58 protein-coding genes, 1 tRNA gene and 1 pseudogene (1 of these 60 cut by a window edge) are annotated in these 57,463 nt (G+C 41.0%); 35 read left to right on the top strand and 25 right to left on the bottom strand.

From position 1 onward, the window contains the following. The 3 genes from H6G76_RS17320 to H6G76_RS17310 form a co-directional block, all read left to right on the top strand. Window positions 1-427, top strand: partial view of an ATP-grasp domain-containing protein gene (locus tag H6G76_RS17320; RefSeq protein ID WP_190703016.1) — the 3' portion only. 371 nt of this gene lie to the left of the window's left edge; the window shows 427 of its 798 coding nt (coding positions 372-798); its start codon lies beyond the left edge, outside the window; the stop codon is at window positions 425-427. A gap of 68 nt (window positions 428-495) precedes the next feature. Continuing rightward, a complete protein-coding gene (locus H6G76_RS17315) occupies window positions 496-678 on the top strand; it encodes a DUF6888 family protein (protein WP_190703012.1) in 183 nt (60 codons plus the stop codon). Continuing rightward, entirely contained in the window at window positions 675-884 is a 210-nt protein-coding gene (locus H6G76_RS17310) for a DUF6887 family protein (protein ID WP_190703009.1), read from the top strand. The genes H6G76_RS17315 and H6G76_RS17310 overlap by 4 nt, the downstream gene beginning before the upstream one ends. 67 nt (window positions 885-951) lie before the next feature. Here the strand turns inward: H6G76_RS17310 and H6G76_RS17305 are convergent, their stop codons facing one another. Next, entirely contained in the window at window positions 952-1,278 is a 327-nt protein-coding gene (locus H6G76_RS17305; RefSeq protein ID WP_190703006.1) for a hypothetical protein, read from the bottom strand. A gap of 103 nt (window positions 1,279-1,381) precedes the next feature. Between H6G76_RS17305 and H6G76_RS17300 the strand changes: the two genes are divergently transcribed. The 3 genes from H6G76_RS17300 to H6G76_RS17290 are packed head-to-tail and all read left to right on the top strand — an operon-like array spanning window position 1,382 to window position 2,599. Then, entirely contained in the window at window positions 1,382-1,885 is a 504-nt protein-coding gene (locus H6G76_RS17300; protein ID WP_190703004.1) for a methylated-DNA--[protein]-cysteine S-methyltransferase, read from the top strand. Window positions 1,886-1,934: 49 nt separating this feature from the next. Further along, window positions 1,935-2,189: a DUF6364 family protein gene (locus H6G76_RS17295; protein WP_190703002.1), complete on the top strand. Its 255-nt coding sequence runs from the start codon at window positions 1,935-1,937 to the stop codon at window positions 2,187-2,189. After that, window positions 2,186-2,599, top strand: a complete 414-nt coding sequence (locus H6G76_RS17290) for a PIN domain-containing protein (protein WP_190703000.1) — start codon at window positions 2,186-2,188, stop codon at window positions 2,597-2,599. The genes H6G76_RS17295 and H6G76_RS17290 overlap by 4 nt, the downstream gene beginning before the upstream one ends. Before the next feature lies 1 nt (window position 2,600). Here the strand turns inward: H6G76_RS17290 and H6G76_RS17285 are convergent, their stop codons facing one another. Then, a complete protein-coding gene (locus H6G76_RS17285; protein WP_190702997.1) occupies window positions 2,601-3,455 on the bottom strand; it encodes an acyl-CoA desaturase in 855 nt (284 codons plus the stop codon). 174 nt (window positions 3,456-3,629) lie between these two features. On the opposite strand from H6G76_RS17285, the gene H6G76_RS17280 reads away from it, so the two are divergent. After that, a complete protein-coding gene (locus H6G76_RS17280) occupies window positions 3,630-4,847 on the top strand; it encodes a TetR/AcrR family transcriptional regulator (protein WP_190702993.1) in 1,218 nt (405 codons plus the stop codon). 87 nt (window positions 4,848-4,934) lie between these two features. Then, a complete protein-coding gene (locus H6G76_RS17275) occupies window positions 4,935-5,393 on the top strand; it encodes an NUDIX hydrolase (protein WP_190702990.1) in 459 nt (152 codons plus the stop codon). 29 nt (window positions 5,394-5,422) lie between these two features. Here H6G76_RS17275 and H6G76_RS17270 read toward each other — a convergent pair whose 3' ends face one another. The 3 genes from H6G76_RS17270 to H6G76_RS17260 form a co-directional block, all read right to left on the bottom strand. Then, on the bottom strand, window positions 5,423-7,315 hold the full coding sequence (locus tag H6G76_RS17270; protein ID WP_190702989.1) for a WG repeat-containing protein: 1,893 nt from the start codon (window positions 7,313-7,315) through the stop codon (window positions 5,423-5,425). A gap of 3 nt (window positions 7,316-7,318) precedes the next feature. Beyond that, window positions 7,319-8,107: an S-layer homology domain-containing protein gene (locus H6G76_RS17265; protein WP_190702986.1), complete on the bottom strand. Its 789-nt coding sequence runs from the start codon at window positions 8,105-8,107 to the stop codon at window positions 7,319-7,321. Between the two features lie 196 nt (window positions 8,108-8,303). Then, a complete protein-coding gene (locus H6G76_RS17260; protein WP_190702983.1) occupies window positions 8,304-8,741 on the bottom strand; it encodes an N-acetyltransferase in 438 nt (145 codons plus the stop codon). Window positions 8,742-8,925: 184 nt separating this feature from the next. Here H6G76_RS17260 and H6G76_RS17255 point away from each other — a divergent pair, with 184 nt between their 5' ends. From H6G76_RS17255 to H6G76_RS17235, 5 genes are all read left to right on the top strand, one after another. Then, complete coding sequence (locus H6G76_RS17255; protein WP_190702981.1) at window positions 8,926-11,037, top strand: TIGR00300 family protein; 2,112 nt, start codon at window positions 8,926-8,928, stop codon at window positions 11,035-11,037. 41 nt (window positions 11,038-11,078) lie between these two features. Next, window positions 11,079-11,600: a DUF2085 domain-containing protein gene (locus H6G76_RS17250; RefSeq protein ID WP_190702978.1), complete on the top strand. Its 522-nt coding sequence runs from the start codon at window positions 11,079-11,081 to the stop codon at window positions 11,598-11,600. After that, the gene (locus tag H6G76_RS17245) at window positions 11,597-12,376 is read left to right on the top strand and encodes an Rpn family recombination-promoting nuclease/putative transposase (protein ID WP_190702975.1); all 780 of its coding nucleotides are present in this window, start codon (window positions 11,597-11,599) and stop codon (window positions 12,374-12,376) included. The genes H6G76_RS17250 and H6G76_RS17245 overlap by 4 nt, the downstream gene beginning before the upstream one ends. Window positions 12,377-12,478: 102 nt before the next feature. Beyond that, window positions 12,479-12,889, top strand: coding sequence for a XisH family protein (locus H6G76_RS17240; RefSeq protein WP_190702973.1), 411 nt, complete (start codon window positions 12,479-12,481; stop codon window positions 12,887-12,889). Further along, window positions 12,880-13,218, top strand: coding sequence for a XisI protein (locus H6G76_RS17235; RefSeq protein ID WP_190702970.1), 339 nt, complete (start codon window positions 12,880-12,882; stop codon window positions 13,216-13,218). Before H6G76_RS17240 ends, H6G76_RS17235 begins: the two co-directional genes overlap by 10 nt. 406 nt (window positions 13,219-13,624) lie before the next feature. Here H6G76_RS17235 and H6G76_RS17230 read toward each other — a convergent pair whose 3' ends face one another. Then, window positions 13,625-15,451 carry an N-acetylmuramoyl-L-alanine amidase gene (locus H6G76_RS17230; protein WP_190702967.1) on the bottom strand — a complete coding sequence of 609 codons (1,827 nt, stop codon included), beginning with the start codon at window positions 15,449-15,451 and terminating at the stop codon, window positions 13,625-13,627. Between the two features lie 202 nt (window positions 15,452-15,653). On the opposite strand from H6G76_RS17230, the gene H6G76_RS17225 reads away from it, so the two are divergent. Both H6G76_RS17225 and H6G76_RS17220 read left to right on the top strand, forming a co-directional pair. Further along, complete coding sequence (locus H6G76_RS17225) at window positions 15,654-17,291, top strand: CTP synthase (protein ID WP_190702963.1); 1,638 nt, start codon at window positions 15,654-15,656, stop codon at window positions 17,289-17,291. A 119-nt stretch (window positions 17,292-17,410) separates the two neighbouring features. Continuing rightward, window positions 17,411-17,833 carry a hypothetical protein gene (locus H6G76_RS17220; protein WP_190702960.1) on the top strand — a complete coding sequence of 141 codons (423 nt, stop codon included), beginning with the start codon at window positions 17,411-17,413 and terminating at the stop codon, window positions 17,831-17,833. A 405-nt stretch (window positions 17,834-18,238) separates the two neighbouring features. Here the strand turns inward: H6G76_RS17220 and H6G76_RS17215 are convergent. The 5 genes from H6G76_RS17215 to glcD form a co-directional block, all read right to left on the bottom strand. Next, a tRNA-Lys gene (locus H6G76_RS17215) sits at window positions 18,239-18,310 on the bottom strand. 64 nt (window positions 18,311-18,374) lie between these two features. Continuing rightward, window positions 18,375-20,633 carry a GAF domain-containing protein gene (locus tag H6G76_RS17210; RefSeq protein ID WP_190702957.1) on the bottom strand — a complete coding sequence of 753 codons (2,259 nt, stop codon included), beginning with the start codon at window positions 20,631-20,633 and terminating at the stop codon, window positions 18,375-18,377. A gap of 357 nt (window positions 20,634-20,990) precedes the next feature. Next, window positions 20,991-21,566, bottom strand: a complete 576-nt coding sequence (locus H6G76_RS17205) for a hypothetical protein (protein WP_190702954.1) — start codon at window positions 21,564-21,566, stop codon at window positions 20,991-20,993. A gap of 162 nt (window positions 21,567-21,728) precedes the next feature. Beyond that, window positions 21,729-22,985 (bottom strand): glycoside hydrolase family 10 protein, encoded by a 1,257-nt coding sequence (locus H6G76_RS17200; RefSeq protein ID WP_190702952.1) that lies wholly within the window; start codon window positions 22,983-22,985, stop codon window positions 21,729-21,731. Between the two features lie 241 nt (window positions 22,986-23,226). Continuing rightward, complete coding sequence (gene glcD, locus H6G76_RS17195; RefSeq protein ID WP_190702949.1) at window positions 23,227-24,699, bottom strand: glycolate oxidase subunit GlcD; 1,473 nt, start codon at window positions 24,697-24,699, stop codon at window positions 23,227-23,229. A 263-nt stretch (window positions 24,700-24,962) separates the two neighbouring features. Between glcD and H6G76_RS17190 the strand changes: the two genes are divergently transcribed. Continuing rightward, entirely contained in the window at window positions 24,963-25,349 is a 387-nt protein-coding gene (locus tag H6G76_RS17190; protein ID WP_190702946.1) for a GIY-YIG nuclease family protein, read from the top strand. A gap of 399 nt (window positions 25,350-25,748) precedes the next feature. Here the strand turns inward: H6G76_RS17190 and H6G76_RS17185 are convergent, their stop codons facing one another. From H6G76_RS17185 to H6G76_RS17175, 3 genes are all read right to left on the bottom strand, one after another. Then, a complete protein-coding gene (locus H6G76_RS17185; RefSeq protein ID WP_015113818.1) occupies window positions 25,749-26,099 on the bottom strand; it encodes a DUF1257 domain-containing protein in 351 nt (116 codons plus the stop codon). Between the two features lie 137 nt (window positions 26,100-26,236). Continuing rightward, a complete protein-coding gene (locus H6G76_RS17180) occupies window positions 26,237-27,751 on the bottom strand; it encodes an AAA family ATPase (protein WP_190702943.1) in 1,515 nt (504 codons plus the stop codon). Between the two features lie 86 nt (window positions 27,752-27,837). Continuing rightward, window positions 27,838-28,191, bottom strand: coding sequence for a hypothetical protein (locus H6G76_RS17175; protein ID WP_190702940.1), 354 nt, complete (start codon window positions 28,189-28,191; stop codon window positions 27,838-27,840). Between the two features lie 267 nt (window positions 28,192-28,458). Here H6G76_RS17175 and H6G76_RS17170 point away from each other — a divergent pair, with 267 nt between their 5' ends. The 6 genes from H6G76_RS17170 (at window position 28,459) to H6G76_RS17150 (ending at window position 34,548) form a co-directional block, all read left to right on the top strand. Continuing rightward, the gene (locus H6G76_RS17170; protein WP_190702938.1) at window positions 28,459-28,965 is read left to right on the top strand and encodes a hypothetical protein; all 507 of its coding nucleotides are present in this window, start codon (window positions 28,459-28,461) and stop codon (window positions 28,963-28,965) included. Window positions 28,966-29,167: 202 nt separating this feature from the next. Further along, window positions 29,168-30,322 (top strand): NAD-dependent epimerase/dehydratase family protein, encoded by a 1,155-nt coding sequence (locus tag H6G76_RS17165; protein WP_190702935.1) that lies wholly within the window; start codon window positions 29,168-29,170, stop codon window positions 30,320-30,322. Then, entirely contained in the window at window positions 30,307-30,435 is a 129-nt protein-coding gene (locus H6G76_RS37730; protein ID WP_277883105.1) for a hypothetical protein, read from the top strand. Before H6G76_RS17165 ends, H6G76_RS37730 begins: the two co-directional genes overlap by 16 nt. Window positions 30,436-30,462: 27 nt before the next feature. Next, complete coding sequence (locus H6G76_RS36645; RefSeq protein ID WP_199337416.1) at window positions 30,463-30,651, top strand: hypothetical protein; 189 nt, start codon at window positions 30,463-30,465, stop codon at window positions 30,649-30,651. Beyond that, window positions 30,648-31,784 carry a glycosyltransferase family 1 protein gene (locus H6G76_RS17155; protein ID WP_190702932.1) on the top strand — a complete coding sequence of 379 codons (1,137 nt, stop codon included), beginning with the start codon at window positions 30,648-30,650 and terminating at the stop codon, window positions 31,782-31,784. The genes H6G76_RS36645 and H6G76_RS17155 overlap by 4 nt, the downstream gene beginning before the upstream one ends. Window positions 31,785-31,950: 166 nt before the next feature. Next, a complete protein-coding gene (locus H6G76_RS17150; protein ID WP_190702929.1) occupies window positions 31,951-34,548 on the top strand; it encodes a GAF domain-containing protein in 2,598 nt (865 codons plus the stop codon). Between the two features lie 152 nt (window positions 34,549-34,700). Here the strand turns inward: H6G76_RS17150 and H6G76_RS17145 are convergent, their stop codons facing one another. Further along, a complete protein-coding gene (locus H6G76_RS17145) occupies window positions 34,701-34,976 on the bottom strand; it encodes a hypothetical protein (protein WP_190702925.1) in 276 nt (91 codons plus the stop codon). A gap of 845 nt (window positions 34,977-35,821) precedes the next feature. Here H6G76_RS17145 and purC point away from each other — a divergent pair. From purC to H6G76_RS17110, 7 genes are all read left to right on the top strand, one after another. Further along, complete coding sequence (gene purC, locus H6G76_RS17140; RefSeq protein ID WP_190702922.1) at window positions 35,822-36,559, top strand: phosphoribosylaminoimidazolesuccinocarboxamide synthase; 738 nt, start codon at window positions 35,822-35,824, stop codon at window positions 36,557-36,559. 110 nt (window positions 36,560-36,669) lie between these two features. Further along, on the top strand, window positions 36,670-39,186 hold the full coding sequence (locus tag H6G76_RS17135; protein WP_190702919.1) for a BamA/TamA family outer membrane protein: 2,517 nt from the start codon (window positions 36,670-36,672) through the stop codon (window positions 39,184-39,186). A gap of 127 nt (window positions 39,187-39,313) precedes the next feature. Next, window positions 39,314-40,162: a UDP-3-O-acyl-N-acetylglucosamine deacetylase gene (gene lpxC / locus H6G76_RS17130; protein WP_190702916.1), complete on the top strand. Its 849-nt coding sequence runs from the start codon at window positions 39,314-39,316 to the stop codon at window positions 40,160-40,162. 77 nt (window positions 40,163-40,239) lie between these two features. Continuing rightward, window positions 40,240-40,749 carry a 3-hydroxyacyl-ACP dehydratase FabZ gene (gene fabZ, locus H6G76_RS17125; RefSeq protein ID WP_190702913.1) on the top strand — a complete coding sequence of 170 codons (510 nt, stop codon included), beginning with the start codon at window positions 40,240-40,242 and terminating at the stop codon, window positions 40,747-40,749. A 249-nt stretch (window positions 40,750-40,998) separates the two neighbouring features. Next, on the top strand, window positions 40,999-41,820 hold the full coding sequence (lpxA, locus tag H6G76_RS17120) for an acyl-ACP--UDP-N-acetylglucosamine O-acyltransferase (protein ID WP_190702910.1): 822 nt from the start codon (window positions 40,999-41,001) through the stop codon (window positions 41,818-41,820). Window positions 41,821-41,973: 153 nt separating this feature from the next. Beyond that, on the top strand, window positions 41,974-43,137 hold the full coding sequence (gene lpxB, locus H6G76_RS17115) for a lipid-A-disaccharide synthase (protein WP_190702908.1): 1,164 nt from the start codon (window positions 41,974-41,976) through the stop codon (window positions 43,135-43,137). 71 nt (window positions 43,138-43,208) lie between these two features. Then, complete coding sequence (locus H6G76_RS17110; protein WP_190702905.1) at window positions 43,209-44,465, top strand: DNA cytosine methyltransferase; 1,257 nt, start codon at window positions 43,209-43,211, stop codon at window positions 44,463-44,465. A 93-nt stretch (window positions 44,466-44,558) separates the two neighbouring features. On the opposite strand, the gene H6G76_RS17105 is transcribed toward H6G76_RS17110, so the two are convergent. From H6G76_RS17105 to H6G76_RS17085, 5 genes are all read right to left on the bottom strand, one after another. Next, complete coding sequence (locus H6G76_RS17105) at window positions 44,559-44,825, bottom strand: NIL domain-containing protein (protein WP_190702902.1); 267 nt, start codon at window positions 44,823-44,825, stop codon at window positions 44,559-44,561. Window positions 44,826-44,980: 155 nt separating this feature from the next. Beyond that, window positions 44,981-45,859, bottom strand: a complete 879-nt coding sequence (gene cysW, locus H6G76_RS17100; RefSeq protein ID WP_190702899.1) for a sulfate ABC transporter permease subunit CysW — start codon at window positions 45,857-45,859, stop codon at window positions 44,981-44,983. Then, window positions 45,846-46,721: a sulfate ABC transporter permease subunit CysT gene (cysT, locus tag H6G76_RS17095; protein ID WP_190702895.1), complete on the bottom strand. Its 876-nt coding sequence runs from the start codon at window positions 46,719-46,721 to the stop codon at window positions 45,846-45,848. The genes cysW and cysT overlap by 14 nt, the downstream gene beginning before the upstream one ends. 142 nt (window positions 46,722-46,863) lie before the next feature. Continuing rightward, window positions 46,864-48,009: a sulfate ABC transporter substrate-binding protein gene (locus H6G76_RS17090; protein ID WP_190702892.1), complete on the bottom strand. Its 1,146-nt coding sequence runs from the start codon at window positions 48,007-48,009 to the stop codon at window positions 46,864-46,866. Window positions 48,010-48,465: 456 nt separating this feature from the next. Continuing rightward, window positions 48,466-49,242 carry a class II glutamine amidotransferase gene (locus tag H6G76_RS17085; RefSeq protein WP_190702889.1) on the bottom strand — a complete coding sequence of 259 codons (777 nt, stop codon included), beginning with the start codon at window positions 49,240-49,242 and terminating at the stop codon, window positions 48,466-48,468. Window positions 49,243-49,507: 265 nt separating this feature from the next. Between H6G76_RS17085 and H6G76_RS17080 the strand changes: the two genes are divergently transcribed. Beyond that, window positions 49,508-49,771 carry an AbrB/MazE/SpoVT family DNA-binding domain-containing protein gene (locus tag H6G76_RS17080; RefSeq protein WP_190702886.1) on the top strand — a complete coding sequence of 88 codons (264 nt, stop codon included), beginning with the start codon at window positions 49,508-49,510 and terminating at the stop codon, window positions 49,769-49,771. Then, window positions 49,758-50,147, top strand: a complete 390-nt coding sequence (locus H6G76_RS17075; protein ID WP_190702883.1) for a type II toxin-antitoxin system VapC family toxin — start codon at window positions 49,758-49,760, stop codon at window positions 50,145-50,147. The genes H6G76_RS17080 and H6G76_RS17075 overlap by 14 nt, the downstream gene beginning before the upstream one ends. Before the next feature lie 9 nt (window positions 50,148-50,156). Here H6G76_RS17075 and H6G76_RS17070 read toward each other — a convergent pair whose 3' ends face one another. Beyond that, window positions 50,157-51,608, bottom strand: coding sequence for an MFS transporter (locus H6G76_RS17070; RefSeq protein ID WP_190702880.1), 1,452 nt, complete (start codon window positions 51,606-51,608; stop codon window positions 50,157-50,159). A gap of 71 nt (window positions 51,609-51,679) precedes the next feature. Here H6G76_RS17070 and H6G76_RS17065 point away from each other — a divergent pair, with 71 nt between their 5' ends. Next, the gene (locus tag H6G76_RS17065) at window positions 51,680-52,198 is read left to right on the top strand and encodes a phosphoribosyltransferase (RefSeq protein WP_190702877.1); all 519 of its coding nucleotides are present in this window, start codon (window positions 51,680-51,682) and stop codon (window positions 52,196-52,198) included. A 122-nt stretch (window positions 52,199-52,320) separates the two neighbouring features. On the opposite strand, the gene H6G76_RS17060 is transcribed toward H6G76_RS17065, so the two are convergent. Next, complete coding sequence (locus H6G76_RS17060; RefSeq protein ID WP_190702874.1) at window positions 52,321-53,238, bottom strand: AEC family transporter; 918 nt, start codon at window positions 53,236-53,238, stop codon at window positions 52,321-52,323. A gap of 101 nt (window positions 53,239-53,339) precedes the next feature. On the opposite strand from H6G76_RS17060, the gene H6G76_RS17055 reads away from it, so the two are divergent. The 3 genes from H6G76_RS17055 (at window position 53,340) to H6G76_RS17050 (ending at window position 55,294) form a co-directional block, all read left to right on the top strand. After that, entirely contained in the window at window positions 53,340-54,152 is an 813-nt protein-coding gene (locus tag H6G76_RS17055) for a D-alanyl-D-alanine carboxypeptidase family protein (protein ID WP_190702871.1), read from the top strand. A gap of 86 nt (window positions 54,153-54,238) precedes the next feature. Beyond that, window positions 54,239-54,370 carry a hypothetical protein gene (locus H6G76_RS37725; RefSeq protein WP_277883104.1) on the top strand — a complete coding sequence of 44 codons (132 nt, stop codon included), beginning with the start codon at window positions 54,239-54,241 and terminating at the stop codon, window positions 54,368-54,370. 87 nt (window positions 54,371-54,457) lie between these two features. Next, the gene (locus H6G76_RS17050; RefSeq protein WP_190702868.1) at window positions 54,458-55,294 is read left to right on the top strand and encodes an SWIM zinc finger family protein; all 837 of its coding nucleotides are present in this window, start codon (window positions 54,458-54,460) and stop codon (window positions 55,292-55,294) included. A gap of 72 nt (window positions 55,295-55,366) precedes the next feature. Here H6G76_RS17050 and H6G76_RS17045 read toward each other — a convergent pair whose 3' ends face one another. The 3 genes and pseudogenes from H6G76_RS17045 to H6G76_RS17035 all read right to left on the bottom strand — a co-directional run. Beyond that, window positions 55,367-55,552, bottom strand: coding sequence for a PCP reductase family protein (locus tag H6G76_RS17045; RefSeq protein ID WP_190702864.1), 186 nt, complete (start codon window positions 55,550-55,552; stop codon window positions 55,367-55,369). 407 nt (window positions 55,553-55,959) lie between these two features. Then, window positions 55,960-57,348 (bottom strand): photosystem II reaction center protein CP43, encoded by a 1,389-nt coding sequence (gene psbC / locus H6G76_RS17040; protein WP_190702861.1) that lies wholly within the window; start codon window positions 57,346-57,348, stop codon window positions 55,960-55,962. Further along, window positions 57,332-57,463: pseudogene (locus H6G76_RS17035) on the bottom strand (photosystem II D2 protein (photosystem q(a) protein)); the annotation flags it as partial. The gene psbC and the pseudogene H6G76_RS17035, both read right to left, overlap by 17 nt.

Here is a 57,463-nt window from a genome sequence, read left to right as displayed (position 1 = left end):
AAATAAGCTTGGCTGGAATGGATTTTTTATCAAAGATTACGTTAAATCTCTCAAAACCTCAGTTGGTTCGATAATTAATAAACCTTCAGAGATCAGAACTGTGATTACCGAGATGCAGAAGTTTCGAGGCAGTATTGAGGGAGGTATTTGTGTACGACAAATCGAAGATTTTATCCCTGAGACTGAGAGGCGTTATTTTGTCATATATGGAAAACCTTTTGCTGCTTCACCAGATGAAGAAATTCCAGAAATTGTTGAAGAATGTGCCAGAAGAATTGAAAGTAAGTTTTTCTCAGTAGATGTCATAGAATGTAGAGACGGTAGCAAGCGAATTGTAGAAATTGGTGATGGGCAAGTATCAGATTTGGTGGGATGGACAAGTGAACGTTTTGCCCAATGTTGGGTTGAGTCAAACTTAAGAAACTAGCGAAGTTGAATGAATAAAAGCATTAACTTCTGATACGCTACACTTGATGTATCTCTGGGAGTATCAAATTGCCAACGCAGCAACAGTTAGTAACTGTTGCATTTCTCTGCCAGTTGCTTTCCAATTTGTACCAGCCAATTCAAGTTTTTCGTTATGACCAGAGATTTAAAACTATATATATACAGGCTGGAGTAAGCGACGAAATTGCACTTGTAATTGATGAAGATGGGAGTTGGGAGTTTATTCTATGATGCCAAATCTATCTCAAATGACTAATACTGAGATTAAACGATATATTTCTGAACACCGTAATGATCCTGAAGCTTTTCAAGCAGCGATGGAAGTTATAATGAGCCGTCGTAATCCTGCAAACCGTCAGCCTTATCCTTTAGATTTGGCAAATCCTGAGACGGAGGTTGAAGCCATTTTAAAACAAAAGCTAAATTTGGCTGAATAGTTACTAATTTTTCTAAAATCTAAGGTTGGGTTTCACTTCGTTACTCCCAACCTACAGTCATTATAAGCTAAGGAAGTAAACGAAATTTCCCAGAACCAAGAAAAACTAACTTTAGTTGAGGTGGTTTATTTTTCTCCCATTGCAATGTCTTGTATTGCTGTAGCCATTTACGAATCACTGGTAAGTTTGTATGCTCTCGAAACTCTGGGCATTTGTTCCAGAAACCATTTGTAAGTGGAAAAATATAAGTTATCCCATCAATTTCTACTTCAATTTGCTTCCATTCTTTATTAAAATATCTGTCTCTATCTTTTAGGTGAATGCGAATGCCATAGCTATCTCCAATCTCATTACTTTTACATTTTTTATAAGCACTAGCTTGCATCACATCCATATGTAATAAGTTAGTTAAAGCCAGAGTAAAAATAAAGTAACATAATGATTTAATAAATACATAAAGGCATAATTAAAATTTTTAATTTAATTTTGATTAAATTATGAAATTACTAGTTGACAAAATCAATTCAGAAATTGGAACGATTTTAATTGCCTCGGATGGTGAAAAACTTTGTGCTTTGGATTTTGCTGATTACGAGCAACGGATGGGGAAACTTCTCCAAAGGCGTTATGCCAGTTTTGATTTTGAATATGTAAAAAATCCGCAGGGTTTTAGTAGTAAAATTCAAGCTTATTTTGAGGGCGATCGCACCAGTTTAAACAACATTCCAATCAGCACTGCTGGGACTACATTTCAGCAGCAAGTATGGCTTGCACTACGAACTATCCCTTGGGGAAGCACTATTTCTTATGCTGATTTAGCGGCAAGAATTGGTAAGCCGACTGCCTATCGCGCTGTCGGCATGGCAAATTCACTTAATCCAGTCGCACTTGTGCTTCCTTGTCATCGAGTCATCGGTGCGAAAGCTGCACTTACAGGTTATGCAGGGGGATTAGAACGCAAGCGTTGGTTGCTTAATCATGAAGGAATTAAACTGATTTAGCTATCATGACGTATATCAAAGTTGAAAATATACGTCACTTAGAGGCATTATGCAAACGAAGCTGACTTTACGCTTAGACGATGCACTAGTTAAGAAAGCTAAGAAATGGGCAAAAATTCATAACATCTCCCTTTCAGAAGCGATCGCAACTTTTTTTGAGCAGTTGCCAGATCCAGAGCAACCAATTGAACTTAGTTCTTGGACTCAGAGTTTAGTAGGAATTTTGAATCTAGAAGAAAATGTTGACGATTCAGAGGTTTTACAGCAGCAATACTTGGATTATCTTGAGGATAAATATCAGTGAAAGGGATACTTTTCGATACTGATGTAGTTCTTGATGTGTTGCTGCAACGCCAGCCTTTTTTTACAGCCTCAGCATTAGCAATTGATACGGTTGCTCAAGGAAAGGTAGAAGGATACTTAGCAGCACATACAATAACTAATCTGTTCTATATTTTAAGAAAACATTTAGGTAGTGAAAAGAGCCGAGAAACATTAAATACTTTGATGTCTAAACTTCAGGTTGCCGCAGTTACAGATGCGGTAATTAGAGAAGCACTTGCAAGTTCATTTACTGATTTTGAGGATGCGGTGACTCATGCATCTGCTAGAGCCGCAGGGATAGAAGCAATTGTCACCCGCAATATTAAGGATTTTCGTCTAGCTACTATCCCCGTTATGCTGCCAGAGGTTTTCTTGGCAACTCTCAGCTAATTCATTTTTGACCTACAACTTGCGGGGGTAATACTACTTTCTTGGCTAAACCTAATGTTTTTAAAGCTTTAATACTCCACCAAGTGATATCAATCTCCCACCACTGAAAGCCAGATTTGGCTACGTGGGGAAAGGTATGATGATTGTTGTGCCAGCCTTCGCCATGAGTTAGAAGTGATACCCACCACAAGTTACGCGCTTCATCGTTGGCATCAAAGGTGCGATAACCCCAAATGTGTGATGCAGAATTGACAAACCAAGTGGAGTGCCACAACAAGACTGCTCTTACAAACATCCCATAAACTACAAAAGACCAACCGCCTAAAGCATATAGCAAGATTCCCAAGGGAATTTGCAACAATAAAAAGTAGCGATCTAACCAGCGATAGTAAGGTTGTCTTTCAAGGTCAGGCGCATATTTCTTATAAACTTCATAGTCAAAAAACTCAGGACGAGGACACAGAATCCACAGCATATGACTCCACCAAAATCCACGCTTGGCAGAGTAGGGATCTAAGTTGATATCTTCTGTGTGGGCGTGATGCTGGCGGTGTCCACCAATCCAAAAAATCGGCCCACCTTGCATAGCTAAGGCTCCAATAGTGGCGATCGCATATTCTAACCACTTGGGTACTTGGAAACTCCGATGGCTTAATAGTCGATGATATCCTAAGCAGATGCCAATACTTCCGAACAGCCAATGGAGAAACACCAACAATCCTAGCGCTGACCAAGAAAAAAACCAAGGAGCCAATAAAGCTAAGGCATGAATAGTCGCAAAAAATGCCACATTCACCCATCTGATACGAGGTGAATTTCTTGTCTCAGGGGCAACCGCCAGATACTTTGCAGTCATAAACAATTCCGTTGATGGATCATGAAGTGATTTGCTTGATTTTCGGCAAGCTTTCCCAATAAATTTTTCCATTCTGTAAACTAGTTCGTTACAGTGGAGTGAAGCAAGTATCACTTACATTAGGCATCGTAACAACTATTGAAATTTTGTGCAAGTGGCACTTGCATTTTTCTTATGGCATCTCAATCTATTTCAGCCCGTCAACGCCTTATTCAGGCAGCATTAGATTTATTTACTACCCAGGGAGTCAGTAGTACTACTACGCGTCAAATCGCCGAAAAAGCTGAAGTTAATGAAGTGACGCTATTTCGCCATTTTGGTAATAAACATGGGCTACTTTTAGCTGTATTAGAAGAATCAGCAGCTTTTAAGGATTTGGGAGAATCTCTAGTCAAACGGGCTACTCCTCCTGGTAACGTCTATCAAGCCCTGAAAGATTATGCAAGTGAAAGCTTACATACATTAGAACGAGTCCCGGAATTTGTGCGCTCTGTAGTCGGTGAAGCAGACCAATTTCCGGCGGAACATCGCCGTGCTTTGGGACGAGGATTAACAGAAGCCAATCGCTATGTAGCTCAATATTTAGCTACTGTCATCCAGCAAGGAGACATTAATACCTATCTTCCGGCAGAAAAATTAGCTAGTTTACTCAATGGCATGATTTTGGGTTATGCAGTAATTGAATTCACAAGTGAATTTCATGAACTGTGGGAAGATCGAAATGATTTTTTAGAGAATTTAGTAGAGTTGTTTTTACATGGAGCTATGTCCTCTGCGCCGCAATCAGCAATAGAAGCCTTAATTGCCAGTGAAGTAGTTGACTTACCTGCGATTTTAGTCCACGAAATTCTGCAAAATGCCAAAAAGTCAGGAATACAGGATTATGCTTTAGCATACTTGTTATTTGGTGCTGGCTTATCAGTTCCAGAAATAATTGGCTTGCAGCGATTGCACCAAGTATGTGATCCCCAAGGACACTTTCTCCAAATTACCACCCCAGGGTTACCTCGCCAAGTACCTGTAAATCAATGGATTTTAGGTAAACATTATGGTGCTTACACTAATAATCCTCTAATGAAGTGGTTAAAAAGTCGTAAAGATCATCATCCAGCTATGTTTATTGGTGTTGAAGGTAACTCTATGTCTGAAGCTGAATTGCTGCAACGTTGGCAACTTTGGACTCAAGGACTACTCACACCTCAAGGAAAAATACCAGAAATTTCCCAAGCCCAACAAACTTGGCGTGTAGAAATGATTATGCGAGGGATGAACTTGGAAGATTTGAGTATTCTGACAGGTTGCGATCGCACTCAATTACAGCCTTATGCCCGCCGCGCCAAAGAAAAAGCTGCTTTAGAGGCGGCTGTTCGTTTAGATCATAAGCCAGCATGACAGCAACTTGCTTTATATTAAATGGTTAGAAACCAGATTTAGGTGAAACCTTACGTTGTTTCATGATGACACTCATCCAAAAAACTCATGAGTCCAAAAGTCAGCAAAATTTTCAAGCAGTCGGGGGTAATTCCTTATAGAGTTCAAAACGGGAACATCGAAGTCTTGTTGATTACAACCCGCGATCGCAACAACTGGGTAATTCCAAAAGGCGGAATTTCTAAAGGTATGAGTCCGCGTGCTTCAGCCGCCAAAGAAGCTTGGGAAGAAGCTGGCATAATTGGGCAGGTAGATGAGAATAAAGTTGGCACTTACAGGTATCGCAAACGCGGCAAAATTTACCGAGTGCATATGTATTTATTGTTAGTAGAAATGCTGAGTGAGGATTATCCCGAAGCAGGCCAAAGACAAAGAGAATGGCTTGATGTTGCTAGTGCTATCAAACTAGTCAAACAAAACTCCCTTAAAAGAATTCTTAAGCAATTTTTTCAGATAAAAACGCCTTGTTTTCAGCCTTCACTCCCTACCAATATTTCTATATTTTAGAAACATTTATGAGTGCTGGACTTAAATTTTTAAGGTTTACGGATATATCCCCATTTACCTCCTGTAAAATAAGCTTTTCCTTGTTCCTCATATCGTTTAAATTCTCCACCTATATTAACTAATGCCATACTTTGATAAAATGGTTTAGCAAAATCAAAAATTGGTTGAATAATAAACTCACCAAACTGATTAATATATCCCCATTTATTATCTATTTTGACAGAAGCTACCCCTTGAGAAAAAATATCAGCTTCATCAAATTTTGGCTCGATTATAAAATTACCAAATTTATCTATATAACCTGATTTATTCAAAATTTTAACTGCTGCTAAACTTTCAGAAAATCTTCCAGCCTCATCAAATTGAAAGTCAATTCTAGTTTGACTTGTTTGATTAATATATCCCCATTTATTATCTATTTTTACGGCTGCTAAGTCCTCAGATAATGATTTAGCTTCATCAAATTGAGCAGAAATAATGATTTTGCCTGTTTGCTCAATATATCCCCACTTATTAGCTATTTTTATAGCTGCCATACCTGATGAAAAAGATACCGCATCATCAAATTGTAAGGGTATGACTAGTTTGGCATTTTTATCGATATACCCATATTTATTATTAATTTTTACTAGGGCTAGTCCTTCTGAAAAAGGTGCAGCAGTATCAAACCGCAGGCGGCTGATAAGTTTACCTGTTTTATCAATGTAACTGGATTTGTATCCCATCTTAACGGCTGCCATCCCTTCCGAAAATTGTTCAACCCAATCAAATTGGGCTTTGAGAACTGTTTCCTGTGATGGATTTATGTACTTGAAATTACTATTTATCCGTCGATGAGTAAAACTGAATTTTTTAATTTCTTTCTGATCAAAATTACCAGGAGATTGAGAGTAAACCTCTGATTGTAGAACTTTAGCTAAAGCGTTATTATCTTCTATTAAAGCTTCATAAAAGAATAAAACTTCTCCTTTAATACCAACAGAACGGTTATATTTTAATGCCTGGACTAAATGTTGTGGAGTAATTATATATGTATTTTGTTTTAACAGCACACCTGGTATTAGCTGGGGCAGTTGTTCTTTTGTAAATTGATTAGCTACTACTCTATCTATATCTCTCTTATAAAGTTCAAACTCTCGGTAATATAACTGCGGATGAATTAAATCGACTAATCCCTGTTCTACCCAAGTTTTAGAATCTTGTAGATAGTTCTCATGACTCCAAGGATAAGCACTCGGAGCAAGTGAAATAATTAAATCTGGATTAACATTAATTATTTCACGGTAGACGCGCGTGAGAAAATTTGTCAGAATATCAGCCCGCCACTGTAACCACTTTGGTTCTTTCACATTTTCTGGAGGTAGTTGATTAAACTCTTGTTTATAGCGTTCAACAGTTTTTGAATCGTAACCACCTTCACTGGGGAAAGCAGGAAAGCGATCATCTCCTTGAATACCTGCAACTTCATAATTTTTAACGACTTCTAGGAATAAACTTAGTAAAAAGTTCTGCACTTCGTTATCAAAAGCATTCAACCACTCAAAACCATTTTTAATTAATAAATTACCAGCAGAGTCACGGGCTGCCCATTCTGGTTTTTTGGCGATGATTGACCCACCGTTCTTTTTATAAGAACTAGCAAATCCATACTCAAACCAAGGAATAACAGCGATATTAACTCGTTTAGCTTCAATAATTAATTCTGCTAAAGGATCTCTACCTTGAAATCGTGGATTTATTTCTGTGCCAAAGTTTTCTCGCATAACTCGGCTGAGATACGTAGTTAAACCGTTATTCCAGACAACAGGAAATACTACGTTGAATCCTGTTTCAGCAAGCAAGTTCATTGCTTTAACAATATTTTGTTTGGAGTCAAAAACTTGGCTACCTGTTGTAGTTATCCAAATACCGCGAATTTCCATGAATTAGGCTGATTGTGAGTTATTGGTATTTTCTTTGACTAAAGCTAATCCTTCTGCAAAATAACTAGCTTCATTAAATTGCGGAGGAATGACAAATTTGCCAGTTTTGTCGATATAACCCCACTGATTATCTTTTTGTACCCGTGCCAATTCTTTGACAAAAGGATCAGCTGCATCAAATTGTGGCGGAATGACGAATAATTCTAGACCAGCAATATAATTGTGAGGTACGGTAGGAATTTCTAGAACTCGACATATCAATGCAGCGATGTCGCCTCTAGTAGCATTTTGATTGGGTTGTAAGCGTTTGATGTCAGGATAGTTAACTACAATACGTTTTTCTGTAGCGGCTGCGATCGCACGTATTGCATAACTAGGAATTTGCGCGAAATCATCATAATACTTCTTTACAGTATTTATCGGGTCTACTGTGACTTCATAATTTAACCCAGAGGCTAAAGCCGCCAAAACTTGCACACGTGAGATGATTTCATTAGGTTTAAATAAATTATTAGGATAGCCAGATAAATACTTTGACTGATAGGCTTGGGCGATCGCTTTTGCAGCCCAGTGATTTGTAGGTACATCTGTAAAGCTAATCGCCGGAAGAGATAATGGCTGTCGTGGTAAAGCTGTAGAAATAATCGCTGCAAATTCAGCACGAGTCACAGGTGCAGCAGGGCGAAAAGTACCGTCAGCATAACCTTTGAAGATATTTCGCTGGGTGGCTGCAAGAATTGACGCTTTTGCCCAATGGTTTTGAATGTCGGGAAAAACGGAACCGCTAAACATTGATGTAGAAATAACCCTGATTTTGTTCGTATCAATTAAAGCCTGCTTTCTTCAGGATTGTCCAGTATAAAACTATATTCTCGTGAGAGTCAGATGTTAGCGATCGCCTGACTATTTTGAGGTTGGACATCCTTAATTAACAGAGAAATCTATCATCTGTGCTTGAATTGTGATTACTGTAAAATTAATAGTATTTTTATGTATTCTTATGTACTAAATTTTTCTGTAAAAAATACCGTTGATGTCCAGGTGGAAAATTTTCGAGAACACCAAATATTTGGTAGCCGAGACGCTGATAAAAACCTAAAGCTTGAAAACTGAAAGTATCCAGATAAGCATGACTACAATTACGCTGTTTCGCCACTTCCTCTGCGTCTAACATCAATTTTCTGCCATAACCTTGACCTCGCAGAGCCTCATCTACCCACAGATGCGAAATATACAACCATCCCCAGTGTGTTTTACCAACTAAACCCGCAACAATAGTGCTGTCACCATCGCGTACCCAAATAGCCAGGGGATCATATACGTCTTTTTCTGTCTGGCTATTGTTGTATTCCACTAGTTGGTTGATGACACTACGAATATCTTGGGGATCAGGATGATTATCTATAGTAATTGTTAGTTTTGTCATCGTAGTTAACCAAATAGCGTTAAAATAACACGGAATTACGAAGCGGTAACTTTACGTTGACCGGTAATAAAATAAAATGTAAGCCTTTGTGAATTCTCAACTACCTAAAGGTAGAGGTTTAGTAACAGATAAACCATTTTCTCCGGGTTAAGCTTGTCGCATTTATAACAGTAGTAAGATTTTTATGAGTTCCAGGATTCGCTTTTTAATGTGTCCTCCTGACCACTATGATGTGGACTATGTGATTAATCCTTGGATGGAAGGAAATATTCACAAATCCTCACGCGATCGCGCAGTCGAGCAGTGGCAAGGTTTATACCAAATTCTCAAAGAACACGCAACTGTAAATTTAGTAACACCGCAGAAAGGTTGGCCTGATTTAGTTTTTACTGCCAACGCGGGTTTAGTGTTAGGCAAAAATGTAGTTTTAAGTCGCTTTTTACACAAAGAACGTCAGGGAGAAGAACCCTACTTCAAGCAATGGTTTGAAGAAAATGGTTATACAGTATACGAACTACCAAAAGATTTACCTTTTGAAGGCGCAGGCGATGCACTTCTAGATAGAGAAGGGCGTTGGTTATGGGCAGGATATGGCTTCCGTTCAGAGCTAGATTCTCACCCATATCTCGCCAAATGGCTAGATATTGAAGTGTTATCTCTGCGTTTAATTGATGATCGTTTTTATCACTTAGATACTTGCTTCTGTCCTTTAGTTAACGGCTATTTACTTTACTATCCTGGTGCGTTTGATTCTTACTCCAACCGCTTAATTGAAATGCGAGTGGCAGCAGAAAAGCGGATAGCTATAGAAGAAGCCGATGCAGTCAACTTCGCCTGTAATGCGGTGAATGTAGACAGCATCGTCATCATGAACAAAGCCAGCGAAGCTTTAAAATCTCGTTTGAATGCTGTTGGCTTCGATGTGATTGAAACACAGTTAACCGAATTTCTGAAAGCGGGTGGGGCAGCTAAATGCCTCACCTTGCGGGTAACAGAACCAGTACGCGAAGAAGTTCATGCTAATGTTTCTGTCGAAAGCCGAATTATTCGTCTAGAAGGGCATTTGCTGGACTCTGGTTTAATTAACCGCGCCTTAGATTTGATTGTCGATACAGGCGGAAGCTTCCAAGTCTTGAATTTCAACTTGGGAGAACAACGGCAAAGTACCTCTGCGGCTGAGGTAAAGGTATCAGCACCATCCCATGAGGTGATGGAAGAAATCATCTCTCTGTTAATTGATTTGGGTGCGGTAGACTTACCTCAAGATGAACGGGATGCCAAACTAGAACCTGTGATTCTGGCGGGTGTCGCACCTGATGATTTCTACGTCAGCACAATTTATCCTACGGAAGTGCGGATAAATGGGCAGTGGATAAAAGTAGAAAATCAGCGCATGGACGGCGCGATCGCCATTACTCAAACTGCTAATGGTATAGTCGCAAGATGTAAAATTCTCCGCGATTTGGAAGTTGGCGAACAAGTAATTGTGGATGTATTAGGTATCCGCACCATCCGCAAAACCGAATCGCGGGAACAACGCAATGCCCAAGAATTTAGCTTTATGTCGGCGGGTGTTTCTAGTGAACGCCGCGTCGAGTTAGTGGTAGAACAAGTTGCTTGGGAATTACGTAAAATCCGAGATGCTGGCGGTAAAGTAGTTGTCACAGCCGGGCCTGTGGTCATTCATACTGGTGGCGGCGAACATCTTTCACGCCTCATTCGGGAAGGTTATGTGCAAGCCTTACTTGGCGGAAATGCGATCGCAGTCCACGACATCGAGCAGAATATCATGGGTACATCCCTTGGTATGGACATGAAGCGGGGTGTCGCAGTGCGTGGTGGACACCGCCATCATCTAAAGGTAATTAATAGTGTCCGTCGTCATGGCAGCATTGCCAAAGCTGTAGAGGCGGGGGCAATTAATAGCGGCGTGATGTATGAATGCGTCCGTAATAACGTGCCGTTTGTCTTAGCTGGTTCCATTCGGGATGATGGGCCTTTACCTGATACCCAAATGGATTTGATTAAAGCCCAGGAAGAATACGCCAAACATCTTGAAGGTGCGGAGATGATTTTGATGCTGTCATCCATGCTGCACTCGATTGGTGTGGGGAATATGACCCCGGCTGGTGTGAAAATGGTTTGTGTGGATATTAATCCAGCTGTAGTAACTAAACTGAGCGATCGTGGTTCGATTGAATCAGTTGGTGTAGTTACAGATGTGGGATTGTTCCTGAGTTTGTTGATTCAACAGCTTGATAAGTTGACAAGTCCTTATCGTGCGGTGGTAGGTTAAGAAAATAACCGCAAAGAACACAAAGGGCGCAAAGAAAGGAAATGGCAAGAGTTGCTTTCACAAGAGAGTTGCAAGTTAATTGGGTCAGTTTCATTGCTGATTTTCTGCTGGTGGGAATGGTTTTTGGCCCGCCAGTCGCTCCTTTTCTTGCTGCGTCTGGAGTATGGGTGCTTGGGGGTATTGCGAACATCATTTATTTCATGGGAAATCATGTGTGTCCGCAACCAGAAATGGGCTTAGATTTAGCACCCCCATTTATCATGGCTGTTTGTATGCGGTGTTATGGTACTGTCACAGGGTTGTTAATTACTCGTCTGCTGTATGCTGTGACTGGCGGTAAAGGTTTTTATTGGTTAAGTCAATATGGTTGGAATGGTGCTTCTTTAGCCAGTGTGTTGATGATGGCTTATCCGTTAGAATTAGCAGCGCAAATTTTTGGCTTGTGGAATTTTAATAATTATCTGGTTACGCCATTTGGGTTAATTACAGGCTTGGCTTGGGGGCTGTTTACAATGCCAATTTTGCATAGTGGGTTGAGAAACAGCAAAATCTTCAGCCAATGAAAACTGATTCCATTTTTTATCAATTATTTCAGAACTTCCCCAGCATATTTTTTGAGTTAATTGGTGAGTCGGCTGTCACTGGTGACATCTATAAATTTACTTCAGTTGAAATTAAGCAAACCGCCTTTCGCATTGATGGAGTATTTTTACCGAATGTAGATTCTGACAGCCAGCTAATTTACTTTGTGGAAGTTCAGTTTCAATTAGATCCCAGATTTTATTCGCGTTTCATTAGCGAGGTTTTCTTATATTTTCGACAATATGATTTACCCAATGATTGGCGTGCAGTCGTATTGTATCCTCAAAGAAGTTTAGATCCAGAAGTACCAATTCAATATCGTGGTTTATTGCTAACCGAGCAAATACAGCGTGTGTATTTAGATGAGTTAGGCGAAAATGCAACCCTTCCACTAGGTGTAGGTGTGGTGCAATTAGTCGTCGAGTCAGAAGAAACTGCAATTGCATCAGCAAGAAAGTTAATAGACCAAGCTAGGCAAGAACTTGCTGATGAATTGACTCAGGGCAGAATTATAGAATTAATAGAAACAATAGTATTCTACAAATTTCCGCAAAAAAGCCGACAGGAGATAGCAGCAATGTTTGGATTAAGTGAATTGAAGCAAACAAGAGTGTATCAAGAAATTAAAGAAGAAGCTTTGCTAGAAACAGTACCCCGACTGTTAGCGATGGGTTTGACTGTAGAACAGATAGCAGAGGCTTTGAGTTTATCGGTTGAGCAAGTACAGCAAGCTGCCACTAAGCAAACTTCTGATTGATAGTGATAGCCTTATACTCTCTATTAGGAACCTATGAACTCATCATAATTGATGAAGTAGATCCTAGCTATTACCAGCCTAATATTTAAATAGTGAACTTTTGTGGCAAAGGATAGATTTCATAATATTGTCAGAACCGCTTTAGAAAAAGAAGGCTGGAAGATTACGGCTGATCCTTATGAAATTAATGTGGATGATGTAGATTTTGAGATTGATTTAGCAGCAGAGCAACTGTTAGCTGCAGAGCGAGAAGGCAAAAAAATTGCAGTAGAGATTAAAAGTTTTATTAGTCCATCAAATGTTTCAGAATTTCACACTGCGTTGGGACAATTTTTAAACTATCGGGATGCCTTAGATCAAATTGACCCAGAACGCCAACTGTATTTAGCGGTGCGCGTCCAGATTTATGAAAGTTTTTTTCAACGAAAATTTATTGCCTCAGCAGTTGCCAAATATCAATTGCGATTGATGATTTACGATGTACAAGAAGAGGTGATTCGTCAATGGCTGTAGAACAATATCGGCAATATATTCGACATCTTCTTTCAGAACGGCAAAAACGAGCCGCAAGGCAACGAAATGCCGAAGAATATGAAATACAGACAATTTTCGACGAACAACAAGACCACTATCAATTACTTTATGTCGGCTGGCGGGGAAATAAACGCGATTTTGGCTGTATTTTACATCTTGATATTAAAGATGGGAAAATTTGGATTCAGCATGATGGTACTGAAGAAGGAATTGCCAATCGATTGGTAGAAATGGGAGTACCTAAGCAAGATATTATTTTGGCGTTTCACGAACCTTATGTACGTCAATTTACTGAGTTTGGAACTTGAGAAATATTTTCCTATTGTATTTTCTAAACATAGTTCTCCTGTACTCATTCCATGCCCAGAAAAGTGAACAATTTGCGGTTTAATGTCATGAATTGCTTGAGTTATACCTCCTGGGCGTGCAGACTCACGAGAGTCCAGTTGAAACATATCTCTTTGCTTTGAGAGTTGTAGTTTCTCACGTATATCTCGTAACTCTTGCCCTAAACGCAAACGACCAGCATCGCTAGGATCTGCTGACAGAAATAGAATCGGTATTTTATCCATTTGTAAAGGTGACAAATAACCCTTATCTAAGATAGACGAACTACCTAATATTTCGTTGTGACAGCTTTCATTGAATATCAAAAATTACGCTTAAACTTTAAACCAAACCTTTTGTCTGGCTTCCTTCATGCCTATTGTCTAACTACTTAACACTTGCAAACCACTCTACAATTCCTTCTGCTAAAGCTTTGGCTAACTTTTCCTGTTCTTGCGGATTTGTCACCCACTCAAATTCATTGGGATTACTCATAAAACCCAATTCCATCAATACTGATGGTGCAGCCGCCGGACGCGTCAAGGCGAGGTTATTCCAAAACACACCGTAAGAAGGTCTATTGAGTTTTTTAACTAAATAGTTGTGCATGAATACCGCGAGGTTATGCGCTTGGGGATGATACCAAAACATACCAACTCCTTTGGTATTTTCCGCATCGCCGTTATCGGGTAGAGAATTGTAATGGATAGAAAGTGCGATCGCAGGTTTTTCTTGACTGATAATTGCTTGACGCTCTGGTAAAGACACATCTTTGTCAACGTCTCTTGTCATAACGACTGTTGCCCCAAGCTTCACCAAATGGTCGCGCAATAGCTTTGATACCGCCAAATTGACATCTTTTTCAAGATATCCCGTCGGGCCAGATGCGCCAGATTCTTTACCACCATGTCCTGGATCAAGTACAATCTTGATACCAGATAGAGTTTGTCGTCTCCGATGCTCAATTGTCGGCGGATGACGTAAAGCTAAAACCAGGGTTGTACCTTCATATCTCAATTCATATCCCCACTGTTGAGCTTTTTTCAGGTTAAAGGTGTATTGCACCTGTCCCGGATTCACTTGCTGCCAATCAAGGCGAGAAATTAAAGGGTCATCATCTAAACGGATAATATCTGTTTGGGCAGTAGTGTTGTAGAGTGTCAAGGTGAAAGTTTTATCTCCTTGTTGCACGCTCGCGGGTACAGGAATTTCTAGAGGGAAAACTATCTCTGTAGTACCGGGGAGCCTCCGATATCCGACACTGCGAATAATTGTCCGTGGCGGAACCGCACCCTGTAAGATACGAGTTTCCTTACTATTAATCCATGCACCATAGTCTAAGCGCAACCACTCACCTTCTTTGCCTGTGACTGTAGCTTGTGTTCCTTTAGGCAGGGGGGTAAGCCTCGAATAATCCGTACTAGGGCCAGTACGTGCTACGCCTGCGTCTATCGTCACCTCAGCAACCTGTAACTGTGCAGGTGAGAGGATTTTAATTTTGCCAGTTCCTGGTTGAGTAATCGTCTTACCATTCAGAATCAGTTTAAACTGAGGTTGTCCTAAATCTATCTCTTGATTAGCATCTGCCACAACAGCACCAGAAATGATGTTGTTACCCTGAATTAGGCTCATAACAGTAGGTTCAGGTTGTCTAACTGTTGTACAACCCGCATACTTGCCTGCTGCTTGGGCGGTGGGTTGGTTTCGCCCAGTGAGGGCTGCCAAATTATCTGGTAGTTGTACTTGTTGGGGTTGAGGTGCAAGGGCAACAGTTTGATTAGCTATGTTCACGGACACGCTAGCATTAGGGGGAGCAACTGCACTAAAACAAATTAGTTCCCCTGGTAGTCTGGCAACATCCACTGCTGGTGTCAGGGAACCTTTAGCAAAAGCTACTCCCTGCGGTAACTCAGGTTGACTCGATTGTCTTGTGACTTTGATTTGAAGGGTTTGATTGTTGTGGCGTACAGTAAAAAGATTCTCTCCTAACTGCAAAGGGAAACTTGGAGAAAAATGACCATCCTTGCTGCGGTTAATTAGCTTACCATTGATCAGAACCTTTCCATCGGGTGGTGCTGTACCAATAAAAAAGATTTTTTCCGCACTGGTTTGGTAGTTTGGTTGAGGAAATACAACTAATAGAGATGAATCTGCCAATGCTACAGAGGAGGTGGCAATTAAGCTGAGTACTACTAATCCTAAAACTTTTTTCACGACAAAAACACAGAAGATTTCACAATAGTGACTGTGGCAAAATGACCAAGATCAAGATGAAGAATAAAAGCTGAAAGCTGAAGTTTCAAAACTAAAGGGTGAAATTTATACCTAATAGTTCATACTTTACACTTCATACTTTACACTTCATACTTCAGACGATGTTTTTTGAGAAGGCGCAAGAGAGAAATTCAAAATTACTATGACTAAGTTTATTTTCGTCACTGGAGGTGTAGTTTCCAGTATCGGCAAAGGAATTGTAGCAGCAAGTCTGGGCCGTTTACTCAAGTCACGGGATTATTCGGTGTCGATTTTGAAATTAGACCCCTATATCAATGTCGATCCCGGTACGATGAGTCCGTTTCAGCATGGGGAAGTTTTTGTGACCCAGGATGGGGCTGAGACAGATTTGGACTTGGGTCATTACGAACGCTTCACTGATACTTTGATGTCACGCCTCAACAGTGTGACTACAGGGTCAATTTATCAAGCGGTGATTAACAGAGAACGGCGCGGTGAGTACAATGGCGGCACGGTACAGGTAATTCCCCACATCACCAACGAAATCAAAAACCGGATTTTATTGGTGGCTAAAGATACAAATCCCGAATTTTTAATTACAGAAATTGGTGGCACGGTAGGCGATATTGAATCACTGCCGTTTATGGAAGCAATTCGCCAGTTACGTAAGCAAGTGGGACGGCAGAATGTTTTGTATATGCACGTTACGCTGTTGCCTTACATTGCTTCGGCAGGTGAAATGAAGACTAAGCCGACACAACATTCTGTAAAGGAACTGCGATCTATTGGTATTCAACCAGATATTTTAGTTTGTCGGAGCGATCGCCCCATACCCCCAGGATTAAAGCAAAAACTGTCTGAGTTCTGTGATGTCCCCGAAAAATGTGTGATCACTTCTCAAGACGCTCTCAGTATCTATGAAGTACCTCTGATTTTAGAACGGGAAGGATTGGCAGAGCAAGCACTGGCATTGCTCAACATGGAACCACGCCAACCTGATTTAACTCAGTGGCGCACAATGGTGGAACGGCTTTACAGTCCTAAGCGGACTATGGAAATTGCCATTGTCGGTAAATATGTGCGGCTAAGTGATGCATATTTGTCGGTTGTGGAAGCACTACGCCATGCAGCAATTGCCACCAACTCTGACTTACGCTTGCGATGGGTAAACTCAGAAGTTTTAGAAACTGAACCTGCCGAAAATTATCTTGAAGGCATTGATGGCTTGGTTGTGCCTGGTGGCTTCGGTACACGGGGAGTAGATGGTAAAATTGCTGCTATCAAATATGCCCGCGATCGCCATATTCCTTTCTTGGGTTTGTGCCTGGGTATGCAATGTGCTGTCATTGAATGGGCAAGAAATATATGTGGTTATGCTGATGCTAACAGTGCTGAATTTGACCCTTACACCACCAATCCTGTTATTAACCTCTTGCCAGAACAGCAAGATGTAGTTGATTTAGGCGGGACAATGCGCTTGGGTGTCTATCCTTGTCATATTCTGCCTGATACTTTGGCTGCGAAGCTATATCAAGCAGAAATTGTTGAAGAACGCCATCGCCATAGATACGAATTCAACAATACCTATCGCAAGTTGTTATTAGCATCTGGTTATGTGATTAGTGGTACTTCTCCGGATGGACGCTTAGTAGAAATTGTGGAATTACCAGATCATCCTTTCTTTATAGCTTGCCAATTCCATCCTGAGTTTCAATCGCGTCCCAGCCGCCCTCATCCTTTATTTAAGGGATTTATGCAAGCTGCGATCGCTCGTACCCATCCTAATGCTAGTCTACAGACACCTGTAGAAGTGTTTTAATCAACTCAAAATCAAATTGTTGAACTTTGAGTTCACGCACACCAACATTCACTTAGAATTGACAGATTTCGTTATACAGGGTGAGCATCATTTTTTAATATTGGACTTAAGGAGATGTTGTGGCGTACTGGATGAAAATCTTTTACGAGAGGAAAGAATATGTGATTAATTTTGACCGTGTTAATGCTTTTTGCTACGAAAAAAACGGTAGAGTAACCTTCTGGTTGCCTGATAGTGCCATTCCGATTGTGATTAACCCTCAAAGTAACCTAGACGACTATCAAAAAGTTCTGCAATATGTCGCACAAGTCACTGATGTGGAATTAGAAAATGCTCACTGGGTAAAAATTATCGATGACAAAAATGAATATGTAGTTAACCTCTACTGTATCAGTTCCTTTTGTCACGAATCTAACGGTCGAATAACTTTTTGGTTGCCAGATGGCACTCTTCCTATTATCATCAACCCCGCAAGCCACCCAGATTCTTATCACAAAGTTTTACAATTTGTCCAAAAAAACACAGGCTATTCTCTTTCCTAAAAACAATCAGTAAGCATAAATGAAACTAACCTATTTCTAAGAAAGAGAACTGTTTCTTGACATTCGTTAGGAATGCGTAGACGCAAAGCGGCTTTTCGTCAGATATCGCATTCCTCAGGATGCGTATTCTTTGACCTCAACAGTGAATATCGATGGATACTTGACACTCGAAACCGAGAGTTTACAAGCTGATACAGTGTGAGTAATGCTTTAAAAGCAAATTATCAACTGACAGCAGGATTAAAAGCTTCTCGATATATGGCCTTTTGAAGAAAATTTGTAACTACTTCAGCTGCGATCTGCTGTATTAATATAGATAATTTAGGGATCTATTATTGATAGTTTTCAGGATACAGTGGATTGCGGTGAAATAAAACTGTGAGAAAAGGGGAAGACTTAAACAAGTGGGTGACCTGAGATTCGAACTCAGAACCAGCGGATTAAGAGTCCGATGCTCTACCGTTGAGCTAGTCACCCACACTGCTTATAAGCATAGCAAATTTTGCCAGTTTTGCCAACTTCGAGTCAATCAGCAAGCGGGTTACAGAGTAGTTGCTGTGGGAAATTTGACAATGAAGGTGGTTTGACAATTTGCACTCTCTATATAAATTGAACCGCCTAAATGTTTGACCATTTTCTGTACTAAAGCCATTTCTAATCCAGTACCACTGTATGCCCAGGGATCGTTTCTCATCAAGCGATAGAATGGTTCAAATATTCGTGGTAGGTCTGTAGCCGGAATTTCTAATCCAGAGTTAGTAATCCTAAGTTGCACTGCATCTTGTATTAAGTCAGCAGTGACGGTAATTATTTCTCCTGCTGGAGTATATTTGCAAGCATGGGTTAAAATTTCAGTGACTATCCGTTCTAAATCGGTGATGTCTGTTTCTAGCGGCGGAAGTGACTGATCAATATTTAGGTGTAATTTTTGTCTTTGGCAATGGGTGAGGTCTCGAAAGGATTCGACGATAGGAGGTAGCCATGTTTGCAAGTCGATGGCAATTAATGTGGGCGCGGTAGGTTCAGCCTCAAGATATGTAAGTGTCATCAAATCGTTAATTAACTTGCTTTCTCGCCCACACTCGTTATGCAAAATCTGCAATAGTTGGGGGACAATTTCAATATTTAAAGTGCCTTCTGGGGTAAGCGCGCTTTCGAGGGTTTGGGCGGCGAGACTAATGCTAGTTATGGGTGTGCGTAGTTCGTGGGAAAGGGTTCTCACGAATTCGTTTTTCAGGCGTTCTTGTTGTTCTAATTGTTGTAAATGTGCTTGAGTTGCAGAGTAAAGCCGCGCTTGGCGAATTGCGATCGCACATTCATTAGCTATCTGCTGCACTAAACTAATTTCAAATTCGTCAAACATTTCTTGTGTGGGTCTACTCAGCCACAAGTTCCCCAAAATGCCTTGGTCATCGAATATTGGACAAGCTAACTGGGTGATAACCAGTAATTTTGGGTGCCATCCAGGTACTATCTCTATAGATTGCCAATATTGTTTTGCTAACAGTGAGCGATAAACCTCTGGCAAGTCTGCCACCTTTTTGGTTAACCCTTGGTGTTGAGATGTAGTAGTTGTATATTCGCAGGTAACAGTTGCTTGAGTACCACAACTACTATAAATTTCGATGTAACAACATTCCAATTGGAGTAACGGTACAAGTTCTTGGGTGGCTGTCTGCAATACCTGCGTTTGTGGTTGATGGTCACGGATTTGTTCGGTAATGCGTCGTACTAGCACTTGAAAGTTTTGCGCTTGCTGGAGTTGGGTTTGATGCTGCTGTTTTTGCAAATCTAGCTGCGCTTTGAGATGCTGTACTTGTTCTTGCAGTTCGGCTTGGTGGACTGCAATACCAATTTGGGTGGCTAGTTGTTTAAGTAAGTCAATCTCTATCTCTTGCCATTGATGAGGTTTATGGCAATGCTGGGCAGTTATCAGCCCCCAAAGTTGTTGCTGTGACCAAATCGGTACAACTAAATTAGCTCGGACTTGCAAAGAGTCAAAAACATCTACTTGGCTAGGATGTAACCCAGCTGTATAGATATCTTCAACAATTTGAATACAACCGCGCCCACTGCGTTCTTGATATTTGGCGATTAAGCCAGGATCGGGGAATTTCTGCCCTAAAAAGGAATCGGCGGTTATGGTCGATTCGGCAATAACTGCACTATTCTCTTCGGGTTGAATATGATAAACCAAAACGCGATCGCACCCCAAACAATGTCGCACTTCTTTGACAAGATGATGCAGTAGCGTATCTAAGTCTAACGATTCGCGTATCCATTGAGCGATCGCTTCTAACAGTTGCTCTTGTGCTGTCTGAATTTCTTTGGCTTGGGCTACCTGTTTGACCGGAGTGATATTACTACTTGTACCAATGAGTCGATAAATTCTGGAATTGGCATCCCGCAGTGGTGTCAGTGTTGTACTCCACCAAGTCGGTACGCCCTGAAATTGCAAGCATTGTTCGTAAGAAATAGTTTTGCCAAACCGTACACAGTCAGCATAGTGCTGACGCACTTTAGCCGCATCATCTGGGGAGAGGATGTCTTCTGGCTTTTTGCCCCTGAGATTTTCTGAACTAATCCCTATCCACCGTTCATGGGTGGGATTGAGGGCTACGTAGCAAAAATCTCCATCTTCCAGAACATCCACTATAAATATAGATGTCTGCACAGAGTTATATATACTCAGTAGAAACTGTTCACTACTACTGTGTTTGTCTAATTCTGGGCCAAACAGAATCTGAGAATGCACTTGTTGTTTCAACTCAACGGTTGATTCACCCGGATTGATATTCATGGGAGAGTCTCTATCTGCTATTAATTACTCCTTTAGGCGCGACCCCTGATGATATTGCTGATGAAAATGCTTGTCAGCGCCTACAGCAAAGCATTGTCTATCTTTGCTTGACTGATATTTGCATCTTCTTTTATTTCTTATCAGAAATATCGGAAACTTAATAGCAGCAAACTCAACAAATTAGCTCCTCGAAGATGAGAATAATTTTGCAAGTGAATGCAAATTTACTGAACATTTTCTATGAAGAATGATTCAAAATTTTTGCATATACTTAAGTATTATCAAAAGCAATCTTCAATAAATTTAATTTTTCTTAATATATTTTTAATTTATCAAGCAATTAACATCATTAAAGAATTAAGAATCTTGCAATAATCGATAAGCGTTAATTCCAGTTAAGATAGCAACCAAAATCCACGTGATCGCTAATCCTGCAACTTCGCCTAAAAATAAGCGTGTCAACCGCAGTAAAATTATCCCGATAGTGGAACCAATAGGGACTGCGATCGCCCAACTAATCGCACTGATCAAAATCCATTGCCACGACAAAGCGACAGACTTGGGGATGGCTGTCCATTGCGCTATTCCAATAGCAAAGCCGCCAACTGTACCTAATGTTGTACCCCAAAGAAGCCTAAGGGCAATATTTTGAGTAGTGGGGACAATCCAACCGACAGCACCCAAACCAATAGCAGTCATAGTAGCCCATGCCAATAACGTCGCTAATACCCAGCGTCCAGATAAGATATTATGGCGGAGAATCAAGCTTTGCGGAAATGCGATCGCTAAACCGCCAAAAGATGCTTGGGCGATACCCACATCTGACTTTTCCCCAATTTCAATCCACCACAAACTTAGCAAAAAACCACCAACAGTAGCGATAGCCCACTGTAATGTAAAACTCAATTGTGTTTTGGCAGATGTAAAAAACATTCAAGTCTCTGGAAACACGGCAGAGATTACTATACAGTCATAGACAAATTAAAAAAGTTGATAGTGCTAAAGAAACAGGGGGGTAAGGGAAGAAGAAAAGGGAAAAGGTTAAAGGTGAAAGGGAAAGGGCAGGAAAACCTTTACCCCGAAACCTAGCCTTAATTACAGCCTGAGTCTTCCCCCCTCTTCCCCAACCGGTAATGGCCTGATAGCTTTAGCCTGAAATAGTTCGCTGAAAATCCTGCGGCGTTTGTGGGGTGCTTCTGGTGAGATGTAACCCCATAAACTTTCCCAATAAAAAAAAGACATCCCAACAAAAGAGCGATCGCGTACTATATCAATTTGTTCTTTAATTTGAGAGATTCTGACTGGGGTACGCAAAGTTCCCGTTGAGATACCGACAACCACAGGAATTTTACTTTGAGCGAATTTCACTGCTGGTTGTTCGAGTTCTGCCATAAAACTATTTTTATTATGACGATATACCTGTAACACCAACTCATCTACCCAACCGTTTTTTACCCAAGTATCCCAGTCTTGCAGATAGTATTTGTAAGCAAAAGCTTGGGCGTTAGGAGACAAAGATAATTTAGCATTAGGGTCAATTTCTTTGATGCTGCGATAGATTCTGCCCATAAAAGCCGTAATTTTGTCAGCACGCCAACGCATCCATTCTGAATTATAGGGGTTCTTGGGTGGGCTTTTACCTTGATGTTCTTGCTGATAGAGTTGAACAGTAAAGCGATCGTAACCAAACTGCACTGGCATTCCGAAATGGTCATCAAGCTGGATGCCATCGACATTGTAACGGCTGACAACTTCCAGAATTAGCCCTAAAATAAACTCTTGAACTTGTGGATGTAGAGGATTCAGCCAAGCCTGCTTACTTGTTGCACCATTATTCTCTTCCGGCAAGCTTGCTTTAATAGAATCCACCCCTTGTTGCCCAACAGTCAACCAATCAGGATAAAGCTTGACCAACTTTGAATTTGGTGGTGTCATCAAACCGTATTCAAACCAGGGAATAACAGTTAAGCCTTTCGGTTTAGCAAGTTTAATTAACTTATCTAAAACATCCTGTCCACCGTGCATAAAATTCAATACAGGCTCAGTTTCAGAACCTATAATACTTTTTGCAACCTCACTCTTGTAAAAAGTATTTCCCCGATTCCAAACCACAGGATAAATCGTATTAAAGTGCAACGCCGATAATTGATTAATAGCGCGGTCAATTCCCCAAGGAACAAATAAAACTCCACTAGCAACATTAGTTAGCCAAACGCCTCGAATTTCCGTAACTATTTGTTTACTGCTTGGTTGGGATGAAACAGAAAATAGAGGTAGATAAATTAGTGTTAAACAAAGTATAAATATTAATGATATGAATGAAAAAATTAAACGTTTAGCCAACCGAGTCATTAGAGAGTTTAACTCTATTTGTGAAGAACATTTATTATTACAAAATATTTCATAATTTTCCGGAAGAAAGAGACTTTAACAAATAACAAAACTCACAAATTAATAAATTTCATTCCAAATCTCTTACAAAATCTCCGCGCACCTCTGCGTTAACCTCCGTGTACCTTTGCGTTAAAGCCAATTTTTAACAAACCGCAAAGTACACAAAGGACACAAAGAGAATAAAAAGCGCAGAGGCAGTTTAATATCTTTCCATACCTTCAAACTGCTTTTGACTCATAGCATTTGCAGCCTCGCCGCAAGTGCGTGGTGTAGGAAATATTTTATCAGGATTAGCCAAACCTTTAGGATTAAATACTTGCCTTACCCATTGCATAGTTTCTAAATCAATAGGATTAAACATCTCTGGCATATAACATTTTTTATCTGAACCAATGCCATGTTCACCAGAAAGGCTACCCCCTACTTTCACGCATAACTTCAGAATTTCCCCACCTAATTCTTCGACTTTTTCTAAAGCCCCTGGTACAGAATTATCATAAAGAACTAGCGGATGAAGATTACCATCACCAGCATGAAATACGTTAGCAATTTTATAACCAAACTTTTCACTTAAATTCTCAATTTCTTGCAAAACATAAGGCAATTGAGTGCGGGGAATTACCCCATCTTGGACATAATAATCTGGGCTTAAATGACCAGCAGCAGCAAAAGCAGCTTTCCGCCCCTTCCACAATTTTAAGCGAGTTTCTGGGTCAGTAGCAGCCGTTACATTTCGCGCTCCATCTTGCTTACAAATTGCGGTTATCCGTTGTTTTAAAACTTCTACTTCTACTTCTAAACCATCAATTTCTACAAGCAAAATAGCCGTAGCATCGCGCGGATAACAATTAGTTGCTACAACATCTTCTACAGCATTAATACTAACGTTATCCATCATTTCCATACCACCAGGAATTATCCCCGCGCTGATGATATCAGAAACAGCAGCACCCGCAGCTTCTATACTAGTAAAGTCTGCTAATAGGACACAAATTGATTCAGCACTTTTGAGAATTCGTAAAGTAATTTCTGTGGCAATTCCTAAGGTTCCTTCTGAACCTACAAATATACCTGTTAAATCATAACCAGGCGTTTCTGGAATTTGCCCACCTAAATCGACAATTTCACCTTCCGCCGTGACTATTTGTAATCCTAAAACATGGTTGGTTGTGACACCGTATTTTAAGCAATGCACTCCGCCAGAATTCTCAGCAACATTGCCCCCAATTGAGCAGATAATTTGGCTGGAAGGGTCTGGCGCGTAGTAAAATCCCGCACCGCTAACAGCTTGAGTTACCCAGCTATTAATTACTCCTGGTTGTACGACAATGCGCTGATTTTCTAAATCAACGCTGAGTATTTTTCGCATTAACGAAGTAACAATTAAAACAGAATTTTCCAACGGTAAAGCACCACCAGATAGGCCAGTACCAGAACCACGCGCAACAAAGGGAACAGAATACTGATTACATATCTTTACCACTGCCGCCACTTGTTCTGTCGTTCTTGGTAACACCGCCACAGCCGGACGTTGACGATAGCTAGTTAAACCATCGCACTCATAAGTAATTAATTCCTCTCGACGTTGAACAACACCATTTTTACCAAGCACAGTCTCAAATGCTTTGATAATAGGTTGCCAATTACGTTGTTGTTTATCTTGAGTAAGCATAAAGTTTAAGGTAGATGTTGGCTGGCTGAAATTACTGTAATTACTATATGTGGCCAGGATAGCAGTTTGAGAGGGAAAAAGTGCGATCGCGCCTCTCCACAGCCATCAAAATATCCTCAGTACAAAACCTTGATTACCTGGGTTTGTTTTAGATTTGCGCCAAGTTCGGTATAAAATTAAGTTTCAAGGTGTGATTAATAACATACATTGTGGGCAAACTAACTTAGTCTTCAAATTGTATGGCTAGGTATAAATAAAAAATTATGAAATTGAATCTCAATTATAAAGAGATGCCAGTTTTCCCATATCTTCAACGTAAAGAATTACCAACAAAACCAGGTATTTATTATATAGGTAATAGTGTTTCTCCAGTTATGTACATTGGTCTTTCACGTAATTTAAAAAGTCGTCACATAAGTCATCATCGACAAGGGCAGTTTGAGGGTATTGAAAATGCTATGATACGCTACCGCGTTTTAACAGAAGATTTGTTAGCTACAATTTCAGACTTAACAGAGACTCTCAGGAGGTTGGAGAAACAAGCTATTAATTATTACAAACCACCTATAAACAACACACCCATACCAAATCAATCAAAATTTACAACAGTACATGGTCAGACTTTTATATTATTTTTAACGGTAGACTAGGATTTGATAAATTTAGACAAATATTAGGTTGGGTTTCACTACCTTCAACCCAACTAAGCATCTGTTTCATTTTTTTCTGGATTGGATTGATTGATCAAGAATAACGACTAAAATCTCTTCCCAACACAAAAAAAGCGAGCTAACCGCTATAGTTAGAGGCAGGTTGTAGGTTGGGTGAAGCGTAGCGTAACCCAACAAAACAATTATGTTGATGTTGGGTTTCACTTCGTTACACCCAACCTACTATACTTATACCCTTATCCTTCTCGCGTAAAATCCTAACAGACATAAAAAAATCGGGACTGGAAATAAACCCAGCCCCGATACAAGGGAAAAAAAGCGGGCTAACCGCTATAACATGGTTAACCCGTGCAGCTTTGGGAACGCGCAGAGAAATTACTATTGCAATACCAACTTAACGTTAGCGTTTTGCAGACCGCGCTGTTTAACTTCAGCCAAGGTCTTGTTAACTGCATATTTTTGGTTGATGGAGTTGATCAACTCGGTTTGGTTGTGCTTTTTAGCAACGCCCCACAGGTCAGCGATGAGGTCGAAGGAACCATCGCTATTGCGAGACCAGCCGAGATCATATTCGCCTTCCAAAACTGCAACGATGTCGGAACGTACACGCTGACCGTTATAACCGCGTACATCTGCTTCTGTCTTTACGGTAATACCCAAGTCGCGTAAAGAAGCTTTGAGGATTTCTGCATCGGTGATTTTGGTGCGAAGAGTGCTAAAGTGAGACATTTGGGTTTCCTCCAATGAGAAGATTGAGAAAAGAACAACGGTTTATCATCGACGAGCCGCGCTTATCAGGGGCGGCTTTTTCTCTTAACTGCTAGCTTTTGCGGCTAGCCTTTCCCCTGGGTTAGCAGGGAAAGCTTTTAAAACTCCATTCGCTGATATTCAGCAACGGAGGCTGCGGCTGGTCTTGCGCGCTGTCTAGCCCAGTCTCTGAGGGCTGTTACCTGTTCTTGCATCGTGCGAGACAGTGGCAAGGTTGCTTTCAGTGCAGCAATAATATCTAGTTGTGTGAACTCGCGGTCTTGGGCAAATGCTTCGTACATTGCCGCTACGATCGCTTGTTCAATTTCTGCCCCAGAAAAGCCATCAGACATCTTGGCTAATTGCTCTAAATCAAAGCGAGCGATGTCTTCACGACGGCGTTTGCTTAAGTGAATATTGAAAATATCACTCCTTTCTTCAGGAGTAGGCAGATCAACAAAGAAAATTTCATCAAACCGACCTTTCCTCAAGAACTCTCCAGGTAAGCGTTCGACTCGGTTGGCTGTTGCCATGACAAACACTGGAGATTTTTTCTCTTGCATCCATGTGAGGAAAGACCCAAATATCCTGCTAGATGTACCGCCATCGGAATCACCAGACCCAGCACTACCAGCAAAGGATTTATCTAACTCGTCAATAAACAGAATCGCTGGAGAGATGGATTCTGCTGTTTTGAGGGCGTTACGCAGATTTGCTTCGCTTCTACCCACCATTGAGCCGTCGTATACGCGTCCCATATCTAAGCGCAACAGTGGTAAACCCCAAAGCCGGGATGTTGTTTTGGCTATCAATGACTTACCGCAACCAGGAACTCCTAAAATTAGCATCCCTTTTGGTTGGGGCAAACCATACTCTCTTGCTCTTTCTGTAAAAGCATTAGAGCGTTGCTTGAGCCATTTCTTTAATTCTTCTAAGCCACCTACTGCATCAATGGTTTCATCTTCTTCGATGTATTCTAATATCCCATTACGCCGAATTAGTTGCTTTTTCTCAGATAAAACTATATCAACTTCTTCTTCTGTCAGCCGGCCTGTAGTAACTTGCGCTTTGCGATATACTTTCTCAGCTTCATCTTTAGTTAATCCTAAAGCGGCTCTGAGTAGCTTTTCGCGGGCTTCTGTTGTTAACCGTCGGCCACGATTATTATCTAAATGGTAAGTTAATACTTTATTCAACTCCGCCATATCTGGCAGTTGGAAGTCTAAAACAACTACTTCCTTCTCCAATTCTATGGGGACTTGATGCATTGGCGACATTAAAATAATATTTTTTTGCTGCCCTTTAAAACTAGCGATCGCATCACGCAACGCTCTATTTGTTGCAGGCGCATCAATAAATGGATGTAAATCTTTAAGAATAAATATACCTGGTTCTCTCTGCCGGATTATCCAGTCAATCGCCGCTTCCGGAGAAACGGTGTTGTGTTGGCTCACATTCCGGGGCTGGCCGTATTCCACGATCCCATGAGTTACTGTCCATACGTAGACTCGACGCAGGGGCTTTAACCCTTGAGCTATTGTGGAAATTGATTGCTCTGCCCGCTCTTCCTCGGAGGTCACAAGGTAGATTAAAGGGTATTGAGCTTGAATTAGGATACTGAGCTCTTCTTTCATACAATCGACCTACTTGAGACCTTATACAGTAAAGAACAGACTTGTAACTATAGTTGAATTATGAATAAGTTATTCATAATTCTTATCTAGCAAGGGACTAGCTCTTCCTCACTCTTGGGATGGGTTTCTACTTCTTCCATTTCATCAATTGAAAGAGATTCTTGCCCAATTAATCCTGGTTGATTACCTAAACCAACTAATTCCCCATCACGCAGTACTAGTGGACTTTCGCAAGTGGGACAGGAATAAACTCTGTGAGTTCTCCCATAAGCAGAAGCTTCTACTTCTTCTACTAATTCTGAGTTTGCTAAGTAAAAACATAGGGCGCGTTCTGCAAGGTCTGACATTGGCTCAGAATCAATTGCTGAACGAATCTTCAACTTTTTGTGAAGCTCTGGCGATATATAAAATGTAACCTTCTGCTTAGTTTGCGTTTGCATAATTCTTTTGCGGTCTTACCCGGGTATGTATAACACGTTATCGGCTCCTTTGTCTCTTGTCAAGCCATTAAAACGTTTTGACGGCTATTTTGTTACATTTATTTACATATAGTTTGTGTATTTAAAGGCAGCTAAGTTATATTTAAGACAAATTTTTTTAGAAATTGAATATTAGTTAAATAGCTGCCCAAGCTTTGAAAATCTCGCTAAATCTATTTATTTTCAATGTTTATAGTCAGTAAGTAAAATTAAATAAACAAGATAATTATGTCGATTATTTCAGTGAAAACTTGTACTAGCAAACAAAATATTTATACTAAATACAAAAGTGTAGCGGGTGCGATCGCTTTATCGCTGCTGTTGTGGGGATGTAGCAAGCCTTTCAGCGTCTCCGATACCCAATGGAAAACTTATAGCAATTCCCGTTATGGCTTTGAATTTCCCTATCCCAGCAATTGGAATGTTTTAGCAACGCCAGAAAATGCCGACGGCATTGCCTTAGCTTCACCACGCAGTCAAACTGTGCAAATTAGAGCATGGGCAAGTAATCGGCTACCAGATGCCATAAATAAAAATGAAACTAACTTTCAGACTACTCAAGGCGTATCTGGAGTTTTATTAGTAGACATTGGTCAGAAAGTCGGTTCCATGAAATTGACTATAACTCAAGGTCAAGTCACATATTACTGGCAAGGACAGAGCTTAAGCCAAGAGTTTTCTGATTATTACCCCTTCTTTTATTACATAGCCCAGCAATATCGGATAAAAGTATAAAGTGTGTTCGCCTTACAGCCCTAAGGGCATCCTACGGCAGGCGTTCCCGCAGGGTAGTATGAAATTTCCCTTCTGCCTCCTGCCTCCTGCCTTTTAACCAATGACCAATGACCAATGACCAATCACTAATCACTACTTTTGATGGTTGAGGGGGTACAGAAACCTGATAGATTTAGCTATCAGCGAGTAAAAACTGGTGAAAATGAAAGTCCTGGTTATTGGTGGCGATGGGTATTGTGGTTGGGCAACCGCACTTTACCTCTCTAATCGAGGTTACGATGTTGGAATTTTAGATAGTCTAGTGCGTCGGCATTGGGATAACGAACTTGGTGTCGCAACTCTAACGCCGATCGCACCTATTCAGCAACGTATCCAGCGCTGGCAAGATTTGACCGGCAAATCTATCGACCTATTCGTAGGCGATATCACTAATTACGAATTTCTGCAAAAAACCTTACATCAATTTGAGCCAAATGCGATCGTGCATTTTGGCGAACAGCGTTCCGCGCCATTCTCTATGATTGACCGCGAACACGCAGTTTTAACCCAAGTCAACAACGTAGTTGGCACACTCAACTTGCTGTATGCCATGCGCGAAGACTTCCCCGACTGTCACCTGGTGAAGTTGGGGACAATGGGAGAATATGGTACACCCAACATCGATATTGAAGAAGGGTATATCACCATTGAACACAATGGGCGCAAAGATACCCTGCCTTATCCTAAGCAGCCTGGTTCCATGTACCACTTAAGTAAAGTGCATGATAGCCACAATATTCACTTTGCTTGTCGGATTTGGGGATTACGTGCCACAGATCTAAACCAAGGTGTGGTTTATGGTGTCTTGACCGAAGAAACAGGAATGGACGAATTGTTGATTAATCGCTTAGATTACGACGGCGTTTTTGGTACAGCCTTGAACCGCTTCTGTATTCAAGCTGCGATTGGTCATCCCTTAACTGTGTATGGTAAGGGTGGACAAACTCGTGGATTCTTGGATATTCGGGATACAGTACGCTGTATGGAATTAGCGATCGCAAATCCGGCTGAACCAGGAGAATTCCGCGTCTTCAACCAATTTACCGAACTATTTAGTGTTGGTGACTTGGCATTGATGGTGAAAAAAGCAGGTAACGCATTGGGATTGAATGTCGAAATCAACCACCTAGATAATCCTAGAGTTGAAAAAGAAGAACATTACTTCAACGCGAAAAATACCAAACTCCTCGACCTGGGATTGCAGCCTCACTATCTATCAGATTCGTTACTTGATTCATTGCTGAACTTTGCCGTCAAGTATCAGCAACGAGTTGATCAAAAGCAAATTCTGCCGAAAGTCTCTTGGCATCGGAAGTAGGTCAAAACTGGATGAGGCTGGTGACAAAACCTTATAGCCATCAAATCACTCGCTGGCCTCAAGCTGGTCGTCATCTACTAGCGCAGTATGACGACCAGACAGTTATTGTCTGAATTATTCAGTTAGGACTAGGCGGTTAAGTGCTAGCTGCTTATGCTAAAGATTGGATTGTCCATATTGAAGATATCTCGAATTTTGTCAAACAGCAGAGACAAAACTTAAATTGTAACTACACAGAATTGATCACACCACAGGAGAAGGTTTACCCTGTTTTTGATAGCGACATCCAAAAAAAGCTGGGATTATCTGCCTGGACTGATTTTTTATGAGAATAGCCCTATTCACCGAAACCTTTTTGCCGAAAGTTGATGGTATTGTTACACGCTTACGCCACACAGTTGACCATCTACAACGCAATGGAAATCAAGTTTTAGTCATCGCCCCAGAGGGTGGCATCACGGAACACAAAGGAGCGAAAGTTTACGGCGTTAGTGGCTTTCCTTTACCTCTGTATCCAGAACTGAAAATGGCACTACCTCGCCCAGCAATTGGTTATGCCTTAGAAGAATTTCAGCCAGATGTGATTCATGTTGTCAATCCAGCCGTTTTAGGATTATCAGGCATTTTTTATAGCAAAGTTTTGAAAATTCCGTTAGTGGCTTCTTATCATACCCATTTACCGCAATATCTCCAGCATTACGGTTTGGGAATGTTAGAAGGATTATTGTGGGAATTGCTCAAAGGCGCACATAATCAAGCATTATTGAATCTTTGTACCTCTACAGCCATGATGGAGGAACTATCATCACATGGCATTGAAAGGGTAGACTTATGGCAACGGGGTGTAGATACAGAATTATTTCACCCTGATTTAGCTAGTAGAGAGATGCGATCGCGTCTTTCACAAAACAATCCTGAAAGTCCTTTGTTACTGTATGTTGGTCGCCTGTCTGCCGAAAAAGAAATTGAGCGAATTAAACCAATTTTAGAAGCAATACCCCAAGCGCGATTAGCCTTAGTCGGAGATGGCCCTCATCGCCAAGCACTCTTAAAACACTTTGCTGGGACAAACACAAATTTTGTCGGCTATCTCATGGGACGAGAGTTAGGTTCTGCTTTTGCTAGTGCTGATGCTTTTATTTTTCCTTCCCGAACAGAAACACTAGGCTTAGTATTATTAGAAGCAATGGCTGCTGGCTGTCCAGTAGTCGCCGCCCGTTCTGGGGGAATTCCTGATATTGTGACAGATGGTGTAAATGGGTATCTTTTTGACCCCAAAGCTGATATTCAAGATGCCATTTCTGCAACAGTTCGTCTGTTGGAAAATCACCAAGAACGAGATACCATCCGACAAAACGCCCGCAAGGAAGCAGAAAAATGGGGATGGGCAGCTGCTACACGTCAGTTGCAAGATTACTATCAAACAATAGTCTTTACAAAACAGCCAACAGCCGCAGTTTAATTTAAAGTTTTGAATTGTGGGGCAATTTTGCTCCACAATTTCCGTCAACAGCAATTAATAATAGATACTCATATCCTTTACCAAGCCCCAATGAATCGAATTCACTTGCGGCTTCACTTACTAAGTGCAAGTTCTTTAAAATCTAAAATTAAAATCTAAAATTCCCATGACTCTTCCCAACCCTGGTAGCGTCTTGGCTACATTAACTGAACTTACACAAGTTAATCGCACCCACGCCTTGCTACGTCGTGTTAAAGACCTGCCAGTAAACGAGTTTGTTTGCTTACTAGATTTTATCACTGCGGAATTCCAACAGTTTCTCAGAGCAATTGAGTTAATTAATAATGAAGCTCTAGAATCAATGTTAGAAAATGTTCTAGAAGCTATCACACTTAAAATTGGACAAATTCTCCAAGCCGAAAATACAGCTATTTTTTTAGTTGACTATGATAAAGGTCAATTGTGGTCAAAAGTTCCCCAAGATAATAGTCAAAAATTTTTAGAAATTCGGACTCCAATTACTGTTGGCATTCCTGGTCATGTTGCGAGTACAGGCCAACCATTAAATATTGCTGAAACTGCTACTCATCCTTTATTTAGTCCAGATTTAGAAAAACAAATGGGCTATCGAATTCATAACATTTTATGTATGCCCGTTGTGAGTAGTAAAAACCAAACTGTAGCAGTTGTGCAGTTAGCTAATAAAACTGGCAATATTCCTTTTAATGATGAAGATGAACATTGTTTTCGAGACTTTGCTGCTTCTATTGGAATTATATTAGAAACTTGTCAATCTTTTTATGTCGCAGCCCGCAATCAACGAGGGGCAACGGCTTTATTACGGGCGACTCAAACACTAGGGCAAAGTTTAGATTTAGAGGCAACTTTGCAGATAGTCATGGAACAAGCCCGAATTTTAATGCAGGCAGACCGTAGTACGCTATTTTTGTTACGGAAAGAAATGGGCGAATTGTGGACAAAAGTAGCAGCTGCATCTGATTCCACAGACTTTTTAGAAATTCGGATTCCAGCTAATCGCGGTATCGCTGGATATGTTGCTTCTACAGGCGAAGCCCTGAATATTCCTGATGCATATAAAGACCCACGTTTTGACCCCAACACAGATAGAAAAACTGGATATTTGACTCGAAATATCTTGTGTTTGCCTGTATTTAATTCTGCCAATGAATTAATTGGAGTCACACAGTTAATTAATAAGCAACAAGGTAGTTTTACTGCCTCTGATGAGGAGTTTATGCGGGCTTTTAATATTCAAGCTGGCATAGCTTTAGAAAATGCGCGCTTATTTGAAAATGTGCTGCTAGAAAAACAATATCAAAAAGATATTTTGCAAAGTCTTTCTGATGCAGTAATTTCTACAGATATGATTGGGCGCATTGTCACAATTAATGATGCGGCACTTGAGTTATTAGGTTGTCAGCTAGGGGAAACTAGCAACAAAAGTAATAAACTCTTCTGGGAACAAAATTTAATCGGCCGCTTTGTTTGGGAGGTGGTGCCGGTTGATAATTTACAAATGCGCTTAGAAGATAGTTTGACAACTGGTGCTAAACATTATGTACCAGAACAAAGTTTGATGGTAGGGCGGCATCAAGTGCTGAGTTCAGATGGGCGAATTAGCATTGACTCTCCAGATTCAGCAAGTAGTATGCCAAACTTAATTTTGGCAGTGCGCGATCGCCACAACCCCGATATTTTTATTCCCTGGAATTTAGCCTTAACTCCCCAATCGCAGCTAATTCCGGCTAGTCAGGTAGAACAATTAGAACGCAGTATTAATCTCACAGTTAATCCTTTAACCAACCCAGAAGGCGGAGTTCGAGGTGGTTTAATTGTTTTAGAAGATATCAGCCAGGAAAAACGACTTAAAACTACCATGTATCGTTACTTAACTCCCCACGTTGCCGAACAAGTCATGGCGCTGGGAGACGATGCCTTAATGGTGGGTGAACGTAAAGATGTCACAATCTTATTTTCGGATATTCGCGGTTACACCACACTCACAGAAAATCTAGGGGCGGCGGAGGTAGTATCGCTGCTGAATCAGTATTTTGAAACGATGGTGGAGGCAGTTTTTAACTATGAAGGTACTCTAGATAAATTTATTGGCGATGCCTTAATGGCGGTGTTTGGCGCGCCGCTACCACTGACAGAAAACCATGCTTGGCGGGCTGTGCAGTCAGCGTTAGATATGCGTCAGCGTCTCAAAGAATTTAACCAAAGGCGAATTATTCAAGAACAACCCCAGATTCGGATCGGTATTGGCATTAGTTCTGGGGAAGTCGTTTCGGGAAATATTGGTTCCCACAAACGTATGGATTACACCGTAATTGGTGATGGGGTGAATTTAAGTGCGCGCTTGGAAGCCGTCACTAAAGAATATGGTTGTGATATTGTTTTGAGCGAGTTTACCTACCAACTGTGCAGTAATCGCATTTGGGTGCGTCAGTTAGATAAAATCCGCGTCAAAGGTAAACATCAGGCGGTAAATATCTATGAGTTAATCGGCGATCGCGACACTCCAGTTGATGCTGATACCCAAGAGTTTTTATTTCATTACCATACAGGCAGGGTTGCTTATTTAGCGCGTAATTTTGAGAAAGCGATCGCCTGCTTCGCTGCTGCCAAATACATTCGTCCCAAAGACCAAGCTGTTGAGATGCACCTAGAACGCGCTCATAATTATCAAAAAACACCACCCCCAGATTCTTGGGATGGTGTTTGGACAATCATTGCTAAATAGAATAGAAATGTAACCTTTTGTTTATTAAACTATAAATCCAGAAGATAGTAGAAACAGGGGGTTAGAAAAAACAAGCTAATAAGTAAAATTAGATTTTATTTGAAATTTTAATTTACTTTTTACTCTTGATGTCTCCCACTGTTGCCATTAATTTATTCCTCAGTATCCCCTTCCTGATTTTTAAAAGGATCTTCACCAATTTTTAACTGCTTTTTACTGCTCTTTAACTGTTTCCACAAAGCCTTGATTTGTTCGTAAGCTTCTTCAGGGGCAAATTTTCCACCTGTTTCTAAGCTACAAACATAACTGACCTTGTGTGCAAATTCTTGGAGATTTGCATTAAAAACTAAATTCTCAGGCTTAACCTGACCATAATAGCGGCCATGAGGGTAAAGAAAATCATCTTTGTTCACTATTTTTGGTTCCACTTATTCAACTCCTCTGTTTTATATCTAAAGAGAAGCAATTAGCTATTGACATTTCCTGTATATCAAGACAAAAGGTACTCAGCGATTGATTTCTACTTTTAAATAAGGTGTGTTCTGGAATTAGCTTATAGTGTACCCTCGTGCTAATTGCTTATTTTCATCATCTCTAATTAATTTTTGCTCAGGCTAAAATTGCTAAAGCTTGTGTTTAAAATTATACCTTTTTATATCTTTAATTGAAGTTTTGTAATTAAGAAGTATTGTTAAGCAGTAGGTAATATCTACCCTTACTAAGCATATTAAATATCCATACAATCAACATCTAGCCTTCGGTGGATGTGAGAAGTTACGTATCTGCGTGGGTTCAGCCTGTAGCATTTAATCTCAACGCCCAAAAAAGGCAACTAACAATCAGAAAGCTGTACCAATACAATTTAGGAGCAAATACAGATATTCTCAACGCATGAGAATAGTGTGTGATACACACCTAAGTCACAGGTTTTCGGCTGAGTAATTAAAAAAGTTCTAGAACCAATAAATAAATTTATGGAGATATAGCAATCCTATAGGAGTTACAAGCTGCTTCTGTGGGCAGGCAATAAGGAATAGGGAATAGGCAATAGGCAATAGATTTGTTTGAATCTCCTACACGGACTGATATATACGTAGCAAGCCTGAGATAAGAATAGACTTGTTGCTTGCTGATAGAAACACCTTAAATCTTATTTCTGAAAGTGCTTTGAGATGATGAATTTAGTAATTGGCTAATCTTTGTTAACTAAAGATAAAATGGTTAAGCCCGAAAGGACACAAGCTGCTCATTGCTGAAATCTTTACCTCATACCATGTCTGTTCATTCCAAGTTATACGAAGGCAAAGCGAAAATACTTTATACAACTGACAATCCAGAAGTTTTGTTAGCTGATTTTAAAGATGATGCTACTGCTTTTAACGCCCAGAAGCGTGGCAGTATCATCGGCAAGGGGAAAATTAACTGTAGTATTTCCAGCCAGTTATTTAAACAACTAGAAACCAAAGGTATAAAAACTCACTTTATTGATAGTCCTGCCCCGAATCAAATGCGGGTGAAAGCAGTCAAGATTTTACCCTTAGAAGTAGTGGTGAGAAATATTGCGGCTGGAAGTTTGAGCCAACAAACAGGATTACCTGTAGGTACAGTGCTGAAACAGCCTTTGGTTGAGTTTTATTACAAAAACGACCAATTAGGAGATCCACTGTTGACACGCGATCGCCTACTGTTAATGGAACTAGCAACACCGGAACAAGTAGACACAATTACTAATCTAGCATTACAAATCAACGAGTTTCTGCGTAACTTTTGGCTAGAGTGTGGCATTACTCTAGTAGACTTCAAACTAGAATTTGGTTTGGATACACAACAGCAGATACTCTTGGCAGATGAGATTAGTCCAGACACCTGCCGTTTATGGAACACAGCAGAAACCGACCCTAACCGTCGAGTCATGGATAAAGACCGCTTCCGCCGAGACTTAGGCAATGTAGAAGATGCTTACCAGGAGGTTTTACAAAGAGTGCTACAGGTAGTAGAAAGTAAAAATTAATTTAACCTGAGTTAGTATTTGTCCTTTGCTTATATTGACAAAGGACAAGTGACTAATGGCTAATGACTATTGTTTGATGGTGTGCGGAAGTGAAGAGGAATGTACATAAAATGCGTTTATCTCCTGTATTAATAGCAGCTGTAACAATTGCAGCACCCTTAAGTGGGAATATCAGTGCCAATGCACAAACCACTGAAGATTTACAACATACATCTGAAATTTTAAAAACTGCGACAAACCAGCAACAAGAAACTGATGTAGGTCAAAGTTTAACAAGCGAGAAAACATCTCCAATCAACGCTACAAAGGTGAAGGTGGTTGAAGAAGTTGCACCCCAAATTAGCAGGGTTTCTTCAAGGAATTCAGCTGCACAGCTAACAACAGGGGTAATCGTACCAACTACTAGCACAACGGCTCAAATCCCAGAGACAGAGACAACCCCACCTGCGACTCAACAGCCTAACAGCGTTCCTGATACGCAACCAACACCAACCCCATCTTTAAATCCCAATCCTGAGACAGAAAACGCCAACCCGCCTACAACACAGCCAGCGTTCCCGGCAACTCCAGGTACTACTCAACCAGAAAATGCCAACCCGCCTACAACACAGCCAGCGTTCCCGGCAACTCCAGGTACTACTCAACCAGAAAATGCCAACCCGCCTACAACACAGCCAGCGTTCCCTGCAACTCCAGGTACTACTCAACCAGAAAACGCCAACCCACCTACAGTACAACCTACCTTACCCACATCTCCAGATAATACTCAAACTGATGGCGCAGCTGAAACCACAGAACCACGAGTATTAGTATCCGAAGTAGCGGTGAGATCCCAAACAGGGCAATTAACTCCAGAATTAGAAAATCAAGTTTACCAAGTTATTCGGACTCAACCAGGAAGAACAACCACCCGCACCCAGTTGCAAGAAGATATTAACTCTATTTTTGGCACTGGTTTCTTCTCCAACGTCCAGGCACAGCCAGAAGATACACCCTTAGGTGTACGAGTTAGTTTTATTGTGCAGCCTAACCCTGTCCTGACAAAAGTACAAATTCAAGCTAATCCTGGCACTAACGTAGCTTCTGTACTGCCAGCTGGGACTGCCGATGAAGTATTTAAGGATCAGTATGGTAAAATTTTAAACTTGCGTGACTTACAGGAAGGCATCAAAACCTTAACCAAACGTTATCAAGACCAAGGTTATGTGTTAGCTAACGTAGTTGGTGCGCCGCAAGTTTCTGAAAACGGAGTTGTGACTCTGCAAGTAGCAGAAGGTGTAGTTGAAAATATTAGAGTCCGATTCCGTACTAAAGAAGGTCAGGAAACAGACGAACAAGGTAGAGCAATTCGGGGACGAACACAGCCTTACATTATTACGCGGGAATTGCAACTCAAGCCCGGACAAATCTTTAATCGTAATACAGTACAAAGAGACTTGCAAAGGGTATATGGGTTAGGACTTTTTGAAGATGTAAACGTCTCCCTTGATCCTGGTACTGACCCTAGCAAAGTAGATGTGGTGGTGAACGTAGCTGAACGCAGTAGCGGCTCGATCGCAGCTGGTGCTGGTATTAGTTCTGCCAGTGGGTTATTTGGTACAGTCAGTTACCAACAGCAAAACCTCAACGGTAGAAACCAAAGATTAGGAGCAGAACTCCAGGTAGGACAACGGGAATTATTGTTTGATTTGCGCTTTACCGACCCCTGGATTGCTGGCGACCCCTATCGAACTTCCTACACAACCAACATTTTCCGCCGCAGTTCCATTTCCTTGATTTTTGATGGACAAGATGACAATATTGAAACTTTTAAAGCTGGCGAAGACGATGGCGATCGCCCCCGTGTGTTACGTTTAGGCGGTGGTGTGACATTCACCCGTCCATTATCTGCTAATCCCTACGAAAGGGCAGAATGGACAGCTTCGGCTGGGTTGCAATATCAACGAGTTTCCACCCGCGATGCAGATGGCGACCTCAGAAAATTTGGTACCGTATACAAAAATGGCGTACCTGGAGAATTAGTTCCCTTAAGCTTCTCAGGTACAGGTCAAGATGATTTATTGCTGTTGCAACTAGGAACCCAGCGCGATCGCCGTAATAATGCTTTACAGCCTACAAGTGGTTCTTTCCTCCGCTTTGGTGTCGATCAATCAGTGCCAATCGGACAAGGTAACATTTTTCTCACTAGATTACGCGGTAGCTATAGCCAATACATCCCTGTTCAACTGACGAACTTTACCAAAGGCCCACAAACATTAGCTTTTAACCTCCAAGGCGGGACTGTTGTAGGTGACTTGCCACCCTACGAAGCCTTTACTCTTGGTGGTAGCAACTCTGTTCGTGGTTATGAAGAAGGCACCTTAGCCAGTGGACGTAGTTACGTACAAGCATCAGTTGAGTATCGCTTCCCTGTATTCTCTATTGTTAGTGGCGCACTATTTTTTGATGTTGGCAGCGACCTAGGCAGCAGTACCAGAGCGGCTGAAATCCTTAACAAGAATGGTAGTGGCTACGGTTATGGTCTTGGTGTGCGTGTGCAATCCCCATTAGGGCCAATTCGCATCGACTACGGTATCAACGATGATGGTGATAGCCGGATTAACTTCGGTATTGGCGAAAGATTTTAATTTGGTCAATAGTCAATTGTCCATAGTCCATAGTCAGTTGATTTGAGTATTGACCCTTGACTATTGACACTTGACTCTTTAACCCTTGACCCTTGACTATTTATTAAGGTGTATTAAATTTTCGCCTATGCAACAGCACACCATAGCTGGGGAAATCTACCAAAGCGGAGTCGGGCTGCATAGTGGTATCACTACTAACGTGCGGATATTACCAGCCCAGGCAGGTAGTGGACGTTATTTTGTGCGGGTAGATTTACCAGATGGGCCAATCATTCCTGCTCAAATTGCGGCGGTCAATCAGACAGTTCTCTCAACCCAATTAGATAAAGCAGAAATATCTGTCCGTACAGTTGAGCATTTATTGGCCAGCTTGGCAGGTATGGGTGTAAATAACGCCCGTATCGAAATAGATGGCCCAGAAGTACCACTTTTAGATGGTTCAGCACAAATTTGGGCCGATAGCATTGCTCAAGTTGGTTTAAAACCACAACCAATTCCTGAAAACAGCGTGAACTTGGTGATTAAAGACCCAATTTGGGTTTATCAGGAAGATGCTTTTGTATGTGCCTTACCAGCACCAGAAACCCGCTTTAGCTACGGGATTGATTTTGATTTACCTGCAATCGGTAATCAATGGCATAGCTGGTTATTGGTTGCTGATGTAGAAACTGCGGCGGCTAGCTTTGCGGCGGAAATTGCACCTGCCCGGACTTTTGGTTTATTACATCAAATAGAATATTTACAACAAACAGGATTAATTAAAGGTGGCAGCTTAGACAATGCACTCGTTTGCGGCCCTGATGGATGGTTAAATCCACCATTAAGATTTGCAAATGAGCCAGTCCGTCATAAGATGTTGGACTTAGTAGGAGATTTGAGTTTATTGGGAATTTTCCCGCAAGCTCACTTCTTAGCGTACAAAGCCAGCCACAATTTACATATTCAACTCGCTCAAAGGATTTTAGCTGCACAGTAAAATCCTATTGACCACATCTGAGGGGTTTCAACGCCGTCCTACTTAAATTTCTACAGTCAAAGTCAACCACACTGCCAATGACAATTCTCGCTGAAGTAAATAGTAGCGATGCGATCGCATCCTCAGCTACTGCAACTGCACCAGAAATTAAAAAAACCTTCACCTCTGAAGAGATTCAGCAGTTGTTACCTCACCGCTACCCATTTTTACTCGTAGACAAAATTATTGACTACGTACCAGGAAAGCTAGCTGTAGGCGTTAAAAATGTTACTATTAACGAACCTCAGTTCCAAGGACACTTCCCCGGTAGACCACTGATGCCAGGCGTGCTAATTGTTGAAGCAATGGCACAAGTAGGCGGTATCGTGTTAACACAACTGCCAGAATACGATGCTAGTGGACTTTTTGTATTTGCTGGCATCGATAAAGCTCGTTTCCGTCGTCCAGTAGTCCCTGGAGATCAGCTGATCATGACAGTGGAACTGTTGTGTATCAAACAACGTCGGTTTGGCAAGATGCAAGCTAAGGCCGAAGTTGACGGGCAGCTAGCTGCTGAAGGCGAATTGATGTTTTCTTTAGTAGTTTAGCAACTTGCTTTGTTGTCTTGGTGCAACCGTGATGCACCTCGACGCAATCCTAAAAAGGATAGCAGGTAAAAAATCACCCACAATAGCATTTTAAAATTTCTTGATTTTCGCTGCCCTCTCTGACGAGACGCTACGCGAACACACTCAACTTGCTTTGCCCCACACTTTCGGTCACTGAAGTTCTAACAACTCAGCAACGCCAGTTGCCTCGAAGCACTGGCTTTTCAAGACAGTTCTGGAGATTCACCCTTGAAGACTCTTATTCATCCAACGGCTGTAGTTCATCCTAAAGCGGAACTCCACCCTACAGTGCAAGTCGGTGCCTATGCTGTGATTGGAGCGCACGTCAAAGTCGGCCCTGAAACAATTATCGGCGCTCATGTAGTGCTAGAAGGGCCTTGTGAAATTGGGGCGCGAAATCAGATTTTTGCAGGTGCAGCTATCGGCATGGAACCCCAGGATCTCAAATTTGTGGGAGAACCTACCTGGGTAAAAATTGGTGACGACAATATAATTCGAGAGTATGTCACCATTAACCGCGCCACTGGCGAAGGAGAAGCCACAACCATTGGCAATCACAACTTGCTGATGGCTTATGTCCATGTGGCTCATAATTGCATAATCGAAGACCATGTAATCATTCCTAACTCGGTGGCTTTAGCCGGTCACGTGCATATCGAGTCTCGCGCCAGATTGGGCGGGGTTTTAGGTGTGCATCAATTTGTGCATATCGGTAGGCACTCAATGGTCGGTGGAATGTCACGGATCGACCGAGATGTGCCGCCATATATGCTAGTTGAAGGCAATCCTGTACGCGTCAGAACCCTGAATTTAGTAGGACTGAAACGCTCTGGCATGGCGGCGAGTGATTTGCAAATTCTCAAAAAAGCTTTCCGGATTCTCTATCGTTCTAGCTTGACTTTCAAAGAAGCATTAGAACAGTTGGAACAATTAGGGGATACAGAACAACTTCAGCACCTCCGCCGCTTTATCCTTCTGTCTCAAATGCCTGGAAGACGCGGTTTAATCCCTGGGAAAGGTAAAACTTCTGGCGGGAGTGATGAGTCTTAAGGTAGTTACGGGGAATTAGGAGAAGGCAGGAGGCAGGAGGAGAAATGTTACTTCTCCTGAAACTCACCTCTACAAATGCCTTAATCTGAATGCTATTGGCCATAACTCCTAATTTCTCAGCTTTCATATCTAAATTTTTTACTTAATTATCAAATGCGGATATTTATCAGCACTGGCGAAGTGTCTGGCGATTTGCAGGGGTCGTTGTTGATAAAGGCGATTCAACGTCAAGCTGCTGCGGCTGGGTGGGAATTAGAAACTGTCGCCCTCGGTGGCGAAAGAATGGCAGAAGCAGGGGCAAAAATTTTGGGTAATACCAGTGGGATTGGCTCAATGGGTCTTTTAGAATCTCTGCCTTATGTCTTGCCAACTCTATTAGTACAACGAAAAGCGATCGCCTACCTCAAACAAAATCCGCCAGACTTAGTGCTGCTAATTGATTACATGGGGCCAAACCTCGGCATTGGCACTTATATGCAGAAAAATCTGCCTGATGTGCCTGTTGTATACTACATTGCTCCTCAAGAGTGGGTGTGGTCAATAAATTTACGGAATACATCTCGGATTGTCGGCTTTACAGACAAACTCTTAGCCATATTCCCCGAAGAAGCTCGTTACTATCAGGAGAATGGCGCAAATGTTAGCTGGGTGGGACATCCGTTAATTGATAGAATGCAGGATGCGCCTAATCGGCAAGCTGCACGTGCCAAATTAGGAATAGCACCAGAACAAATTGCGATCGCACTTCTGCCTGCTTCTCGTCATCAAGAATTGAAGTATTTGTTACCAGTAATTTTTCAAGCGGCTCAAACTATCCAAGCCAAGTTACCAGCAGTTCACTTTTGGATTCCCTTATCTTTAGAAAGCTTCAGAGAACCAATTGAAGCAGCAATTCAAAACTACGGTTTACAAGCGACAATTATATCTGGTCAGCAAAAGGAAGTTTTTGCTGCTGCTGATTTTGCCATTACTAAATCTGGCACGGTTAATTTGGAACTAGCTTTATTGAATGTGCCGCAAGTTGTAGTTTATCGGCTAAATCCAATTACAGTATGGATTGCGCGCAAAATCCTTAAAGGTTCCATCCCCTTTGCTTCACCCGTTAATTTAGTGGTGATGAAGGAGATTGTGCCAGAGTTATTGCAAGAAGACGCTACACCAGAAAATATTACCCAAGCCGCGATGGCACTACTATTGAATCCTGAACGCAGACAACAGACCTTGACAGATTATGCCGAAATGCGAAAATCTTTGGGAGATATTGGTGTGTGCGATCGCGCTGCTCAAGAAATTTTACAAATGCTAAATAAAAGATAAACTATGAAGTCTGTAGACTAGGCTGCGCCTAGTCTAAATTCTGAAAGAATCAAAGACTATTGACTTGGGTGATGGCTCGTGAAATGAAAAAACGACGACCAATCGCAGTTGATTTATTTGCAGGTGCAGGCGGTATGACCCTCGGCTTTGAACAAGCTGGTTTTGATGTCCTAGCATCTGTAGAAATCGACCCCATCCACTGCGCCACCCACGAGTTTAACTTTCCTTTTTGTACAGTATTGTGCAAAAGTGTAGAAGATACGACAGGCCAAGAAATTCGCCAGCGTTCAGAAATAGGCGATCGCGAAATTGATGCTGTTATTTGCGGTTCACCTTGTCAAGGCTTTTCACTCATGGGTAAACGGGTTTTTGATGACCCGCGAAACTCTTTAGTGTTTCACTTTCACCGTTTGGTGTTAGAACTAGAACCAAAATATTTTGTCATGGAAAATGTTCGCGGGATAACAGTTGGCGAACATAAACGAATTCTCAAAAGTTTAATTAGCGAGTTTCAAACCCACGGTTATCAAGTAGAAGAAAATTATCAAGTTCTTAACGCAGCTCATTTTGGTGTACCGCAATCTCGTGAGCGATTATTTTTATTGGGTGCTAGGAAAGATGTCAGCTTACCAAAGTATCCCCAACCAGTTACCCAAGCAGCAAAACCCAATAATTATATATATCAAAATAATCTACCAATAGGGCCGACTGTATGGGATGCTATTGGTGATATCCCAGAAGTTGAACAATATTCAGAGTTATTAGAAAAAGATTGGATATTTGCCGAGTATGGCAAACCGAGTAATTATGCATTGGCACTGCGTGGTATTCAAAATTTAGTAGACGATTACACCTACAATCGCCAGTTTGATTCCCGGATTCTTTCTTCTAGTTTCCGCACCAAACACTCACTTACAACAATTCAACGTTTTCATGAAACTCCGCAAGGAGAAAGAGAACCAATTAGCCGCTTCTATAAACTGCATCCAGCTGGTGTCTGCAATACCTTAAGAGCCGGCACAGATAGATCTAAGGGTTCTTTTACCTCTCCGCGACCAATACATCCACATACACCACGTTGTATCACTGTTAGAGAAGCAGCACGCCTGCATTCTTACCCGGACTGGTTTAGATTTCATATCACTAAATGGCACGGCTTTCGACAAGTAGGTAATTCCGTACCACCGTTATTAGCAAAAGCTGTGGCAAAAGAAATTATTCGGAGTTTAAATGTATTACCTATAAAGCCTAATTTTCAGCAGCAATTAGGAGATGAAACGCTGTTGCAGTTGAAGATCACACAAGCCGCACAGCGTTATTTGATTTAGAATACAAAAAACCACAGAGACGCAGAATACAGGGAGAAATAGGATTTTAAGGCTTCATCTTGTGACCTTCCTGTCACCTATCACCTGGTATATTTACCAATTACCTGTTTGATTATCATCCCAAACTTCTAATTCCAAATGCTGGAGATAATTCAGTGCATTTTGAATTTGTGTATCAGTTCCTTTTAAATCCAAGTCAAACCAACCATCACCCACAGCATTTGCTCCTAGAATTGCCGCAGTGATATTCACAGTTAAACCATAGTCTGAAACTAGCTGTGAAATCACAGGTTCTTGATGATAGTCTTTAGGAATTCTCAACCGTATCCGCTTAGATTTCAAGATATCTTTGCTAGTCATATCAAAATCAGCCTTTGATTAATAGAGAATTATAAAAGTGCTGAGTAAAAAGTCTAGCTCCTCTTGCACTCATTACTTCAGACTTCAGACTAGCCTGCGGCAAGCCGCTAGCCTGCGGCAACGCCAAAGGCGAACGCGTCTACATAATTCAGACTTCATTCAACATCTTTAATGCGAGTTTTGCGCTCTAAAATTTCTTTCAGTATTAAGGTAACTACTGCTAACAGTGCTAACAATACAGCAGCCGAAAAAGCAGCTTCAGTTTCATATTGTTTGTAAGCATCTTCTACAAATAGAGGTAAACTCTGTGTTTTATCAGCAATGTTGCCAGAAACTACAGAAACCGCACCGAATTCACCCATTGCTCTAGCATTAGTCAAAATCAAGCCGTAAAGTAATCCCCAACGAATGCTGGGTAAAGTAACGCGCCAAAATATTTGCCAATCTTTTGCACCTAAAGTTTTCGCTGCTTCTTCTTGGTCGCTACCAAACTCTTCTAAAACAGGAATTACTTCCCGTGCGACAAAGGGCATACTGACGAAGGCTGTAGCCAATACCATACCAGGAAAGGCAAAGATGATTTTAATATCGTGTGCTTGCAGAAAAGGCCCAAACCAGCCGTTTCTCCCGTACAGTAATACAATCATCAATCCTGCAACTACAGGGGAGATGGAAAAGGGGAGGTCAATAATACTTAAAACTATGGCACGACCAGGGAATTTATGACGAGCGATCGCCCAAGCTGCACACAAGCCAAATACTGTATTTAACGGTACCGCAATCAACGCCAATATCAAAGTTAGCCAAGCTGCGTGAAGAAAGGCAGGATGCGTTAAGTTAGCAAAAAACGGCCCAATTCCCTTTTTAAAAGCTTGGAAAAAAACGTTAATTGCTGGAATGTATTGAATTAGTGCTAAATAAGAAATTGCGATGCCAATTAAAATAGTCGGCACCCAACTTTTCTTTTGTATGGGCTTATTTACACCTGTATCAGATCCCGATGATGAATGAAATCTTGGCTCATTTACTGTCATATCTTCTTGCCCACGCTTGTAAGAAATTAATCGCCAGTAGAAGTATCAAAGAAATTGTCAGCAGAACCATGCCGATAACAGTAGCACCAGAATAGTCATACTGTTCTAATCTTTGGAAAATCAGCACGGGTGCAATTAAATCTTGGTAGGGAGTATTAGAAGAAATAATTACTGTCGAGCCATATTCTCCAACCGCACGAGAAAAACCTAATGCAATACCAGTCAAAATCGTCGGAAATAATGGCGGTAAAATAACTTTCCAAAATGTTTGCCATTGAGAAGCACCCAAACACCAAGCGGCTTCTTCAATGTCATGTTCCATTTCTTGCAGTACAGGTTGTACAGTCCTCACCACAAAAGGTAGGGAAATAAATATCATTGCCACCGCTACACCTAAGCGAGTGAAAGATACCTTAATTCCAAAGGGAGCTAACAGCGAACCAATCCAACCGTTATCGCTGTAAACTGTTGCCAAAGTTAACCCCGCAACAGAAGTTGGCAGCGCAAAAGGTAAGTCTACTGTGGCATCAATTATCTTCTTTAAGGGAAAGTCGTAACGTACTAAAACCCAGGCAATTAAAGTACCAAATACACCATTCAGCAAAGCAGCCGCTATAGATGTGACAAAAGTAACGTTATAGGTTGCTAAGGCAACATCACTAGTAGCAATTTCCCAAAATCTAGCAGGTGGTTCTGTACTAGCTTTAAGGAACATAGCAACTATTGGCATAAATAACATTACTGTCAGGTATGCCAGGGTAATACGCCACGTCCAAGGCAGATTAATTAACTGATGCAGAAACTTTTTCCAAACGGAAGTTTGTTCAGAAGTAAATTTTTGGGACGGAGATGATATTGCCATAAGGAAATAGAATTTGTTCTTTGTTATTCGTCCGTATCATTAGTCACTTGATAAAGGACAAATGACCCTTCGGGTTCGCCAGTTGCTTCAAGTCGGGAAACCCGCCCAACGCACTGGCTCACCAATGACAAATGACTAATAATTACCGTTTCTTTTGAGCTTGAATCTTGTCAAAAATACCACCCTCAGCGAAGAATTTTTTATCGATTTCACTCCAACCGCCGTAATCTTGAACGGTGCCTAAAGTTTTCACGTTGGGGAATTTATCTTTAACTTCTTTAGTTTGGGCAACAGTTTCATCTACAGGTCGAAATCCTAACTTGGCAAATTCTTGCTGTGCTTCTGGTGTGTAAAGGTATTTAACAAAAGCTTCTGCTACTTCACGAGTGCCATGCTTATCAACGTTTTTATCTACGACAGCAACGGGGTTATCAATAGAAATATTGACATCAGGAACAATGTAATTTACTTTTTCGCCTTTTTGTTGTGCTAAGACAATTTCGTTTTCGTAGTTGATTAAAGCATCACCTTGACCTTGCTTGAAAAATGCATCTGTAGCTTCACGGGCATCTTTAGTCAAAAGCGGTACATTGTTATAAACTTTGCTGACAAATTCTGTCGCTTTAGCGTCATCTCCACCAGTTTTAATTGCCGAATTCCACAGCGCGAGGAAGTTCCACTTAGCCACACCCGATGTTTTCGGATCAGCTGTAATGAGTTTTACCCCGTCTTTGGCTAAATCTGTCCAAGTTTTGATGCTTTTGGGATTACCTTCACGAGTAACGATCGCAGCAACAGATTTAGAAACGATACCATTATTAGGAACTTCTTTTTCCCATCCTAGTTCGATCAGTCCAGCTTTCTGAATCTTTTCGGTGTCTCCGGCTAAAGCTAGGTGAACAACATCTGCTTCTAAACCATCAATAACCGCACGAGTTTGAGAACCAGAACCACCGTAGCTTTGTTTAAAGGTCACAGTTTGGTTATGTTCTTGCTTCCACTTTTCGACAAACTTGGGAATGATGGCTTCGTGAGCCGCTTTAGTAACAGCAAAAGACACTAAGGTGAGTTCAACATTTGGTTTGTTAGCTGAAACAGGATTAGCTGATGGCGTTCCCCCAGCAGTATTGTTTGTATTTCCACCAGAGCAGGCGGCTAGTGCCAGACTCAAAATCGCTCCCACTAAAGTGAGCGATACAAAACCTTTGAGTGAATTGAATCTGAATCGATTTGGCTTGTACTGAGTCATAAGTTGTAATTGTTTCAAGGGACGCTGCCACGCACTCATTTTTTATCCTCCGTAATAACTACGGTAAATTGATGGGGATGTAGCAATATATCGTTATATGTTACTGGATGATTGCATATAATTAAATGTCTAATTGCAAACCCAAACAGAAACTTCACATCCTCTATAGAGAATATGGAGAATTTTATCAGTTATGTTACCAATTAAAAATGCTTTGGCTTGGAAGTATCAAATTCTCATTACAATCAATCGACGAATCCAATTTGATTAGTGAAGATACTTGTGTAGTCAGGCAATAGAAAAGAAGACAAGTAACAATGTACTGATTTTTTTCAAAAATCAAATACTCGTACTCTATAAAGATATTGGCTGTAAAATCAGCAATTTTGGCAGATAGTATAATTCTTTTTGGTAAATTAAGGATTAACAAGTACGTGACAGAATTGTTTAGCGTAGTGTTAGCACTAAACCCGACTGTCGTTGTAGAGATAGAAACTAAAGGTTATATTGCTGGGGTAAGCCATCTTGAAAAACTAGCAATTCCCCTGGTTTGATAGGTGTCCATACTTCATTATCTGTGAGAGGGGTAGTTGCGATCACAGCGACGCGATCGCTTGGGGATGTCAACTCACGAAAATCTACAGTCATATCTTGATCTATCAAGTGTGCCGCAGCAAAAGGTGCTTGACGCACAATGTAATTAAGTTTCGTAGAACAGTGGGCAAAAAAGTGTTCTCCGTCTGATAGCAAGTAGTTAAAAACCCCAATTTTTGCAATTTCAGCAGTTACTTTCAACAATACAGAATAAAGTTTTTCAAGAGGCGGTTTACCTTCAGGAAAGTTTGAGCGCAAAGTTTCTAGTAGCAAACAAAATGCTTTTTCACTATCAGTATCACCCACAGGTTTATAAAAGCCTTGATTTGGAGGATTAAAATCAGGCAAATTACCGTTGTGAGCAAATACCCAATATTGTCCCCAAAGTTCCCTTCGGAAAGGATGACAATTTCTTAACGCAACCTCGCCTTGAGTAGCTTTGCGGATATGAGCAATTACATGGGTAGAGTGGATAGGGTAGCGTCGTACTAAATCCGCGACTGGTGATGTCACCGAAGGTTTGTCATCTAAAAATAATCGACATCCTTTCCCTTCAAAGAATGCAATACCCCAACCATCGCTATGATCGTCCGTTTTGCCTCCACGCGCAGAAAAACCTTCAAAAGAAAAGCAAATGTCTGTGGGAACATTGCAGTTCATTCCTAGTAGTTGGCACATAATTACTAAAAATCAGTTTTCTATATAGTATTAAAAACACACTATTTAAAATAGTGTCAGTTAAAATAGTGCCAAAAAATATTTTTAATAAAATATTTATACCAATTTAATGAGTCTGTTTCGTTAAAACTGTATTATTTATACAGATAAATACAATTTAACAATTGGGTATTAAGTGCCTTGAGTTATGATGAGAATACGCTGGTTAATGGTAGCTTTGACAACATAATAAGTAAAAATTTTTATTATCAATTTTCTGAAACATATGGAAATAACAAAAATATCTAGTGAAGGACAAGTAATTATTCCCGAAGAATTGCTCAAAGCTTCAGGCTGGGAAGTTGGACAAGAACTAATAGCAATTAATATGGGTGATGGAATTCTTCTCAAACCTAAGAAACCTTTTGCAGAAATCACATTAAATGATGTTGCAGGCTGCTTAAAATATCAAGGCTTACCAAAATCTTTAGAAGATATGAATGATGCTATCCGTCAAGGCGTAGAGGAATCATGGTATGGGGGCAATTGATACTAATATAATTGTACGTTTATTAACGCAAGATGATGAATTACAGTACCGTAAGAGTTTAGAAATTTTTCAAACTAAAAATGTTTTTATCCCAGATACTGTTATTTTAGAAACCGAGTGGGTACTAAGGTTTGCGTATAAGTTTAAATCTGTTGAAATATATACAGCTTTCAGAAAGCTATTTGGATTATCAAATGTTTATTTAAGTAATGCTGTCCTAGTATTTCAAGCATTACAATGGCATGAATCGGGCTTAGATTTCGCGGATGCTTTTCATCTAGCCCAAAGCCAAAATTATGCAATTTTTTATACTTTTGATGAGAAATTTGTGAAAAAAACTAAGGGACTAACGACCTGTGAAGTTAATCAACCTTAATGAAGAATTTTATCTTCCTTTTTTCTCCTGACGTTCTCTTAGTTTTAGCAATATCTCTGCGTGCATTTCCCGTGTAATAGGGTAAAAATAAGTCAAAACTAAACCACCAATTAAACAAATAGTTGGTATAGGCCCTACAGCAATACGGATAGCTGTTAGTGCAGATTCTGGTTGTATAGGTAGTGTACTTTGTCCGGCTACTGCTTCTTTAAAACCAGCAGATTGTAAGGCATTTCCTACTAAAAATAACCCGAAAGCTAAACCAAATTTCTGCAACAGTACCATGAATGCATAAAATATGCCTTCGCGGCGTTGTCCAGTTTGGAGTTCGTCTAATTCAATTACATCTGGAATCATTGACCAAGGTACTAGGTATGCTGTAGATACTCCAACACCTGCCATTACAGCCATGACATACATTAAAACTAATTGCCCAGGCTGTAAAAAGAATAATCCAGCAGCAGCAATTATCCAAAAACTCATCCCTAAAAAGTAAACAATTTTTTTGCCAAGTCTTTTACTTAAATTGCTCCAGACAAATAACATAATTAAGGCAGTTCCTTGAACAGCAATCATAACTGTAGGTACATCGGATTCTTTCAGACGCATACAGTTAACAACAAAAAAAGGAATGATGCTGGCTGTAATTTGTACAGCTAACCAAGAACAAAGATATATACCAATTACAAATAAAAAAGGGCGATTAGTAAAGATGATTTTTAATTGTTCTAAAAAAGGAATATTTTCTGGTTCCTCAACTTGAATGCGTTTAGCTTCAAAAGCTAAGATGCGATCGCGCACTCCAAAAATGCACCAATATAAAGAAGCTACCGAAATTACAGTACAAATAGTTGCTAAGACTAAATATTGTTGTTGACGGTCGGCAATGTGAGAAAACACTATTTGCGCTAAAATCAACGATAAAATACTACCACCAATAGAAAAAGTGAAGCGAAAACTATTGAGGCTAGTACGTTCATCATAATCTTGACTCAGTTCGGGAGTCATTGCCGTGTAAGGCAAATTGACCACAGTATAGAAGACCTGAGATATTAAGCCAATTACCACGTAATACCAGAACAAAACCCAAATATTAATACTGCGATCGCTACTAAATTGCGGTACAATCCACTGCAAGAAGAAGAAAATGCCAAAAGGAATTGCACCATATAACATCCAAGGAAGCCGACGACCCCAACGCCGAGATTTTGTTTTATCAGTCAACATTCCCACAAAAGGATCGTTGACAGCATCCCAGATTTTTCCAATTAACAAGACGCTACCCGCTAGACCTGCTGGAATGCCAGCGACATTCGTAAAAAAAACTAGTAGGAAAAATATCGAAATATTAGCAGTAATTGCTGGGCCTAAGTCACCTGCACCATAAGCGAGTTTGGTTTTAAAATCTAGTTTTGGACTGACAGCAGCATTTTGGGCATAATCATCAGCAGAATCGTTCATGATATGTCTAGCTCGTACTAAAATAAAAAATTTGCGATCGCCTCTAGTATTACCTCAAAATTAGTTATCTTATGCCAGACCTTTACGTTTCTTGGTCAGAGTACCACTACAAAATCGAACAACTGGCTGTGGAAATTTATCAATCTGGTTGGGAATTCAACCAAATTGTTTGTCTAGCCAGGGGAGGACTGCGCGTTGGAGATATTCTCGCTCGGATTTACGACAAACCTCTGGCAATTTTGGCTGCATCATCCTACAGTGGCCCTGGTAAGCAAGAGAGAGGAAATTTAACATTTTCCCATCATTTAACCATGACTACTGAAAGCTTAGGCGATCGCATCCTGCTAGTCGATGACTTAGTAGACTCTGGTATCACCCTTCAAAAAACTATTCCTTGGCTAAAGGAAAATATCGATTATTCTATTGAAGAAATTCGCAGTGCCGTAGTTTGGTATAAAGCCTGTTCTGTAATCAAACCTGATTATTATGTTGATTACTTACCTGACAATCCTTGGATTCATCAACCTTTTGAATATTACGAACATACAAATCCCGCAGAATTGTCAAAAAAGTTGAGTCAGTTATGCTGACAAACAAATTTGGCGTTATTGATTAATTGGATGATTTTTGTTTCGCGCAAAGGCCTTAGCGTTAGCGTTTATTAAAACTCTATAACCAATAATTTACCAATCCAAAATCTAAAATCTAAAATTCAGAACAGCCATAGCCAAACTGGGAGAGTTAGCAATAAGAGTATGACTCCCAGTGCTAAGGAAGTAACCGCAAGTTCACGGTCAAGATTGAAAGTTTCGGCCAGCACCATTGTGGCGAATGCGGGTGGCATTGCCATTTGTAAAACGACTACTTTTGCTGCGGAACCAGTGATGCCAAAAAATGGCAGAGTGTAACCGAGTACCAACGGGACTAATAGCATCTTGATTGCTAAACTTCCTCCTGCTTGTGGCAGCCTACGCCAAGAATTTAGCTGGGAAAGCCGCATCCCAATTAATACAAGAGATAAAGCAACAGTAGCCCAACCCAATTTTTCTAAATAAAATTCCACCGTACTAGGAAGAGTAACTTGACGAAACAGTAAGCCAAAGCCAAAACTCCATAAGGCTGGATTAATCAAAATTGCCTTAGTTATCTGCCAAGAGTTTGTCGCACCGTCTCCAAAACGAGATGCTAGAGCTACACCCAGCCCATAAGCTCCAAAAAGTGACCCTAGTAAGTCGTAGAATAAAGCCCAAGCAAAATAATCTTTGCCTACCATTGCTAAAGTGACAGGAAAGCCAATATAACCTGTATTACCTACCATTGCCGATAGAATAAAACTTCCCTGAGTTGGGTGTTGAAAGGTTGTATTGGTAAGATATGCTTGTCCTTTAATAGCTAACCAGGCCAAAAACGCGCCTAATAAAATGGCTATATGAGCGATCGCAGGTGCAATCCAAATTTGGGCTGATAAATCAGCTTGACGTAAAAAAGCAACAATACTTACAGGTACTCCTACCCAAAAAAGCAACTGACCTAAACGAGGTGGAACTGTGGCAGGTAGTTTCCGTCCGAGGAAAAATCCTAATAGGACTAAACCCACAAGTTTGACGTATAGTTCTAGGAGGTTTGTCAAGATTGCCCTGAGAGATACAGATGTAAAATGTTACCCAATATGTCAATCTCTGTCCAGTCTACAATCTGTTATGAATTTTGCACAAAAGCAGGAGTTAACCCTTGAATAAAGCTGGGTTTTCTGGAGAACCCCCAAATTCGTCCGGTGATTCTGATGATGATATTCCAGTGGCTGTACGCGATACTCCTGATGTCGCATCTAAGACACGCTTAACACCTCTGACCATGCTAATTGGAGGTGTAGCAGGATTTATCCTGCTGGCTGTCATTAGTGGTTTTTTGTTTTCTCTCACTACACCGAAAAACGCCACCAATTCGGAATCTTCACCTGCTAATTCCGTTGCAACTCCAAGCACAGGTAATGCCCAAAATCCCCAAGATAATAATGTGGTGCTGGGACATTTAGCATACCCAGAAGCACCAGAGTCGGATTTAGCCCCCATTACTGCGGATGGGCGGATTAGAATGCGAAAAGCTGCGGCTGAAAAGTTTCGTGCCATGACCCAAGCAGCGCGGAGTGCAGGTGTAATTATCGTGCCAATTTCTGGCTTTCGTTCTGTGAAGGAACAAGAGCAATTATTTTTTGATGTGGGGGCGCAGCGAAATCAAACTCCAGCCCAAAGAGCCGCCTTGAGTGCGCCTCCTGGTCATAGCGAACATCACACAGGTTATGCTGTGGATGTCGGAGATGGATCAGCACCAGCGACAAATCTCCAAGCAGACTTTGATCAGACGAAAGCCTTTGGGTGGCTACAAGCAAATGCTGCCCGCTTTAGTTTTGAAATCTCTTTTCCGAAAGATAATGTGCAAGGTGTCAGTTATGAACCTTGGCATTGGCGTTTTGTCGGCGATCGCAGCAGCTTAGAAATGTTCTATAAAGCTAGAAATTTAAAACCCGCTAAAGCATCACCTTAAAATTCAGGAGTCAGAATTTCTGACTCCTGCGTTTATTTGGATGTCTCATGTAAGTAGACTGTCACTGTCAGGGTTAAAACTAGTAGGTGGAACAGCAAAATCTTTTAGCTAACGCTCAATCAGGCCTAGCACAAGTTCTAGAAAAAGAAGGATACGACACCGAGGTGTTAGCCTTAGCTCAGACGTACCTAGATATCAGAGAGTGCCTGCGTGATTAAAATTTAGATGGAACGCGCCGATTGGTTGAGCGGTTGCAGCGCAAGTCAGGGATGGAATAATGCATAATTCGTAATTCGTAATTTATTATGACTAGTTACACATTACAAGCAAGCCGTGAATGGTGGTCACAAAGATGGCTAGAATTACTCGATTCTTATCGTTTTAAAAAGCGGTTAGAACGTGCCAGAAATTATGCGCGTCAAGGTAACGTTCTCAGCATCGAATTTAAAGGCGCGAAAGTATTAGCTAAGGTACAAGGTAGTGAAGTTGAACCTTATAAAGTTTCTCTTTCCCTTGATTCTTTTAGTGATGAAGAGTGGGGCTATGTAATTGAAACAATGTCTAAAAGGGCATTATTCGCAGCCAAATTATTAGCGGGAGAAATGCCTCAAAATATAGAAGAAGTATTTACTGCTAATGGCCTTTCGTTGTTTCCATTTACATTAGGTGATGTACACAGTAAATGCTCTTGCCCTGATAAAGCCAACCCTTGTAAACACGTTGGGGCAATTTATTATCAGTTAGGCGACAGATTTAGCGAAGACCCGTTTGTGCTATTTCAATTACGCGGGCGAACTAAAGAACAAATTATCAGCGATTTACGCAAGCTCCGGGGTAATAAATCTGAAGTAAATACTACTGCAATATCAGAGGTTCAACAACCAATTACTCACAAACAATCATCAGTAAATCTTAGCTCTTTTTGGGAATACAATGAGCCTTTAGATTCATCTTTAGTAGTGATTGCATCTAGCGTTAGCGAGACAGTATTGGATATCTTAGGAGCAATCCCTTTAGCAAAAACAGACGAAGATGTAGTAACTTTAACTGCCAGTGATGTGGTGATGAAGTATTTAGATACTGTTTACAAAAATGTCAGCCAAAAAGCCATGTTAGAAGCTATGAATGTGGGAAATAATTAAATATTGTAAAGTATTGCGCGATCACCTGTATTTTTAGCAATATGAGCGATCGCTATTTTTATGACAATTATGTTATTGTCCAAACTCAAGTCTAGCTTGCTCAACTAAGTCTCCTGTCACTACATCTTGCTGGGCTTGACGTGCCAGTTGCTCAATTCGTGCTTTAGCTTGGGTACGGGCGAAAAAGGGAATATTTTTTAACTTTGCTTTAGCTTCAGATGTCCAGCGCAAAGTCTCTATAAAATCAGATTCACTCATATTTTTCAACTCCTATTTCATGAATGTTTTTACATCACATTTTTATCAAACTATTAACAAAAAATAATTTCTTAGAATTTACGCAATAAACCTTTGAAACTCTCATTCCTCAGTGTCGCGCCAGTTGTTTCTCCTAATCGGAGACGCTACGCGAACAAGACGGCAAAGCCGACGACAGTCGCCTCAAGTCGGGGAATCCCGCCCACGGTGCTGTCTCCCTAACGCACTAGCTTCTCTGTGGCCTCTGTGGTTGGACATTCAATATTTTCTTACTTGTGCGTAAGCCCTGTTTATTTAACAATTGTTTTGGTCACAGTATCTATTAAGGGAAAAAGGCTCTTGTGTAAAAACAAGAGCCTCTCAAGCATTCGATTGTCAGTTGTCAGTGATGAAAGAAAACTTTCAACTTAGTCAAGCTCATTCATGAACATTACTGGTTCATTCTCACGGTCAATACCTTTCTCAAAGCCACCAGCCGCAGCACGGGCGCGTCCAGCGTGCCACAAGTGACCAATAAGGAAGAAGAAACCTAATACGAAGTGAGAAGTAGACAACCATGCACGAGGAGATACATAGTTGAAAGAGTTGATTTCAGTTGCTACACCACCTACAGAGTTCAAAGAACCCAAAGGAGCGTGAGTCATGTATTCAGCCGCACGGCGAGCTTGCCAAGGCTGAATATCATTCTTGATTTTGTCTAAGTCAAGACCGTTAGGGCCGCGTAGAGGCTCTAACCAGGGGCCTTGGAAATCCCAGAAGCGCATGGTTTCACCACCAAAGATGATTTCACCAGAAGGAGAGCGCATCAAGTATTTACCTAGACCTGTGGGGCCTTGAGCAGAACCAACGTTAGCACCTAAGCGTTGGTCACGAATCAAGAAGGTTAAAGCTTGAGCTTGAGAAGCTTCAGGGCCAGTTGGGCCGAAGAATTCACTGGGGTAAACAGTGTTGTTGTACCAAACCATACAAGAAGCAATGAAGCCCATTAAGGACAACGCGCCCAAGCTATAGGAGAGGTAAGCTTCACCAGACCAGATGAACGCACGACGCGCCCAAGCAAAAGGCTTGCTGAAAATGTGGAAAATACCACCAGAAATACAAAGTAAGGCAACCCAGATGTGTCCACCAATGACATCTTCTAGGTTATTAACACTCACAATCCAACCTTCGCCACCGAAGGGAGCTTTGATGAGATAGCCAAAAATAACTGCGGGGTTCAGGGTCGGGTTAGTAATGACGCGAACATCACCACCACCAGGAGCCCAAGTATCGTAAATACCGCCGAAGAACATCGCCTTCAGCACCAACAACAACGCACCACAACCCAAAATGATTAGGTGGAAACCGATGATGTTGGTCATCTTGTTCTTGTCTTTCCAGTCATAACCAAAGAAAGAAGAGTATTCTTCTAAGGTTTCTGGGCCGCGTACAGCGTGATAAATACCGCCAAAACCCAGGACTGCGGAGGAAATTAGGTGAAGTACACCAACAACAAAGTAGGGGAAGGTGTCAATTACTTCACCACCAGGGCCTACACCCCAACCTAAAGTAGCGAGGTGAGGCAGAAGAATTAAGCCCTGCTCATACATGGGCTTTTCTGGGATAAAGTGAGCAACTTCAAACAATGTCATTGCTCCAGCCCAGAACACAATCAAACCAGCATGTGCTACGTGAGCACCTAGCAGTTTACCAGACAGGTTTATCAAACGGGCATTACCAGACCACCAAGCAAAACCGGTGGATTCTTGGTCACGACCACCGCCCATCACTGCGGTTCTATTAGAGAGCGTTACCACGTGGTAATACCTCCTCAGGGAATATAAATTGTTCGTGAGGCTGATCTTGAGGAGCCATCCAAGCGCGGATACCCTCGTTCAGCAAAATGTTTTTGGTATAGAAAGTTTCAAATTC

It is taken from the genome of Nostoc sp. FACHB-152, from assembly GCF_014697475.1.
GTDB lineage: Bacteria > Cyanobacteriota > Cyanobacteriia > Cyanobacteriales > Nostocaceae > Nostoc_B.
This window is presented reverse-complemented; position numbering and strand designations above follow the sequence as displayed.

Excerpts from the sequence above, each read along its gene's own strand:
- H6G76_RS17155 (WP_190702932.1), top strand. The coding sequence starts at position 30,648 with ATGAGAATAGCCCTATTCACCGAAACCTTTTTGCCGAAAGTTGATGGT.
- H6G76_RS17260 (WP_190702983.1), bottom strand. The coding sequence starts at position 8,741 with ATGACAAAACTAACAATTACTATAGATAATCATCCTGATCCCCAAGAT.
- H6G76_RS17185 (WP_015113818.1), bottom strand. The coding sequence starts at position 26,099 with ATGTCTCACTTTAGCACTCTTCGCACCAAAATCACCGATGCAGAAATC.
- purC (WP_190702922.1), top strand. The coding sequence starts at position 35,822 with ATGTCTGTTCATTCCAAGTTATACGAAGGCAAAGCGAAAATACTTTAT.
- H6G76_RS17225 (WP_190702963.1), top strand. The coding sequence starts at position 15,654 with ATGACTAAGTTTATTTTCGTCACTGGAGGTGTAGTTTCCAGTATCGGC.
- H6G76_RS17180 (WP_190702943.1), bottom strand. The coding sequence starts at position 27,751 with ATGAAAGAAGAGCTCAGTATCCTAATTCAAGCTCAATACCCTTTAATC.
- H6G76_RS17165 (WP_190702935.1), top strand. The coding sequence starts at position 29,168 with ATGAAAGTCCTGGTTATTGGTGGCGATGGGTATTGTGGTTGGGCAACC.
- H6G76_RS17250 (WP_190702978.1), top strand. The coding sequence starts at position 11,079 with ATGGCAAGAGTTGCTTTCACAAGAGAGTTGCAAGTTAATTGGGTCAGT.
- H6G76_RS17255 (WP_190702981.1), top strand. The coding sequence starts at position 8,926 with ATGAGTTCCAGGATTCGCTTTTTAATGTGTCCTCCTGACCACTATGAT.
- lpxB (WP_190702908.1), top strand. The coding sequence starts at position 41,974 with ATGCGGATATTTATCAGCACTGGCGAAGTGTCTGGCGATTTGCAGGGG.
- H6G76_RS17080 (WP_190702886.1), top strand. The coding sequence starts at position 49,508 with ATGGAAATAACAAAAATATCTAGTGAAGGACAAGTAATTATTCCCGAA.
- H6G76_RS17135 (WP_190702919.1), top strand. The coding sequence starts at position 36,670 with ATGCGTTTATCTCCTGTATTAATAGCAGCTGTAACAATTGCAGCACCC.
- H6G76_RS17275 (WP_190702990.1), top strand. The coding sequence starts at position 4,935 with ATGAGTCCAAAAGTCAGCAAAATTTTCAAGCAGTCGGGGGTAATTCCT.
- H6G76_RS17170 (WP_190702938.1), top strand. The coding sequence starts at position 28,459 with ATGTCGATTATTTCAGTGAAAACTTGTACTAGCAAACAAAATATTTAT.
- H6G76_RS17280 (WP_190702993.1), top strand. The coding sequence starts at position 3,630 with ATGGCATCTCAATCTATTTCAGCCCGTCAACGCCTTATTCAGGCAGCA.
- glcD (WP_190702949.1), bottom strand. The coding sequence starts at position 24,699 with ATGCTTACTCAAGATAAACAACAACGTAATTGGCAACCTATTATCAAA.
- H6G76_RS17245 (WP_190702975.1), top strand. The coding sequence starts at position 11,597 with ATGAAAACTGATTCCATTTTTTATCAATTATTTCAGAACTTCCCCAGC.
- cysT (WP_190702895.1), bottom strand. The coding sequence starts at position 46,721 with ATGGCAATATCATCTCCGTCCCAAAAATTTACTTCTGAACAAACTTCC.
- H6G76_RS17065 (WP_190702877.1), top strand. The coding sequence starts at position 51,680 with ATGCCAGACCTTTACGTTTCTTGGTCAGAGTACCACTACAAAATCGAA.
- H6G76_RS17235 (WP_190702970.1), top strand. The coding sequence starts at position 12,880 with ATGGCTGTAGAACAATATCGGCAATATATTCGACATCTTCTTTCAGAA.
- H6G76_RS17085 (WP_190702889.1), bottom strand. The coding sequence starts at position 49,242 with ATGTGCCAACTACTAGGAATGAACTGCAATGTTCCCACAGACATTTGC.
- H6G76_RS17305 (WP_190703006.1), bottom strand. The coding sequence starts at position 1,278 with ATGGATGTGATGCAAGCTAGTGCTTATAAAAAATGTAAAAGTAATGAG.
- H6G76_RS17205 (WP_190702954.1), bottom strand. The coding sequence starts at position 21,566 with ATGTTTTTTACATCTGCCAAAACACAATTGAGTTTTACATTACAGTGG.
- H6G76_RS17045 (WP_190702864.1), bottom strand. The coding sequence starts at position 55,552 with ATGAGTGAATCTGATTTTATAGAGACTTTGCGCTGGACATCTGAAGCT.
- cysW (WP_190702899.1), bottom strand. The coding sequence starts at position 45,859 with ATGACAGTAAATGAGCCAAGATTTCATTCATCATCGGGATCTGATACA.
- H6G76_RS17270 (WP_190702989.1), bottom strand. The coding sequence starts at position 7,315 with ATGGAAATTCGCGGTATTTGGATAACTACAACAGGTAGCCAAGTTTTT.
- H6G76_RS17050 (WP_190702868.1), top strand. The coding sequence starts at position 54,458 with ATGACTAGTTACACATTACAAGCAAGCCGTGAATGGTGGTCACAAAGA.
- H6G76_RS17190 (WP_190702946.1), top strand. The coding sequence starts at position 24,963 with ATGAAATTGAATCTCAATTATAAAGAGATGCCAGTTTTCCCATATCTT.
- H6G76_RS17175 (WP_190702940.1), bottom strand. The coding sequence starts at position 28,191 with ATGCAAACGCAAACTAAGCAGAAGGTTACATTTTATATATCGCCAGAG.
- H6G76_RS17105 (WP_190702902.1), bottom strand. The coding sequence starts at position 44,825 with ATGACTAGCAAAGATATCTTGAAATCTAAGCGGATACGGTTGAGAATT.
- H6G76_RS17295 (WP_190703002.1), top strand. The coding sequence starts at position 1,935 with ATGCAAACGAAGCTGACTTTACGCTTAGACGATGCACTAGTTAAGAAA.
- H6G76_RS17310 (WP_190703009.1), top strand. The coding sequence starts at position 675 with ATGATGCCAAATCTATCTCAAATGACTAATACTGAGATTAAACGATAT.
- H6G76_RS17285 (WP_190702997.1), bottom strand. The coding sequence starts at position 3,455 with ATGACTGCAAAGTATCTGGCGGTTGCCCCTGAGACAAGAAATTCACCT.
- H6G76_RS17150 (WP_190702929.1), top strand. The coding sequence starts at position 31,951 with ATGACTCTTCCCAACCCTGGTAGCGTCTTGGCTACATTAACTGAACTT.
- H6G76_RS17090 (WP_190702892.1), bottom strand. The coding sequence starts at position 48,009 with ATGAGTGCGTGGCAGCGTCCCTTGAAACAATTACAACTTATGACTCAG.
- lpxC (WP_190702916.1), top strand. The coding sequence starts at position 39,314 with ATGCAACAGCACACCATAGCTGGGGAAATCTACCAAAGCGGAGTCGGG.
- H6G76_RS17210 (WP_190702957.1), bottom strand. The coding sequence starts at position 20,633 with ATGAATATCAATCCGGGTGAATCAACCGTTGAGTTGAAACAACAAGTG.
- H6G76_RS17300 (WP_190703004.1), top strand. The coding sequence starts at position 1,382 with ATGAAATTACTAGTTGACAAAATCAATTCAGAAATTGGAACGATTTTA.
- H6G76_RS17110 (WP_190702905.1), top strand. The coding sequence starts at position 43,209 with ATGGCTCGTGAAATGAAAAAACGACGACCAATCGCAGTTGATTTATTT.
- H6G76_RS17070 (WP_190702880.1), bottom strand. The coding sequence starts at position 51,608 with ATGAACGATTCTGCTGATGATTATGCCCAAAATGCTGCTGTCAGTCCA.
- fabZ (WP_190702913.1), top strand. The coding sequence starts at position 40,240 with ATGACAATTCTCGCTGAAGTAAATAGTAGCGATGCGATCGCATCCTCA.
- H6G76_RS17200 (WP_190702952.1), bottom strand. The coding sequence starts at position 22,985 with ATGACTCGGTTGGCTAAACGTTTAATTTTTTCATTCATATCATTAATA.
- H6G76_RS17075 (WP_190702883.1), top strand. The coding sequence starts at position 49,758 with ATGGGGGCAATTGATACTAATATAATTGTACGTTTATTAACGCAAGAT.
- H6G76_RS17265 (WP_190702986.1), bottom strand. The coding sequence starts at position 8,107 with ATGTTTAGCGGTTCCGTTTTTCCCGACATTCAAAACCATTGGGCAAAA.